The organism is Streptomyces sp. NPDC056883, from assembly GCF_042788835.1.
GTDB lineage: Bacteria > Actinomycetota > Actinomycetes > Streptomycetales > Streptomycetaceae > Streptomyces > Streptomyces stoeckheimensis.
In genome coordinates this window covers 543,345-600,144 of the sequence record NZ_JBHUBS010000004.1, presented here as the reverse complement: position 1 = coordinate 600,144, position 56,800 = coordinate 543,345, and the positions used below count along the sequence as shown (strand labels likewise).

Sequence of the window (56,800 nt, the reverse complement as noted above, 5' to 3'; positions counted from 1 at the left end):
CCGGGGATGTCGACGTTGCCGTACGTGGCGTACGTGGGCCGGGGGAAGGCGGCGAACATCTCGGCGTACTGGCGCCGGACGGCGCCCTCGACCAGTCGTTCGCGGTCCCGCCCGGCCCACAGGCCGCGGGCGAACTCCCGGGCCTCCTCGAAACGGCGGGCGGTGCGCAGTTCGACGATGTGGTCGGCGTTCTCGACGCCGAAGAGGTCGGGGAAGATGCCGCGCGAGTGGTCGGCGTAGTCGAGGAAGAGGACGAGGTCGCCCAGGCAGATCAGCGCATCGGCGCCTTCCCCGGCCCGTGCCAGTGCCTCGGTGTTGCCGTGGACGTCGCTGACCACGTGGACCCGTGTCCGGTTCTTGATGCCACCCATAGAGCCACCCATGCGGCCACCCTAGGCGCGCCGGGCCGCCGCGGGGAGGGAATCGGGCCAGGCGGCCGGACCTGCGGTTACTTCCGAGTCGCAAAGCGGGTCGACTAATGTCGGCAGGACACGGCCGTGACATGTGACGCAGGGAACATCTGGCCGGTTCCCTCTATCCGGAACCGCCTACCGGTGGGTAACGTCGCGTCGGTCCACATGGTGGCGATGGCGCCCAGAGGAGCAGCAGTCTTGCGCGAGTTCAGCCTTCCGGCCCTGTACGAGGTCCCGTCGGACGGGAACCTGACGGATCTCATCCGCCGCAACGCCGCTCAGCATCCCGACACCGCCGTCATGGCCCGCAAGGTCGCCGGCGCGTGGCAGGACGTCACCGCGACGGAGTTCCTCGCCGAGGTCCGCGCCGCGGCGAAGGGCCTGATCGCGGCCGGCATCAAGCCCGGCGACCGGGTCGCCCTGATCTCCCGCACCCGCTACGAGTGGGTGCTGATCGACTTCGCGATCTGGAGCGCGGGCGCCGTCACGGTCCCCGTGTACGAGACCAGCTCCCCCGAGCAGATCCAGTGGATCCTCGGCGACTCCGGCGCCGTCGCCGTCCTCGTGGAGTCCCCCGGGCACGCCGCGGCCGTGGCCGCCCTGCGCGACCGGCTGCCGGAGCTGCGCGAGGTCTGGGAGATCGAGCAGGGCGCCCTGGAGACGCTGAACGCGGCCGGCGCCGGGATCTCCGACGCCGTGCTCGACGAGCGCAGCGCGCTCGCGGGCGCCGACGACCCGGCCACCATCGTCTACACCTCCGGCACCACCGGCCGCCCCAAGGGCTGCGTGCTGACCCACCGCAGCTTCTTCGCCGAGTGCGGGAACATCGTGGCCCGGCTGCGTCCGCTGTTCCGGACCGGCGAGTGCTCCGTGCTGCTCTTCCTGCCGGCCGCGCACGTGTTCGGCCGCCTGGTGGAGGTGGCGGCCGTGCTGGCGCCGATCCGGCTGGGCTGCGTACCGGACATCAAGAACCTGACCGACGAGCTGCAGTCCTTCCGGCCCACTCTGATCCTCGGCGTCCCGCGAGTCTTCGAGAAGGTCTACAACTCGGCCCGCGCCAAGGCCCAGGCCGACGGCAAGGGCAAGATCTTCGACGCGGCGGCCGAGACGGCGATCGCGTACAGCCGCGCGCTGGACCTGCCGGGCGGGCCGTCCCTCAAGCTCAAGCTGAAGCACAAGCTCTTCTCCAAGCTGGTCTACAGCAAGCTCCACACGGTCCTCGGCGGGCGCGGCGAGTACGCGATCTCCGGCGGCGCCCCGCTGGGCGAGCGGCTCGGCCACTTCTTCCGCGGCATCGGCTTCACGGTCCTGGAGGGCTACGGGCTGACCGAGTCCTGTGCGGCCACGGCCTTCAACCCGTGGGACAAGACGAAGATCGGTACGGTCGGCCAGCCGCTCCCGGGCTCCGTGGTGCGCATCGCCGACGACGGCGAGGTGCTGCTGCACGGCGAGCACATCTTCAAGGAGTACTGGAACAACCCGTCGGCCACCGCCGACGCGCTGACCGACGGCTGGTTCCACACGGGCGACGTCGGCACGCTCGACGAGGACGGCTACCTGGCGATCACCGGGCGCAAGAAGGAGCTCATCGTCACGGCCGGCGGCAAGAACGTCGCCCCCGCGGTGATCGAGGACCGGATCCGGGCGCACGCGCTGGTCGCGGAGTGCATGGTGGTCGGCGACGCGCGGCCGTTCGTGGCCGCGCTGGTCACCATCGACGAGGAGTTCCTGGGCCGCTGGGCCGCGGAGCACGGCAAGCCGGCCGGTGTGACGGCGGCCCAGCTGCGCGAGGACGCGGACCTCATCGCCGCCGTCCAGAAGGCCGTGGACGACGGCAACGCGGCGGTTTCCAAGGCGGAATCGGTGCGGAAATTCCGCATTCTGCCCTCCCAGTTCACGGAGGAGTCCGGGCACATCACGCCTTCGCTGAAGCTGAAGCGGAATGTGGTGGCGAAGGACTTCGCGGACGAGATCGAAGCCCTCTACCGGGGCTAGGAGCGGGCCCCCGGGTCAGCGCGGGTCTTCGGCGAGGACCCGCGCCACGTTCCGCTCTGCAAGGGCGGTGACGGTCACGAAGGGGTTCACCCCGAGCGATCCGGGGATCAGCGAGCTGTCGGTGACGTAGAGGCCCTGGTAGCCCTTGACGCGGCCGAAGTCGTCGGTCGCGTCCCCCAGGACGCAGCCGCCCAGCGGGTGGTAGGTGAAGTTGTCGGCGAAGTTCTTGTTGTCGCCGAAGAGGTCGTAGCGGTAGATGGTGAAGTTGGCCCGGTTGATCCGGTCGAAGAGGCGCTTGGCGGACTCGACGGACGGGGTGTTCTGGTCCCGGGTCCACTGGAGCTTCGCCGAGTCGCTGGCGGCGTCGTAGGTGAAGTGCCCGCGCTCCGGGTTCTTGGTGATGGCCAGGTACATCGAGATCCAGTGCTCGAACCCCATCGGGAGCGGGGCGATCTCGGCGAAGACCGGGTTCGAGGCGTTGTCCCAGTCGTCGATGCCGAGGGCGGGCATGGTGGCCTGGTTGGCGCCGACCGTGTCCCACAGGTGGTTGGCGCGGGCGGTCATGACGTTGCCGTTGTGGCCCCAGCCGAGGCCCACCTTGTCGTTCAGGGCGGGCAGGGTGCCGGTCTCGCGGGCGCGCAGCAGGATCTCTGTGGTGCCGAGGCTGCCGGCGCCGAGGAAGAGCTGCTTGCAGCCCAGTTCGCGGACCTGGGTGACGCGGCCGGTGAGGTCGCTGGTCTGGACGGTCAGGACGTAGCCGCCGGCCGGGTCCTGCCGTACGCCGACCACGCGCTGCATGGTCTCGATGGTGACGTTCCCCGTGCCCAGGGCGGCGGCGAGGTAGGTCTTGTCCACGCTCTTCTTGCCGTGGTTGTTGCCGTAGATGACCTCGCCCGCGAGGGCGGATCTGGTGGCGGTGCCGGCGGCCTCGCGCTTCATGTACTCGAAGTCGTAGACGTTGGGGACGAAGGTGGTCTTCAGCCCGGTCTTCTGGGCGTGCTTGCGGGAGATCCGGGCGAAGCGGTACCACTCGGTGGACTCGAACCAGGCCGGGTCGATGTCGTTGACCCCGAGCATGGCGCGGGCGCGGGGGTAGTAGGTGCCGTACATCTCGTCGGCGTCCACCCGGGGCAGGATCTCGGTGAAGTACGAGCGCTTCGGCGTGGGCGCCATACCGCCGTTGACCAGGGAGCCGCCGCCGACTCCGCGGCCCACGTACACCGACATGTCGCCGTAGTTCACCCGGTCCAGGACCCCGGGGTACGGGCTGATGTTGCGGTTGACCACGTCCAGCCAGAGGAACTGGGCGAGCGGGGCCTCGGTGCGGTTGCGGAACCACATCGAGCGCTGGTCGGGGGCGGAGGTGGCGGGGAAGACCTTCCCGTCGGCGCCCGGGGTGTCCCAGAGCCGGCCCATCTCCAGGACGACGGTCCGCACGCCGGCCTGCCCGAGGCGGAGCGCGGCGACGGCGGATCCGTAGCCGGAGCCGACGACGATGGCCGGGGCGTACGCGGCGGCCGCGGGCTCGGCGGCCGCCGCGGACTGCAGGCCGATCCGGGTGAAGCCGAGGGCCGCCGCGGTCTGCAGGGCGCCGAGACCGAGAACATGACGACGTGTCAGGTTGGGTGTCATGGCCGCATCATGAGCGGATTCCGCTCAACCGGCCATAACCCGCACTGACACGCTTCTGAGTAACAGTCAGACATGGCTCGACCGTAGGCGGGCCCCGCCCCGGCCCGCGCGATGTGATCGAATCTGCCCGCAATCGGCCCCTCGGGAGCGATAATCCCCCCTCCGTGCGGAAAGGGGACCCCGCGCATGACTCCCTACAGGAGCTCGCGCAGACGCTCCGCCAGCAGGTCCCAGCGCCACTTCTCCTCGACCCAGGCACGGCCGCGCTCGCCCATGCGCGCGCGCAGGGCCGGGTCACGGAGCAGGGTGACGACACGGTCGGCCGTCTCGGCCGGGGACCCGCCGCGGACCACCCAGCCCGTCTCCCCGTCCAGTACGGCGTCCGGAGCGCCTCCGGAGTCGCCGGCGATCACCGGCAGGCCGGTGGCGGAGGCCTCCAGGTAGACGATGCCGAGGCCTTCCACGTCGAGCCCGCCGCGCCGGGTCCGGCAGGGCATCGCGAAGACGTCCCCCGCCCCGTAGTGGGCGGGCAGTTCCGACCACGGGACCGCTCCCGTGAACACGACGGACTCCGCGACCCCGGTCGACACGGCCAGGGCCCGCAGGTCGGCCTCGTAGGGGCCGCCGCCGACGATGAGCAGCACGGCGTCGGGCAGCGCCTTCAGGATCTGCGGCATCGCCTCGATCAGCGTGTCCTGGCCCTTGCGGGGAACGAGCCGCGAGACGCAGACGACCACCGGCCGGTCCGTCAGGCCCAGCCGTGCCCGGACCTCCGCGCCGCCCGACCCCGGGTGGAAGGTCTTCTCGTCCACCCCCGGCGGGAGCTGCGTCATGCGCACCGCCGCGCGGTCCGTCAGGGCCGGGGCGATCCGCGAACGGGTGTACTCCCCCAGGTAGGTCAGGGTGTCCGTGCCCTCGCCGATGCGCCGCAGCAGCTGGCGCGCGACCGGCAGCTGCGCCCAGCCCGCCTCGTGCCCGTGCGTGGTCGCCACGATCCGGCGTGCGCCGGCCCGGCGCAGGGCGGGTCCCATCAGCCCCAGCGGGGCCGCCGCGCCGAACCACACCGACGAGCAGCCGTGTTCGCGCAGCAGGCCCACGGCCCGGCGGGTGACCCGGGGGGTCGGCAGCAGCATCGTCGTTCGGTCGCGGACCACCTGGAAGGGCTGCTCCGCGTCGAAGGCGGCGGTGGCGGCGCGGGCCTCGGCCGAGTGCTTCCAGGTGGAGGCGTAGACCACGACCCGGTCGGGGTCCAGTCGCAGCGCCATGTTGTGCAGGAAGGCCTGGATGCCCCCCGGCCGCGGCGGGAAGTCGTTGGTCACGATCAGCGTCTTGTCCATCGCCTGCCGACCCTACCGGAGCCCACGCGCGGGTCCCTGCGGCCCCGATGCCCGGGCGATGCGCGGCACCCTGCGGGGCGGGGGCGTGTGGGTGCGCGGCCTGCGGGGCGGAGGGTCCGAGTACGCCGCCTGCGGGACGGAGGCGCGGGTACGCAGCCTGCGGGGGCGGACGTGTGGGTCCGCAGCCCACGGGCGCGGGGCCTGTGGGTACGCAGCCTGCGGGGGCGTGCGGTCCAGGCCGCGCGGGCCGGACCGGCGGAGCCGGGGCTGCGCCCGAGGCCCCTGGGGCTCCGCCCCAGACCCCGCGCCTCAAACGCCGGCGGGGCTGGAATTGCCCTGCGGGCAATCCAGCCCACAGCACCGTCGGCCCGCCGCACGCATGCGCAGGCTTTTTCACCGCACGCATGCGCGGACCCCTGCGCAGCGTGCACATCCGGACCCGTGCGTAAGGTGCAGGCCTGCGCCGGCCACAATCCAGCCCCTCCGGCGTTTGAGGAGCAGGGGTCCGGGGGCTGGCCCCCGGCAGCGGTGCCGCGCCCGGCCGTCGTGTGGTGCGGGCTAGCGGAACTCACCGGTCAGGGACTGCTGCCAGGCCCGGGTCAGGGCGGCGGGATCCGTGCCGAGGGTCTCCGACAGGACCGTCGGGAGGGACTCGCGGCCGGACTTCTCGTACAGGGAGACCAGTGCCGCGTCCCCCCACCGCCGGGCGATGAGCCGGCAGGCCATCCAGGAGCCCTCGTAGGCCCGCGCCAGTGCGTCCGCGTCCCCGCCGAAGGCGAAGGAAGCGGCCTCGGGGAGCGCCCCCGGCAGATCGCCCTGCCGCACCGCCCGGGCGAGGGCCGGCGCGACTTCGGCCGGGCCGCGGTCGCTGTCGCGGTAGGCGGCCCAGTCCGCGAAGCCCTCGGAGAGCCAGAGCGGGGTCCGGGACGTGGTCGCCGCCCGGGTCGCCACGTGGGTGGTCTCGTGGGTCAGGATCACCTGGCGGCCCTCCGCCGTGAGCTGCCCGTACCCCTCCGGGTTCACCACGACCCGGTCGGCGGGGGCCGGTCCCGCCCCGGTCCGCCCGGTGGTGACGGCGCCCAGGCCCCGGTACTCGTCCGCGGGCCGCCCCAGCAGCGCCGCCATCGCGTCCAGCGAGCCGGGCACCAGCACCACCACGCGGCCCGCCCACGGCCGCGGCCAGGCCGCGCTCGCCGCGGGCACCGCCCGGTCGGCCTCGGCGGCGATCGCGGAGAGGGAACCGGAACTCTGGCCGGCACCGCCGAGCACCAGGGCGTGCGCCCCGCGCTCCACGGACACCGGGCCCTGGTCCCACAGCTGGGGCAGGGCTCCGGGGGCGGGCCGGTCGGCGGTCACCGCCCAGGCGCCGCCGTCGCGGGTGAGCTCCACCTCGCGGGCGGAGCCGGCCGGGGCGGCGTCGTAGCCGGTGAGCCGGTAGCGCAGCTCGGCGCGCACGAAGGCCCGTACGCCTTCCACCCGGACCGTGGAGACCTCGTACGACCATCCCTCCAGCGGGATCGCCGCGAGGGCCGCGGGCGGAGCCGCAGACCAGGCGGCGACGGCCCGCCGGACCTCCCCTTCGACGGGGTCCGCCGAAGCCGAGGGGGCCCGGGAACCGGAACCGGAAGGAGAACCGGAACCGGAGCCGCATCCGGCCAGCGGCACGCAGAGCAGCAGCAGGCAGAGCAGCACCGGCGGCAGTGCGCGCGGGCGCCGGAGAGGGGTACGGCCCAGGACCGGGAGCATCACCCGATCGTACGCAGCGCAGCCCTGGGGGCTGTCGTCACATTCCCGCCTGCTCCCCGACGGGCGACGACAGGAATGTGACGACAGCCCCTAGGGCCGGGTCACCGAGGAGACCGGCATCATCCCGACGGGGTCGTACCGCACCCGCGCCCCCGGGTACGGGGCGTGCACCACCTGGCCGTTGCCGACGTACATGCCGACGTGGCTGGCGTCCGAGCGGTACGTCACCAGGTCCCCCGGGCGCGCCTCCGACAGCGAGACCCGGCGCCCGGCGTGCCGCTGTGCCTGCGAGGTGCGCGGCAGGGAGACGCCCGCCTGCCGGTACGACCACACCATCAGGCCGGAGCAGTCGAAGCCGGAGGGGCCGGTGGATCCCCATACGTAGGGCCGTCCCACGGCGGAGCGGGCCGCCATCACGGCGGTCATGGCGCGCCCGGAGGAGGGTCCGGAGGCCGCGGGGTCGGGGAGTTCGGGCAGGGCGTCGGGGCGGCCGCCGGAGCGCGAGGCCCGGTCGAAGTCGGCGCGCTCCTGCGAGGGCATCGCGTTGAGGAGCCGGCGGGCGGCGGCCAGCTTGGCGGTGACGGCGCGCTTCTCCTTCGCCACGTCGGCGCGCAGGGCGTCGAGTTCGGCGAGCTTGTGGGAGGCCTCTTGGCGTTCCTGGCCGAGGCGGCGCTGCTCGGAGTGCAGTTCGTCGAGCTGGCGGGCCTGCCGGCCGGACAGCCGGTCGAGTGCGGCGGCTTTGGCGAGGTAGTCGTCCGGGTTGTCGGAGAGCATCAGCTCGACGGCGGGGTCGATGCCGCCGGCCCGGTACTGGGCTCCGGCGTAGGCGCCGAGCACCCCGCGCATGGTGTTGATGCGGTCCTGCCCGCGGGCCACCGCGTCCTGGACCCGGGCGACTTCGGCGCGGAGCCGGCCGGCGCGCTCGCCCGCCTGGTTGAAGCGTTCGGTGGCCTGTTCGGCCTCTTCGAAGAGCCGGTCGACCTGGGCGCGGGTGCCCGTGGAGGGCTCCTGCGGGAGGCCGGGGGCGGCACCGGCGGGTGCGCCCGACATGGCGACCGCTGCTCCCGCCGCGGCGGCGGTGAGGACGGTGACCTTGGTGTTCCGGTCGAGGGCGCTGGGCCCGGACCGGCGATGGGACGCCACGTGAAACCGCTCCCTCCTGCTGGGGCGGGACCCGGGTCCGCCCTCCGTGGACGGCCGTGTGCCGGGGTTCCGCGCTGGCAGACAGTAGCCGCGCGGGAGGGCACCGGCCAACGACCTCCGGCGGGCACACACAGTGACGCCCCGTCGGAGACGCAGGTCACCGGCGGGGCGTGTGGTCAGAGCGGGGCCTCGTAATTCGCCCGGATGGGCGGTGTACGGCGCGTCCGGACGGACCCTGTGCGGAGGAGGGGGGCGTCAGCCGACGCGCACGCCGAACTGGAACGGCATGTTGTCCATCGATTCGTACTTGACGCCGCTGCGCGGGTTCGAGGCGTGCAGCACCGTGTTGCCGCCCGCGTACAGGCCGACGTGGTGCAGGTCGCCGTAGAAGAACACCAGGTCGCCCGGCTGGAGCTGGCTCCTGCCGATCCGGGTGCCGTCGTTGATCTGCGTGAAGGTGGTGCGCGATATCGACACGTTGGCCTGCTTGTACGCCCACTGGGTCAGGCCCGAGCAGTCGAACGTGTTGGGGCCTTCGTGGCCCGATATGTACGCGCTGCCGATCTTGGTCTTGGCGGCGGCGAGGGCGGCGCCTGCCCGGCCGGAGGGCTTCACGTTGCCGAGGTCGGGGACGCGGTCGCCGGCGCCGCGGCTGGCGCGCGAGTCCTCGTCCTTGATCGCCTGTCGCTCCTGGGCCGTCAGCGTGTTCAGGAGCGCCTGGGCCTCGGCGAGCTTGTCCGCGGAGGCCTTCTTCTTGTCGCCGAGTTCCTTGCGGGTGGCGTCGAGGTCGGTGAGCTTGCCCGCGGCCTCCTGGCGCTGCTGCGCGAGGGTGCGCTGCTTGGCCTGGATCTTCTGGACCGCTTCGACCTGCTGACCGCTCAGCTGCTCCAGGGTGGAGGCCTTGTCGAGGTAGCTGTCCGGGTCCGCCGAGAGGAAGAGCGCGAGGGACTGGTCGATGCCGCCGCTGCGGTACTGGGCGCTGGCCATCGAACCGAGCGTGCCGCGCAGCGCGTTGAGGTCCTCCTGGCCGCGGGCGACCTGGTCCTGGAGCTGCCCGATCTCGGTCTCGAGCTTGTCCTGGCGCTCCTTGGCCCCGTTGAACTTCTCGGTGGCCTGCTCCGCCTCTTCGTAGAGGGCGTCGACCTTGGCCTTGACCTCGTCCTTGTTCGGCTTGGCGGGGGCGGCGTTGGCGGCCTGCCCCGAGAGGACCACGGCGGCTGCCGCGGTGACGCCGAGCACGGTCGTGCGCATGCGGGTCGGCTGCTTGGGTCGACGGTGGGACGCCACGAAGGCGAGCTCCTTCTTCCTAGAGCCGCCGAAAACGCGAGAAACAGCTCGGCGACACCTTCGCTGCCACCCCGAATGAGTGAACTACCGCACGAAGGTTTGAGCTGACCCTAGTGACCCTTCTGTGATCAGTTCAAATCCTGTCGGCAAAAAACTCGCTGTCCGACCAGGTTCTTTACCTACAGCGCACGCTCCGTGTCGGCGACTTGACGGTACGTTCCCGCGAGGGCCTACCAATTCCGGCATTGGGCCCAGCAGTTACGAAACGCGCGAAAGCCGCTTCAGCAACAAGGCGGACGCCACCGGCCGCGCACCGGCCTTGGCCACCCCGTCGGCGACCTCCCGGTCCGTGGAGACCACGACCACCGGACGGCCCGCCGGTTCGGCGCGCACCAGCTGGCGGATAAGCTCGTCCGCCGTCACCCCGGCCTTGGAGAACAGCACCCGCACCCCGCGCGGCGGCGCGAGCAGCACCGGTGCCGCCAGCTCCGCCCCGTCGAAGACGCAGGTCATCTCGGCGCCCGTCTGTGCGGCGAGCATCGACAGCCCGCCCAGCAGCCGCAGCCGCTGCTTCTCCAGCGGCATCGTCGGGTAGCCGGTCTTGGTGACGTTGTAGCCGTCGACCACCAGATGGGCCTGGGGCAGCGCCAGCAACTGGTCCAGCAGCGCCGGGTCGGTCTCCGACAGGGCGCGCGCCGCGATGTCCTTCGGGGTCATCCGGCCCGGCTCCACGGCCTCCACCGTGTCGGCGGGCCGCGTGGAGACCGGCGGCAGCGCGAGCTCCCGGCGCAGTCCCGCGGCCGCGTCCAGCACGGTGTCCAGCAGCAGCCGCAGCCGCATGTCCTCGATGCTGCGCCCCTCGCGGGTGGCCCGGCGCGAGGTCTCCAGCGCCGATTCCACCTCCGCGAGGCGGGACTTGAGCCGCCGGGTCTCGCTCTCCGCGGTGGTCACCTGGGCGGCCGCCTCGGCGCGGATGCCGTCGACCTCCGCGTTGATCTTGCGCAGGGCCGCGTCGCCCCGCTTGACGTCGCTGAGGGCACTGCGCAGCTTGCGCTGAAGCGATTCCGCTTCCTTGCGCGCCGCGTCCAGCTCGGCCCGTACCTGGTCGACACCCGTGCGCTGCAGTTCCCGTACGTGGGCCAGCTCCTCGCGGAGCCGCTCCATCTCGCGGCGGGCCTCCTCGTCGACCCGCTCGGCGTCGGCGCGCTGCGCCTCCTCGCCCGCGGCGGCGACGAGCTTGACCCAGCCGGTCGGCCGCAGCACGTACGCGGCGGCCGCCACGTCCAGCGGATCGGCGGCGGCGGGCGGGGCGCCCGACTCCAGCGCGGAGGCCAGGTCGGCCTGCGTCTCGCGGAACTTCTCGGCGACCCGGCTCCGGAAGACGGGGTCGCTCTCCACGGCCGTGGCCATGGCGTTGCCCGCGAACTTGGCGCGCCGGGTCGGGGTGAAACGGGCGTACTGGCGCAGCTGCGCCGGGAGGTCCGCGACCGTCAGGCCGCCGAAGGCGTCCGAGACGAGCGCGACGACCCGGCGCCGCACGCCTTCCGGCAGCGGGCGGTCGAGGACCTCCGCGGCGTCGCCGGCCGCATCGGCCGGCTCAGCGCCGCTTGCTGGCTCCACAATCCGTCACCCCTACCGTCATTCACCTGTGGGCGGGGCTCCTTAGGAGTCCGCGCCCGGCCTGTCGACCAGCTCGATCTGGTCCACCGCGTTGCACCAGCGGCAGCGCACCGACTCGATGGTCTCATTGACCACCTCGCGCTCCTCGACCTTGGGCTCCCCGGCGAGGTCCAAGTGGATGTACTCCACGACCTTCGACGAACGGGTGACGTCGAAGCGCGTGAGGTTGCCGCACAGCGTGCAGCGCCACCGGGTGGTGTCGGTCGGCAGGGGAACCGTCATCAGGCCGCTCTCTCCTTCTATCGCTCACATGGCGCAAGCACGGCACCCTCCCGTGTCGTCACGGGTGGCGCGCGCGTGCGTGCGTAGCTCGTAACCCTACGGCCTGCCGCACCCGCTGGTGGGCCCGGCTGGGTCATGCTCGTTCGCATGATCGTAAGGTGGCAGGCCGTACGCGAGGCCGCCCGGGGCCCGGTGGTCACGCACGCGCTGATCGCCGGCTGCTGCGTGGTGTTCGTACTGAGCCCGGCGTCGGGGCTGAACCCGGTCTACGGGACGGGCGATCAGCTCCTGGCCACGGGCACGGCGTACTTCCGGCGCTGGGGCGTGGTCCCGGACGAGCTGTTCACCGGCTCGGGGCGGGCGGCGCTCACCCCCCTCACGGCGCTGTTCGTGCACGGGAGCTGGCTGCACCTGCTGGGCAACATGCTCTTCCTCTACGTCTTCGGGGCGATGACGGAGCGGCGCATGGGCCGGGCCTGGTTCCTCTGCTTCTACGTCTGTACGGGCTACCTGGCCCTGGCCGCGTACGCGGCGGCCTACGCCTCCTCGGACCAGACCCTGGTCGGGGCCTCCGGGGCGATCTCCGCGGTCCTGGGAGCCTTCCTGTACCTGTTCCCCAGGGCACGGGTGACGAGCCTGTTCCCGTTCCTGTTCTTCCTGCCGCTGCGCTTCCCGGCGTGGATCGTTCTGATGTTCTGGTTCGGCCTCCAGTGGCTGGCGGCGCACCGCGCGGCGAGCGGCCCCGGAGTCGCCTATCTGGCCCACGTGGTGGGCTTTTCGGTGGGCTTCCTCTACGCATGGGCCCGCTACCGGGGTGGGACTAGAGTGGGTCGACCAGTGACAGTAGGCGAGGGAGACAGCCAACCGTGATCACCGCACTCGTGCTCATCAAGACCAGCGTGGACCGGATCCCCGAGATCGCCGAGGCCATCGCCGCGCTGGACAGCGTCAGCGAGGTCTACTCGGTCACGGGCACCTACGACCTCATCGCGATGGTCCGCGTGTCCCGGCACGAGGACCTGGCCGACATCATTCCCGGCCGCATCAGCAAGATCCCGGGCGTGGAGGCGACGGACACGCACGTGGCGTTCCGCACGTACTCCCAGCACGACCTGGAAGCGGCCTTCGCGATCGGCCTCGACGCGTAGGGTCTGGCCGGCCGGGGAACGCCGGCAGGGCCCGGGCCACCGTTCCCGGGCTCCAGCCCGCACCGAGCCCGGGCGCGCCGATCCAGCCGTCCGGCGTTCGAGGACCAGGTCAGGGCGGAGCCCTGGGAACGGTGGAAGGGCGGGTAGGGGACAGCCCCCGCAGGGCAGCCGGCCCCCGCGGTCCCCATCCATGTGGCCGCGTACGCCCGTGCCCCGCGGCCGAGTCGTTCATCCAGTCGGATGGCGCACTTGCCCAGGAGCCTCGGCCGACGGACTCCAGTGGACGTCGCCGTCGCCCCGTACCCCTTGAACGGTTCGCAGTCGGCAGCGCAGACGAGGGCGTGAGCCTGCGCGGTGGGTTGGCGCTTCGCCCACCAGGGCGGGGACCGCCGGTATCGGGTCCCAGTAGGTCATGCCCCGCAGCCTGTCAGACGGCCGGGACGCAGCGGCCCTCTTCGGTGCGGTACTGCCACTTGGCGCCGTCCGTGACGAGCTCCTTGACGGCGCGGACGAAGCGGTCCACGTGCTCGTCGGGGGTGCCGGCTCCGAAGCTGACGCGGATCGCGTTCAGGGACCGCTCGCCCGGGGCCGCCTCGGGGGCTCCGCACTCGCCCTGGGCCTGCGGCTCGCTGCCGAGGAGGGTGCGGAGCAGCGGGTGGGCGCAGAACAGGCCGTCGCGGACGCCGATGCCGTACTCGGCGGAGAGCGCGGCGGCGAAGTGCGAGCTGTTCCAGCCGTCGACGACGAAGGAGATGACGCCCACGCGCGGGGCGTCGTCGCCGAAGAGGGACAGGATGCGGACCGCCGGGACCTCGGCGAGGCCTTCGCGAACCTTGGCGATGAGGTGCTGCTCGCGGGCGACGAGGTTCTCGAAGCCGGCCTCGTTCAGGGCCTTGCAGGCGGAGGCGATGGAGTAGACGCCGATGACGTTCGGGGAGCCGGCCTCGTGGCGGGCGGCGGTGGTGTGCCACTCGACGTCCACGCCGCCGTCCTCGCGGCGGGCGACCTTGCGGGAGGCACCGCCGCCGGCGAGGTACGGGTCCGCCTCCTGCAGCCAGTCCGCGCGGCCGGCGAGCACGCCCGAGCCGAAGGGCGCGTAGAGCTTGTGTCCCGAGAAGGCGACCCAGTCCACGTCGAGGTCCTGGACCGAGACGGGGTGGTGCGGGGCCAGCTGGGCGGCGTCCAGGACGATGCGGGCGCCGTGGGCGTGCGCGGCGGCGGCGAGCTCCTTGACGGGCCACAGCTCGCCGGTGACGTTGGAGGCTCCGGTGACGCAGACCAGCGCCGGGCCGTAGGGGTCACGGTCGGCCAGGGCCCGCTCCAGGGTGGCGACGGCCTCGTCCGGGGTGCGGGGGGCGTTGAGGTAGGTGACCTGAGCGTTCGTCCACGGGAGCAGCGAGGCGTGGTGCTCGGTCTCGAAGACGAAGACCTGGCAGTCGGCCGGGATCACGGCGGCGAGCAGGTTGAGGGAGTCGGTGGCGGACCGGGTGAAGATCACCTGGTCGGAGGGCCGGCAGTCGAGGAACTCGGCGACCGTGACCCGGCTCTGCTCGAACAGGTCGGTGGAGAGCTGCGAGAGGTAGCCGGCGCCGCGGTGGACGCTGCCGTAGTACGGGGCGTACGCGGCGACGTCGTCCCAGACCCGCTGCAGTGCCGGGGCGCTGGCCGCGTAGTCGAGGGCGGCGTAGGTGACCTCGCCGCCGGTGACGAGCGGGACGGTGACGTCACGGCCGAGGACCGGCAGCGGCTCGACACAGGCGGGGTCGACGGCGGCAGCAGCAGAGGTGGTGGCGGCGGCGTTCAGGGTTGCGGACATGGCTGTATCTCCCGGCAGGCAGGTCTGAATGGCTTCGGTGTGCCCGTACGCGGATACGGCGCTGCGGCCGTTCGGGGTACGGGAGTGCCCCGGAACGCGGATCGGCCTGCGTACGCAGATGTGCTGCGGGTACGCGGAAGTGACCCTGTTCCGAGGGGTGAAGAAGGGGCGGAGTCGCCCTATCGCATTCGCTTGCTCACGGAAAACGCTCCTCAGAAGACCAGGACCCCTGGTGTTCGAGGGATCCGCGCTTGCCGTAGACCTCACTGCCTACGACCTGGTCATCACCCGGGGCACCCCGCCACGGAAGGAGGGTTGCCGGACAGCAAGCCGGGGCCTAAACGCTGTCACTCGTGACCTGAGGAGCATCCTGCCACACGATCTTCCGAACGCAAGACCCCGGTCCACATGGCGGACCGGGGTCGTTGTCTGATCTTGGCCGGATCCCGTCGGATTAGGCGTTGCTCGCCGCCGCCCAGCGGGCCAGCGCGGCCCGGGCCGCGCCCGAGTCTACCGACTCCGCCGCCCGGACGACACCGGCGGCGAGCTGCTCCTCCAGGGTGCCCGTACCCGGGTCCAGCGCGACCAGGGCCGCCGCCGAGTTCAGGAGCACCGCGTCGCGGACCGGGCCGGTCTCGCCGGCCAGCAGGCGGCGGGCCACGTCCGCGTTGAACGAGGCGTCCGCGCCCGCCAGGGCGGAGACCGGAACCAGCGGGATGCCGATGTCGCGCGGGTCGAAGCCCTGCTCCCTGACCTCGCCGTCGCGGACCCACCAGACCCGGGAGGTCGCCGTGGTGGTGAGCTCGTCGAGCCCGTCGTCACCGCGGAAGACCAGGGCCGAGGAGCCCCGCTCCGCCAGGACGCCCGCGACGATCGGGGCCACCCGCGCGTCGGCCACGCCGGTGGCCTGCGCCCGGACCCGTGCCGGGTTGGTCAGCGGGCCGAGGAAGTTGAAGGTGGTCCGGATGCCGAGCTCGCGGCGGGCCGCCGCCACGTGCCGCAGCGCGGGGTGGAACTTGACCGCGAAGCAGAAGGTGATCCCGGCTTCCTCGGCCACCTCAACGACCCGTGCGGGGGTGAGGTCGAGGTTGACGCCCAGCTTCTCCAGGACGTCCGAGGAGCCGCTCGCGGAGGACGAGGCCCGGTTGCCGTGCTTGACGACCTTGGCGCCCGTACCGGCCACCACGATCGCCGACATCGTGGAGATGTTGACCGTCTTGGCCCCGTCGCCCCCGGTCCCGACGATGTCCACCGTCCGGCCCGGCACCTCGATGAGGTTGGCGTGTTCGTACATGGCGCGGACCAGGCCGTTGATCTCGGAGACGGTCTCTCCCTTGGCCCGCAGCGCGACCGCGAAGCCGGCGATCTGGGCGTCGGTGGCCTCCCCGCGCATGATCCGGTCCATGGCCCAGGCCGTGTCGTCGGCGTCGAGGTCACGGCCGGTCAGCAGGGCCTCCAGAACGCCCGGCCAGCCGCGGGCCGCCGCGCTGTCGCCGCCTGCCGGGGTCACCAGGTTCATGGTCCGCTCCTGCTGCTCATCGAGGATTCCACGTCGAATGGGAAGGGCTTCAGCCTATCCAGCCCCGGGGACGGCAAAGAGCCCCGTCCAGACACTGGACGGGGCTCTCGCCGTGGCGACACCAGGACTGACCGAAATCAGTCCCTCAAGCAGTCATGCGTGGTGCGTACTGCGTGAAGCGTGTGATGCGTGTGAAGCCGTGATGCGGGAGATCAGTGGTGGCCGTGGCCGCTCTGGATCTCCTTGTACTCCTCGACCGTGGGCTTCGGGATCTGGTTGTTCTCCGCGTAGTAGCCCTTGCTGAGCTTGACGCGGAGCTTCTCCAGCGGGTTCACCTTGCGCACGACACCGTTCTCGTCGACCGTGGGGCCGATCTCGGCGGGCTTGTACTGGTCGTACGAGGTGAGCGTGTGCAGCTTGCCCTGCGAGAGCGGCTCGTGGACCTCCACGAACTCACCGTGCGGCAGGCGCTTGATGATGCCGGTCTCTCGACCGTGCAGCACCTTGTCCCGGTCCCGGCGCTGGAGGCCGAGGCAGATCCGCTTGGTGATGATGAAGGCGATGACCGGGCCGACGAAGAACCCGATGCGCGCGAACCAGGTGATCGAGTTGATCGACAGGTGGAAGTACTGCGCGAACATGTCGTTTCCACCGGCGATCAGCAGGATGACGTACCACGTCAGCCATGCCACGCCGAAGCCCGTACGGGTCGGAGCGTTGCGCGGGCGGTCCAGGATGTGGTGCTCGCGCTTGTCCCCGGTGACCCAGGACTCGATGAACGGGTAGACCGCGATCACGACCAGCACCAGCGGGAAGATGACCAGCGGGATGAACACGCCCAGGACGAGGGTGTGGCCCCACAGGTTGATCTCCCAGCCGGGCATGGCACGGATCAGGCCCTCGGAGAAGCCCATGTACCAGTCGGGCTGCGCACCGGTGGACACGTGGTCCGGACGGTACGGGCCGAGCGCCCAGATCGGGTTGATCGAGGCGATGCCCGCGATCAGCGCGATGACGCCGAAGACCAGGAAGAAGAAGCCTCCGGCCTTGGCCATGTAGACCGGGAGCAGCGGCATGCCGACGACGTTCTTCTCGGTCTTGCCGGGGCCCGCGAACTGGGTGTGCTTGTGGTAGAAGACCAGGATCAGGTGGGCCACCAGCAGGCCCATCATGATGCCGGGCAGCAGCAGGATGTGGACCGAGTAGAACCGGGCCACGAACTCGCCGCCGGGGAACTCTCCGCCGAAGAGGAAGAACGACAGGTACGTGCCCACGATCGGCACGGAGAGCATGGCGCCCTCCATGAAGCGGACACCGGTGCCCGAGAGCAGGTCGTCCGGCAGGGAGTAACCGGTGAAACCGGTGAACATGCCGAGGACCAGCAGCAGGAAGCCGAAGACCCAGTTGACCTCGCGCGGCTTGCGGAAGGCGCCGGTGAAGAAGACGCGCATCATGTGCACGAGCATCGCGGCGATGAAGATCAGCGCCGACCAGTGGTGGATCTGCCGGATGAGCAGACCGCCACGGACGTCGAAGCTGATTTCCAGGGTCGACTTGAAGGCCTCCGACATCGCCACACCCTGCATGGGGATGTAGGAACCGTCGTAGTGCACTTCGTTCATGCTCGGGTGGAAGAACAGCGTCAGGTACACACCCGTGAGGATGAGGATGATGAAGCTGTAGAGGCAGATCTCGCCCAGCATGAAGGACCAGTGGTCCGGGAAGATCTTGCGCATGTTGGCCTTGGCGAGGCTGTAGATGCCCAGCCGGCCGTCGGCCCAGTCGGCTACGCGCTCGCCGGCCGGAGCCTTGCGCTCTTTGGTGTCAGTGGCAGTGCTCATCCGCGCTCCCAGAAAGAGGGACCGACGGGCTCTTCGAAGTCGCCGAGCGCCTCGAGGAAACCTTCGTCATTGACGCCGATCCGCAGCTGCGGGAGCGCGTGACCAGCCGGGCCGAAGATGACTCGGGCGCCGTCGGAGAGGTCGAAGGTGGACTGGTGGCACGGGCAGAGCACGTGGTGCGACTGCTGCTCGTACAGGCTGATCGGGCAGCCGACGTGGGTGCAGATCTTGGAGTAGGCCACGATCCCGTCGTGGGACCACTCCAGTTCCTTCTTGTCCTTGATGTTCTCCGGCTGGATGCGGACGATCATCAGGGCGGCCTTGGCGATCTGCGTCTGGAAGTCGTGCGCGTCCTCCTCCAGGCCTTCCGGCATGGCGAAGGTCAGCGAACCGACGCCGATGTCCTCCGGGCGGAGCGGCTCCATCGTGTTCTGGTTGATGAGCATCTTGCCCTTCGCCCAGATGGTCTTGCGCAGCTTGTCCTCGGGCAGCGGGCCCAGGTCGCGCAGGATCACGACGGCGGAGAGCGGCAGCAGGGCCAGCGCACCGAGCATCGTGTTGCGGATCAGCGGGCGGCGGCCGATGGCCGACTCGCGCGCGCCGTCCGCGAAGTCCTGCATGACCTGCGCCTTGACCTCGGGCGGGGCCGCGATCTCGTGGCGCTCGGCGGCGACCTCCACGTCGGACATCAGGGTGCGGGCCCAGTGGACCGCGCCCGCGCCGATGCAGAAGAGGGCCGCGCCGAGGCTCACGCCGAGGGCGAAGTTGAGCGCGCTCACCTTCCCGATGGGGAAGATGTAGACGATCTTGTCGACCGGCAGGATCACGAACGAGGCGATGAAGGCGACCGTGGCCAGCATCGACAGGGTGAACAGCAGGGCCACCGTGCGCTCGGAGCGCTTCGCGGCCCGCTCGTCGATGTCCTGGATCCGAGGCCGGTGAACCGGCAGACCGGGGTCGGCGAACGGGTCGTCCGCCACTGCCACGGCACCGTGGTGCGCGTCGCCCTGCTCGCTCGGCAGGTGCTTCTCTTCGGGAATGTCTTGGCTACTCATGACTTCTTGGCCTTAGCGGTGTGGGCCGCAACCCAGACGGCGACAGCGATCAGCGCACCCAGTCCGAAGACCCAGCCGAAGAGACCCTCGGAGACGGGGCCGAGGCCACCGAGCTTGAGGCCACCGGGGTTGGTCGACTTCTCGCCGTTTACGTGCTGGAGGTACGCGATGATGTCCTTCTTCTGCTTCTCCGGCATGGTGCTGTCGGGGAAGGAGGGCATGTTCTGCGGGCCGGTGAGCATGGCCTCGTAGACGTGCTTCGGCTCGACGCCCTCAAGGTTGGGGGCGTACTTGCCGTTCGTCAGGGCGCCGCCCTCGCCGGTGAAGTTGTGGCACTGCGCGCAGTTGTTGCGGAACAGCTCGCCACCCTTCGCGATGTCGGCACCCGCCGGGTCGTACTGCTTCTCGGTCGGCGTGATCGGGCCGGCTCCGAGGGAGGCGATGTACGCGGCGAGCTGGTCGGCCTGCGCCTGGGTGTAGATGACGGGCTTCTTCGGCACCTGGGCGCCGGGCTGCTGGGCGGGCATACGGCCCGTCATCACCTGGAAGTCGACGGCAGCGGAGCCGACGCCTACCAGGCTGGGGCCGTCAGAGGAACCCTGACCGCCGGTTCCGTGGCAGCTTGCGCAGCCGACGGCGTAGAGCTTCTGGCCCTCCTCGATGGCGAGGGACTGGACGGTTTCGTCGGCCTTCGCATTGCCCGCGGGCGCGAAGGCGCTGTATAGCCCCCCGGTAACCGCCAGCGCGAAGAGTAGAACGACGACCGCCGCCAGCGGATGGCGTCGTCGTGCGGAGAGCTTTTTCACGGATTACCCCGGTGTCAGGATCTTCTGCGTCGGTGTGTCTGGATGGAGTGCCGGGCACGGGCCCGGCGACGTGTTCGCTACTTGATCAGGTAGATCGTTGCGAAGAGGCCGATCCAGACGACATCGACGAAGTGCCAGTAGTAGGACACGACGATGGCCGACGTGGCCTGTTCGTGGGTGAACCTCTTGGCCGCGTACGTCCGGCCGAGGACCAGCAGGAAGGCGATGAGACCGCCCGTCACGTGCAGACCGTGGAAGCCGGTGGTCAGGTAGAAGACCGAGCCGTACGGACCGGACGAGAGGCTCATGCCCTCGTGCTTGACCAGCTCGGTGTACTCGAACACCTGGCCGCCAATGAAGATCGCACCCATGACGAACGTGATGATGAACCACGTCCTGAGCTTCTTCACGTCACCGCGCTCGGCGGCGAATACGCCGAGCTGGCAGGTGAGCGAGGAAAGCACCAGGATCGTCGTGTTCGTCGCCGAGAAGGGCAGATTCAAGGCCGAAGCCTGCTCTGTCCAGTACTCGGCGCCTGTCACTGATCGCAGGGTGAAGTACATCGCGAAGAGGGCCGCGAAGAACATCAGCTCGGAACTCAACCAGATGATGGTTCCCACGCTGACGAGGTTCGGCCTGTTGACCGTCGGGTGCGCGTGCCCGGTATCTACTGTCGTTGCTGTCGCCACGACCGACATTATGTCGGTCCCTTATCCCGCCCTCACCCCGGGGGGTGCCGTTCGGAGTGTCAGGGGCGTGTGCAAGGCCCGAACGGCCCATCAGATCGCCCTTCGGACGCCCGCCCACCTTCCCTCGGGCGAGGCTGTGCGAACCGATGTTGACACCGGGTCGGACGGAGTAGCATCCCGCGCAACATCAACGTGATTCACGGGACACGTGGAGGAACGAAATGCGGGCGACTGCGCGGGTTCTGGTCTACAGCGACGACGCGGGCACCCGGGAGCAGGTGCGGCTGGCGGCCGGGCGCAGGCCGGCCGCCGACCTGCCGCCGGTGGAGTTCCTGGAGTGCGCCACGCTGCCGGCCGTCCTGAAGGAACTGGACGCGGGCGGCATCGACGTCTGCGTGTTGGACGGCGAGGCGGTTCCGGCCGGGGGCATGGGGGTGTGCCGGCAGATCAAGGACGAGATCTTCCGGTGCCCGCCCGTACTGCTCCTGATGGGGCGTCCGCAGGACGCCTGGCTGGCCACCTGGAGCCGCGCGGACGCCGCCGTCACCCTTCCGGTTGATCCGGTGGACTTCGCGCAGGCCCTGGCGGGTCTGCTGCGCGCACGGCTCTCCCCGGCGGCGTAACGGGGGCTGTGCGCCCCGCACAGCGCCTTACCGGCGCATACCGGGGCACGGGTGCCCGTACGGTCCGTACGGGCACCCGTGCCCCGGTTGTGGCCTCTCCGGGCCCTCGCGCCTCTTCCGGCGCTTCCGGCTCTCCCGGCGCCCCTGGCCCGGTGGTTACACCTGCGGGCGCAGGCGGGCCTGGTCGACGGGGCTGCGGCCCTCCTGGGTGCCCTTGAGGAGGGCGCTGCCCTCGCGCCAGTCCTTCCAGTCCATGTTCCAGTCGCCGTAGCCGTTGCCGAAGGTGTCCATGTCGTCGCCGATGCTGTTGATGACGCGGACGATGTCGCCTTCGGTGATGTTCTCGTAGAACCAGGCGGCGTTGCCGGTGCTCATGCCGGTGCAGCCGTGGCTGACGTTCTCGTAGCCCTGGGAGCCGACGGACCACGGCGCGGCGTGGACGTATTCACCGCTCCAGGTGACGCGGGTCGCGTAGTAGACGGGCAGGTTGTAGTACTCGCTGCCGCCGATGCCCACGGTGTCTCCGCGCATCTGGACGTAGTACTGCTTGCCGAGGACCACCTTGACGCCGTTGCGGGTGGAGAAGCCCGGCTTTCCGGTGGTCACCGGGATGGAATTGATCACTTCCCCGTTGCGCTTGAACGTGAGCCAGTGCGAGGAGGCGTCCGTGGTGACCTCGACGCGGTCGCCGATCTCCAGCTTCAGCGGCTTGGAGGCGGCTCCGTGCAGGTCGTCGGAGATCTTGATGCCCTCCAGGTTGCTCCGGACGGACACGGTGGTGTTGGCGGGCCAGTACTCCTTGGGCCGGTAGTGGAGCTTCTTGTCGTCCACCCAGTGCCAGGCGCCCACGGCCTCCGGCGGGGCGTCGACGACCAGGCCCCGCTCGATGACGGCGCGGGCGGCCTTGTCCTTCACGGGTTCGTTGAGTTCGGCCGTGAGGGGCTGTCCGACGCCGTACTTGCCCTCGTCCGGGCCGAATTCGACCTTGAGGACCTTCTGGGCCGGGGTGGTGTCGAAGGTGAGCGTGCGCTGCCCGGGGGCGCCCCGCTCGTCCTCGGTGCTCACGAGGACGGTGTAGCGGACGCCGGCGGCCATCGGGACGGTGCTGTGCCAGCGGTCGCCGGAGGCGGACAACTCGCCCGCCAGGCGGCGTCCGTGGGTGTCCACGGCGCTCACGTCGGTGATCCGGCCGTCGCCGCTCTTGGCGGTGACCTCCAGGGGCCGGTCCGGGTCGACCGGGCGGCTGCCGGTGGGGTGGTTGAGGGCGACTTGGTCGCCCGCGTCGTAGGGGCGGGCGGACAGCGGGTTGTCGTCGCCCGACCCGCATGCGGTGGCGCCTGCCCCGAGGGACGCGACCAGCAGGGAGCAGCCGATAACGGTCCAAAGACGCGGTGACTGGTTCATGGAGCCAACGCTATGAAGATATGACAATTACGGCGCGCGGGGTGACTGCAAACGAGGGGCCCGGACTCCTCCATTGGAGGTGTCCGGGCCCCTGGTCTCACGCGGTGGCCGCCACCGTGGGTGGCAGCGCGGGTGCGGCTACTGGTTCTGGTTCTCGCCGCGGTAGTACTCGTACACCCAGCCCCACAGACCGATCAGGATCAGCGGCGCCGAGAAGTACATCAGCCACCAGCCGAAGATGACGCCCATGAAGGCGAAGGCGCCACCGATGGCCAGCGAGAGCGGCTGCCAGCTGTGCGGGGAGAAGAACCCCAGCTCGCCCGCCTCGTCGGCGACGTCGGCCTCCAGGTTGTCCTGGGCCATCTGGTCGACGCGCGCGGCCGTGAAGGCCAGGTAGTAGCCGATCATGGCGCTCAGGCCGAAGGCCAGTGCGAGCGCGGTGGTGCCGACCGGCTCCTTCGACCACACGCCGTACACGACGGTCATGATCAGGATGAAGGCGGCGAGCCACAGGAACATCCTGCCCTGGATCTTCACTTGCCGGCCTCCTTGCCACCAGCGACGGCCTTGGCGGCCACGGAGTGGTCCTCAAGGTGGTCGAGGGCCGCGATCTCGGGGTGGTGCAGATCGAATGCCGGGGATTCGGACCGGATCCTCGGCAGGGTGAGGAAGTTGTGCCGCGGCGGCGGGCAAGACGTCGCCCATTCGAGCGAACGGCCGTAGCCCCACGGGTCGTCGACCTCGACCTTCTTCCCGTACTTCGCCGTCTTCCAGACGTTGTACATGAAGGGGAGCATCGACAGGCCCAGCAGGAACGAGCTGATCGTCGAGATCGTGTTCAGCAGCGTGAATCCGTCCGCCGCGAGGTAGTCCGCGTAACGACGCGGCATGCCCTCGGCGCCCAGCCAGTGCTGCACCAGGAAGGTGCCGTGGAAGCCGATGAACAGCGTCCAGAAGGTGATCTTGCCGAGGCGCTCGTCCAGCATCTTGCCCGTGAACTTCGGCCACCAGAAGTGGAAGCCCGCGAACATCGCGAAGACCACGGTGCCGAAGACGACGTAGTGGAAGTGCGCGACGACGAAGTACGAGTCGGAGACGTGGAAGTCCATCGGGGGCGAAGCCAGGATGACGCCGGTCAGGCCACCGAAGGTGAAGGTGACCAGGAAGCCGATCGTCCAGAGCATCGGGGTCTCGAAGGACAGTGAGCCCTTCCACATGGTGCCGATCCAGTTGAAGAACTTCACACCGGTCGGAACCGCGATGAGGAACGTCATGAAGGAGAAGAACGGCAGCAGCACACCGCCGGTGACGTACATGTGGTGGGCCCACACGGTCACCGAAAGGCCGGCGATCGAGATCGTCGCGGCGATCAGGCCGATGTAACCGAACATCGGCTTGCGCGAGAAGACCGGAATGATCTCGGAAACGATTCCGAAGAACGGCAGCGCAATGATGTACACCTCTGGGTGTCCGAAGAACCAGAAGAGGTGTTGCCATAGCAGCGCGCCGCCGTTCGCGGCGTCGAAGACGTGCGAACCGAACTTGCGGTCGGCCTCCAGCGCGAAGAGCGCGGCGGCCAGGACCGGGAAGGCGAGCAGGACCAGAACACCGGTCAGCAGCACGTTCCAGGTGAAGATCGGCATGCGGAACATCGTCATGCCGGGGGCGCGCATGCAGATGATCGTGGTGATGAAGTTGACCGAACCGAGGATCGTGCCGAAGCCCGAGAAGGCCAGACCCATGATCCACATGTCGGCGCCGATGCCCGGCGAGCGGACGGCGTCCGACAGCGGGGAGTAGGCGAACCAGCCGAAGTCGGCGGCACCCGAGGGGGTGACGAAGCCGGCCACCGCGATGGTCGAACCGAAGAGGTACAGCCAGTACGCGAACATGTTCAGCCGCGGGAACGCCACGTCGGGCGCGCCGATCTGCAGCGGCATGATCCAGTTCGCGAAGCCCGCGAACAGCGGGGTGGCGAACATCAGCAGCATGATCGTGCCATGCATGGTGAACGCCTGGTTGAACTGCTCGTTCGACATGATCTGCGTACCCGGACGGGCCAGCTCGGCGCGCATGAAGAGCGCGAGGAGGCCGCCGATGAGGAAGAACACGAACGACGTGAGCAGGTACATCGTGCCGATGGTCTTGTGGTCGGTAGTGGTAAGCCACTTCACGACGACATTGCCCGGCTGCTTGCTCCGTACCGGCAACTCGTTCTCGTACGAGTCGGCCTCGGCACCCTGAGGCTGGTTGAGGATGCTCACAGTTTGTTCACCTCAGCATTGCGGGCCGGGTCGGTCTGCTGGATGCCGGCGGGGAGGAAGCCGGTCTGACCCTTCTCCGCGAGCTCCTTCAGGTGCGCCTTGTACGCCTCCGGGGAGACGACCTTGACGTTGAAGAGCATGCGGGAGTGGTCGACACCGCAGAGCTCGGCGCACTTGCCCATGAAGACGCCCTCTTCGGTCGGGGTGACCTCGAAGACATTGGTGTGCCCCGGAATGACGTCCTGCTTGAACAGGAAGGGGACCACCCAGAAGGAGTGGATGACGTCGTTCGACGACAGGATGAAGCGGACCTTCTCACCCTTCGGCAGCCAGAGCGTCGGGCCCGGGTTGCCGGTCTCCGCGTTCCGGTCGCTCGGGACGCCCTTGGTGTAGACGCCTTCGGCGCCCGCCGGGAAGTCCTTGGTGTAGCGGTCCGGGATCGTGGCGAGTTCCTTGGGAACCTCGCCCGCCTTCGGAGTCGCCGCATCGCCGTCGACGTTCTCGACGTAGTTGAAGCCCCAGCTCCACTGGAAGCCGATCACGTTGATCGTGTGCGCCGGCTTGGCGGAGAGGGAGAGCAGCTTCGACTCGTCGCGCGCGGTGAAGTAGAAGAGCACCGAGACGATGATGAGCGGGACCACGGTGTACAGCGCCTCGATGGGCATGTTGTACCGGGTCTGCGGGGGAACCTCGACCTTGGTCCGGCTACGCCGGTGGAAGATGACGCTCCACATGATCAGGCCCCACACGAGGATGCCGGTGATCAGAGCGGCCGCCCAGGACCCCTGCCACAGGGAGAGGATGCGAGGCGCCTCTTCAGTGACCGGGGTGGGCAATCCGAGGCGGGGGAAGTCTTTCCATGTATACGAGCAACCAGTGGCGGTCGCCAGGACCACGCCCGCAGTCAGCGCCTGCAGCAGCTTCCGCCGCATCGGGCGCCGCGGCGAGCGGTCGGAGCCGTAGGGACTCACGTAGCGCCTTCCCGAGAGTCTCGGCCCGCGCGGCCGGCCGCGGCCGCATTCGGGTCGGTCGCCGGCCCTGACGCAGGCAGGGGTTTGGATGTTTATGCGGACCAAACCCTACTGGACGCTATTTGGGGTCGCGCGGGGAGGGTGCCCAACGCGCCGTTACTGACCCCGAAGGGATGGATCCGCCGTACGGGGGACGGCCCAACGGGCCCCGAATGGCGGGGTCCCGGCGGCATCTGACGGCAGTTCGACGACAGGCCCCAAGCCGGTCGCGGCGTCGGCGTGGCGGCCGGTTAGCGTGACCGGATGCCGTACTTCGACACCGCGTCCGCCGCCCCGCTGCACCCCGTGGCCCGGCAGGCGCTCCAGGCCTCCCTTGACGAAGGCTGGGCCGACCCGGCCCGGCTGTACCGCGAAGGGCGCCGGGCCCGGTTGCTGCTGGACGCGGCGCGGGAGGCGGCGGCGGAGGCGGTGGGCTGCCGCCCCGACGAGCTCGTGTTCACTCCTTCGGGGACGCACGCGGTTCACTCGGGCATGGCCGGGGTCCTGGCGGGGCGTCGGCGCGTCGGCGGGCATCTGGTCGTATCGGCGGTGGAACACAGTTCCGTATTGCATGCGGCGGAGGTCCACGCGGCGGGCGGCGGGCGGGTGGAGGAGGTCCCGGTGGACCGGTTCGGCCGCGTCTCCCCCTCCTCCTACGGGGAACTCCTGGGGCCCTCCACCGCGCTGGCCTGTCTCCAGTCGGCCAATCACGAGGTGGGCACCGTCCAGCCCGTGGCGGAGGTCTCCGACGTGTGCGCCGCCGCCGGGGTGCCGTTGCTGGTGGACGCCGCGCAGTCGCTGGGCTGGGGGCCCGTCGCCGGGAACTGGTCCGTGCTGTGCGCGAGCGCCCACAAATGGGGCGGCCCGGCCGGGGTCGGGCTGCTGGCGGTCCGCAAGGGAGTGCGCTTCGCTCCCCAAGGCCCCGCCGACGAAAGGGAGTCGGGGCGCTCCCCCGGCTTCGTCAACCTCCCGGCGGTCGTCGCCGCGGCGGCTTCCCTGCGGGCCGTGCGTGCCGAGGCGGAGGCGGAGTCGGCGCGCCTGCGGATCCTGGTGGACCGGCTGCGGCGGCGGGTGGCCCGTCTGGTGCCGGACGTGGAGGTGGTGGGCCATCCCGACCTCCGGCTCCCGCACCTGGTCACCTTCTCCTGCCTGTACGTGGACGGGGAGACCCTGCTCCACGGGCTGGACCGGGCCGGCTACTCCGTCTCCTCCGGCTCCTCGTGCACCAGCTCGACACTGACGCCGTCCCATGTCCTGCGGGCCATGGGGGTGCTGTCGGAGGGAAACGTACGGGTGTCCCTGCCCGCCGGTACGACGGCGGCGGAGGTCAACGGCTTCCTGGAGGTCCTGCCGGGGCTGGTGGCGGGGGTGCGCGAGCAACTCGGCGTCACCGAGACCGCGTTGTCCGATCCTGACGCGGAGTCCCTGGAGCTGGACGCGCTCGGGCTGCGGTGTCCGCAGCCGGTGATCGAGCTGGCGCGGGCCATCGGCCGGGTTCCGGTGGGCGGCACGGTGACCGTCCTGTCGGACGACGAGGTCGCGCGGCTGGACATTCCGGCGTGGTGCGCGATGCGGGGGCAGACCTACGTGGGCGAAGCCCCGCGTCCCCTCGGTACTGCGTACACGGTCCGCCGGGCGCTCTGACCCGGCGGGGCCGGCCTGCGGCGGCGGGGAGCTGCCCTGCGGGGCTGTCCCCTACCCGCCCTTCCACCGTTCCCCGGGCTCCGCCCGGACCCGGTCCTCAAACGCCGGACGGGCTGAAATTGCCCTACGGGCAATCCAGCGCCGCCGGGCGAAATCCAGCCTCGTCGGCGTTTGAGGCGCGGGGTCTGGGGCGGAGCCCCAAGGGGTCCGGGGCACAGCCCCGGGGAACGGGCGAAGGGCGGGTAGGGGACTCCGCCCCGCAGGGCCGGCCACCCGCACCCGTCCACCGGGCCGAGGGGCTACGCCGGGAGGTGGGACTGGACTTCTGCCGCCGCCTCGTCGCCGTAGGCCTTCGTGAAGCGCTCCATGAAGTGGGCGCGGGCCAGGGTGTACTCCTGGGTGCCGAGGGTCTCGATGACGAGCGTGGCCAGCATGCAGCCGACCTGCGCGGCCCGCTCCAGGCCGACGCCCCAGCCCAGGCCGGTCAGGAACCCCGCGCGGAACGCGTCGCCGACGCCCGTCGGGTCGACCTTCGCGTTCTCCTCCGGGCAGCCGACCACGATCGGGTCGTGGCCGAGCCGCTCGATGCGGACGCCGTTCGAGCCGAGCGTGGTGACCCGGGTGCCGACCTTCGCCAGGATCTCCGCGTCGGTCCAGCCCGACTTCGCCTCGATGAGGCCCTTCTCGTACTCGTTCGAGAAGAGGTACGTCGCACCCTCCATCAGGGTGCGGATGTTGTCGCCGTCCATCCGGGCGATCTGCTGCGAGAAGTCCGCCGCGAAGGGGATCTCCCGCGTCCGGCACTCCTCCGTGTGGCGCAGCATCGCCTCGGGGTCGTCCGCGCCGATCAGGACGAGGTCCAGGCCGCCGACCCGGTCCGCGACCGACTTCAGCTCGATCAGCCGGGCCTCGCTCATCGCGCCCGTGTAGAAGGAGCCGATCTGGTTGTGGTCCGAGTCCGTCGTGCAGACGAAGCGCGCGGTGTGCAGGACCTCGGAGATCCGCACGGACTGGGTGTCGACGCCGTTCCGGTCGAGCCAGGCGCGGTACTCGTCGAAGTCGGAGCCTGCGGCTCCGACGAGGATCGGCCGGGCACCGAGCTGCCCCATGCCGAAGCAGATGTTCGGGCCGACGCCGCCGCGCCGCACGTCGAGGTTGTCGACGAGGAAGGAGAGGGAGACCGTGTGCAGCTGGTCCGCGACCAACTGGTCGGCGAAGCGGCCGGGGAAGGTCATGAGGTGGTCGGTGGCGATGGAGCCGGTGACTGCGATACGCACGGCGTGGACGCTCCTGCGAGGGAAGGCAAGGGGACAGTCAAAACTACCCGCTCGGCAGCCCGGAGGCCGACCGGCAGAAACTACCCCGTAGTAGCTCTTTCTTCCCTCGCGGTGCCGTGCCTACCGTGCCCCATGACCTACACCGATGGCTTCGGGCACGTCCAGACCTCCGGGAACGCGGCGGGCACCGAGTTCGAACAGCTGCTGGGCGACTGCGCACGGATGGCCCCGCATTGGCCGGTTCCCGCGGATCTGCGTCCGGATCGGGTGGCTCCCTCGCAGATCATCGGGATCCGCGTCCCGGCCGCCTCGGCCCGTCTCATCGCCTCCACGGCGGTCTACGGCTACTAGGCCGGGCCCGGACGGAACCGGATCCGCGTCTGTTCCGTCACACCCGCATCACCCCCTGCGGGACGGGCAAAGGAGCGATGCGGTGACCAGCGAACATCCCGATCCATTGGAAGCATCCGATGCATCCGGCACCCCCGGTGCGTCACGTGCCGCACGACGGCGGCCGGCCTGGGTCGTCGGTTCGATCGCGGCCGCCGTCCTGCTCACCGCCGGCGGCACCGCGTACGTGGCCTCCACCGCCCGCGGCGAGGAGCGTACGGGCGACAGCGCGGCCTCCGCGCCCCGCGCGGCGGTCACTCCGCCCGGGCCCGGCATCGCCCCCGGCGAGCCCGACCCGTCCGGCGGCGGGGTCACGTACACGGCCGACGTCCCGCTTCCGGAGGGCCCGGCCACCGCGCCGGCCTTCGCGGTGAGCGGTGAGGTGACCTCCGCCGAGGTGGCCCGGCTCGCGACGGCGCTGGGGATCTCCGGCGCGCCCCGGCTCGCCGGGGAGACCTGGCAGGCCGGGGAGAGCGCGGACGGCTCGGGGCCCCGGCTCACGGTGAACCTGAAGGCACCCGGGACCTGGAACTTCTCCCGCTTCCAGGTCGGCGGCACCGGGGACGACTGCGTGCGCGGCAAGGACACCTGCGGCCCCGCCACCCTCCCCCAGGACCTGGGTCAGGAGCATGGCGGCACCGGCGGGACGCCCGTCTCCGAGGAGGCCGCCAAGGCCGCCGCCGCGCCCGTGCTGGCGGCCGTGGGGCAGGGCTCGGCCGCGCTCGACGCGCGGCTCGCGCAGGGCTCCGTACGCGTGGTGACGGCCGATCCGGTGATCGGCGGCCTGCCCACGCAGGGCTGGTCCACCCGGATCGGCGTCGGGGTGGACTCCCGGGTGGTGTCGGGCAGTGGCGAGCTGAAGGTTCCGGCGCGGGCCGCCGAGCAGCCGGTGATCGGCGCCGTCGACGCGCTGGCCCGGCTGAACGACAAGGCGCGGGGTTCCGGCGCCACGGACCCCGGCCCGAGCGGCTGCGCCACGAGCGTCCCGCTGACTCCGGACTCCCCCGACGGCGCCACGGACACGCTGCCGTGCAACCCGGACCCCCGGCCGATGAAGCCGACGCGGACCGAGTCGGTGCGGGGCGCCAAGCTCGGGCTGGTTCCGGGCACGGTCGACGGGGCCCGCGGCCTGGTGCCGGGCTGGCTGTTCGAGGTGGCCGGCAAGGGCGGCGGCCCGGGTCACACGGTGGTCCAGTCGGCGGCCCTGACCGAGGAGACTCCCCCGGTCGACCTGCCCACCCCGGTCGACCCGCCCGCGAAGGGACAGACCGTGCCCGGTTTCTCGTACGCCTCGGCCGACCGGACGCTGACCGTGAACTTCTGGGGCGGGGTGTGCAGCACGTACGCCCTGGAGGTCCGGGAGCAGCCCGAGTCGGTGATGGTGAAGATCACGGACACCCCGAACAAGCCGGGGCAGGCCTGCATCATGCTGGCGCAGGAGATGACGGTGACGGGCACGCTCCAGCAGCCGCTGGGCGACCGCAAGGTGATCGACGCGACCACGGGCAAGGCCGTCCCCCGCCAGTAGGCGCCGGGCCCCTCTCGTCTGCCCTACGGGCCCGGCCGGGCCGGCCGGGCCGTCAGGGCGATGCCTGGCTTAGCTGAAGGAGTCGCCGCAGGCGCAGGAGCCCGTGGCGTTCGGGTTGTCGATCGTGAAGCCCTGCTTCTCGATGGTGTCGACGAAGTCGATCGACGCGCCGTGCAGGTACGGGGAGCTCATCCGGTCGGTGACGACCTTCACACCGTCGAAGTCCTTCACGACGTCGCCGTCGAGGGAGCGCTCGTCGAAGAAGAGCTGGTAGCGCAGGCCGGAGCAGCCGCCGGGCTGGACGGCGACGCGCAGCGCCAGGTCATCGCGGCCTTCCTGCTCCAGGAGGGTCCTGACCTTCTCGGCGGCGGCGTCGGACAGGAGGATGCCGTCGCTCACGGTGGTCTTTTCGTCCTGTACGGACATCTGCATTCACTCCCGAAGTGGGCGGCTCCCCGCCGGGAGCGGGGAAACGTCGGACTCTTGCCGTCGGTGGCAACGAGCGGGACCGCGGATTCATTCCGGGACCCGACGCGTGTTTCAGAAATTCCATGCTCGCACACCGCCGCGCGGTGGTGTGTCCCCGCGAGGCGGCGACGCCGGGCGGGCGAATTCGTCACATCGACACTATCGGCATCGTCAAAGTGACGTGAAGCAGTTATGATAGATAGCGTCAAATAGACGAGAAGTCGAAGCTGCGGCTTCAGAGTGGCTTCAGAAGTCCCTTGTCGAAGAACAGAAAGGGTGCGTGTCGTGACCACCGCCCAGCCTTTGGACAACCAGCCCTTGGACGTCCAGCCGACGCCCCTTGCCTTGCTGCTGCTCGGCCGCGAAGCCGACCCCAAGAGCGAGCGCGGGGTGGAGTGCCCCGGCGACCTGCCCTCGCCGTCGGACCCGGACCTCGTGGCGCGCGCCCGCGCCGCCAAGGAGAAGCTCGGGGACAAGGTCTTCATCCTCGGCCACCACTACCAGCGTGACGAGGTCATCGAGTTCGCCGACGTCACCGGTGACTCCTTCAAGCTCGCCAAGGACGCGGCCGCCAAGCCGGAGGCCGAGTACATCGTCTTCTGCGGCGTCCACTTCATGGCCGAGTCCGCGGACATCCTCACCTCGGACGACCAGAAGGTGGTCCTGCCGGACCTGGCCGCGGGCTGCTCGATGGCCGACATGGCCACCGCCGAGCAGGTCGCGGAGTGCTGGGACGTGCTGACCGACGCCGGTATCGCCGGAGTCACGGTCCCCGTCTCGTACATGAACTCCTCGGCCGACATCAAGGCCTTCACCGGCAAGCACGGCGGCACGATCTGCACCTCGTCCAACGCCAAGAAGGCCCTGGAGTGGGCGTTCGAGCAGGGCGAGAAGATCCTCTTCCTCCCGGACCAGCACCTGGGCCGCAACACCGCCGTCCGCGACATGGGCATGTCCCTCGACGACTGCGTGCTGTACAACCCGCACAAGCCGAACGGCGGCCTGACCGTCGAGCAGCTGCGGAACGCCAAGATGATCCTGTGGCGCGGCCACTGCTCGGTGCACGGCCGCTTCTCGGTCGACTCGGTCAACGACGTGCGCGCCCGCATCCCCGGCGTGAACGTCCTGGTCCACCCGGAGTGCAAGCACGAGGTCGTGGCGGCCGCGGACTACGTCGGCTCCACCGAGTACATCATCAAGGCGCTGGAGGCGGCCCCGGCCGGCTCCAAGTGGGCCATCGGCACCGAGCTGAACCTCGTCCAGCGGCTGGCGAACCGATTCGCCGCGGAGGACAAGGAGGTCGTCTTCCTCGACAAGACGGTCTGCTTCTGCTCGACGATGAACCGCATCGACCTCCCCCACCTGGTGTGGACCCTGGAGTCCCTGGCCGAGGGCAACCTCGTCAACCAGATCCAGGTCGACAAGGAGACCGAGAGCTTCGCCAAGCTCGCCCTGGAGCGGATGCTCGCGCTTCCGTAGCCCGTTCCGGCGGTCCGCCGGCACAGACCGAAGGGCCGCCCCTCCTGCGAGGGGCGGCCCTTCGGCGTGTGCGGGCGTACGGACGCCCGCACACGGACAGTGCTCAGACGGTGCTCAGACCTTGACCGGGCTCTCGTCCTCCGCCGGGGCGGCCGGGGCCGGGACCACGGTCAGGCGGGCCCTCTTCTTCGCGCTGCGGCGCTCCTTGCGGAGCTCCAGCATCGTGTAGAGGGTCGGTACCAGGAGCAGGGTCAGCAGGGTGGAGCTGATGAGGCCGCCGATGACGACCACCGCGAGCGGCTGCGAGATGAAGCCGCCCTCCCCGGTGACGCCCAGCGCCATCGGGAGCAGCGCGAAGATCGTCGCCAGTGCCGTCATCAGGATCGGGCGCAGACGGTGACGGCCGCCCTCGACGACCGCCTCGATCACGCCGTAGCCCTGGGCGCGGTACTGGTTGACCAGGTCGATCAGGACGATCGCGTTGGTCACGACGATGCCGATGAGCATCAGCATGCCGATCAGCGCCGGGACGCCGAGCGGGGTGCCGGTGACCAGGAGCAGGCCGAGCGCGCCGGTCGCGGCGAACGGGATCGAGACCAGCAGGATCAGCGGCTGGACGAGCGAGCGGAACGTCGCGACGAGGAGCATGAACACGATCGCGATGGCCGCGAGCATGGCCAGGCCCAGCTGGCCGAAGGCCTCGCTCTGGTCCTGTCCGACGCCGCCGATGGTGGCCGTGGCGCCCGCGGGCAGGTCCAGGGCCTTGATCTTCGACTGCAGGGTGGAGCTGACGGCGCCGGTGTTGTCGCCGACCGGCTTCGCGCTGATGGTCGCGGCGCGGGCGCCGTCGATCCGGGTCATCGCGACGGGGCCGGGGACCTCCTTGACCTCGGCGATGTCGCCGAGCTTCACGGGGCCGACGGGCAGCGCCTGCAGCTGGGCCAGGGTGGTGGCCGGCTGCGCGGACTTGATGACGATGTCCCGCTCGGTGTCGTCCAGTACGGCCTTGCCCGCCGGGTTGCCGCGTACGGCCTGGCCGACGATGGCGCCGAGCGCCGCCTGGTTCAGGCCGAACTCCGCCGCCTTGGGGGTGGCGGTGACCGAGATCCGGGGTACGGACTGGGACAGGTCGCTCTGGACGTCGGTGACGTCCTCGATCTTCGCCACCTCGGCGCGGACCTGCTCGGCGGCCCGGGCCAGGACGGCCCCGTCACCGGCCTTGACGACGACGCTGAGGTTCTGGCTGCCGAAGCCGTCGCCGGCCGCGATGGTGGTCTCGCCTATGCCGTCGAGCCCCTTGAGGGCGGTCTCGATGTGCTTCTTGGCGGACTCGGTCTTCCCCGAGTCCTCCAACGTGACCTGGTACGAGGCCTGGTTGGAGCCCGTACCGCCGCCGAAGGCGGCCAGGAAGCCGGAGGAACCGACGGTGACCTGGTAGTCCTTGACCCCCTCGGTCCCCTCCAGGACCTTCTCGACCTTGCGGCTCGCCTCGTCGGCCGCCGCCAGCGAGGTGCCGGGCGGCAACTGCTGCTTGATGCTGAGGACTTCCTGCTCGCCCTGGTCGAAGAAGTTCGTCTTGAGCAGCGGGGTCATGCCCAGCGTCGCGACGAACACCACCACGGCCACGACCAGGGTGGCGATCCGGCGGCGGGTGACCAGGTCCAGCGCCCGTACGTAGAACTGCTGGAGCTTGCTGCGGGACTCCTTCTCCTCGGCTTCGCGGCGGGCCTTCTCGATGCTCGCGGCGTCCCCTTCGCTGACGCCCTTCGGCGCGCGCAGGAACCAGTACGAGAGCACGGGCACGACCGTCAGGGAGACGAGCAGCGAGGCCAGCAGGGCCGCGGTGACGGTGATGGAGAACGGGCCGAAGAACTGGCCGACCATGCCGCCGACGAAGGCGATCGGCAGGAAGACGGCGACGGTGGTGAGCGTGGAGGAAGTGACCGCGCCGGCCACCTCCTTGACCGCGGTGATGATCGCGCTGCTGCGCTCCTCGCCGTAGCCGAGGTGGCGCTTGATGTTCTCCAGGACCACGATCGAGTCGTCGACGACCCGGCCGATGGCGATGGTGAGCGCGCCCAGCGTCAGCATGTTGAGGGAGAGGTCGCGGGTCCACAGCACGATCAGCGCGAGGACGACGGACAGCGGGATGGAGACCGCGGTGACCAGCGTCGAGCGCAGCGAGCCGAGGAAGACCAGGATCACGATGACCGCGAAGGCCAGGCCGAGCAGGCCCTCGGTGGTCAGGCCCGAGATGGACTTGGCGACGGCCGGGCCCTGGTCGCTGACCACGGCCAGGTCGGCGCCGGAGCCGAGGGTGGTGCGGAGCTCGGGCAGCTTGTCCTTGACCGCGTCCGAGATGGCGACGGCGCTGCCGTCCTTGTCCATGGTGAGGACCAGGGCGAGGCTGGGCTTGCCGTTGGTGCGGGTGAGGGAGTCGGCCTTGGCCGGCTCCTGCTTCACGCTCGCCACGTCGCCGAGGCGGACGGCGGGCTTGCCCGGTCCGGCGGTGAGGCGCAGGTCCTCCAGCTGGGCGAGCGAGGTGAAGCCCGAACCGACGCGCACGGTGCGGTTCTTGCCCGCCTCGTCGAAGGAGCCGGCGGGGACGGTGGCGCCGCCCGCCTGCAGGCCCTGGGCCAGGGCCGCGCCGTCGAGGCCGGCGGCGGCGAGCTTGGCGTCGTCGGGGGTGACGGTGACCTGGAGGTCCCGGACCCCGTCGACGGTGACCTGGCCGACGCCCGCGATGTCCTCCAGAACGGGGACCACGGACGTGGTCAGCTGGTCGGCCAGCGCCTGCTGGTCCTTGTCGGAGGTGACGGCGAGGACCACGGTCGGCATGTCGTCGGTGGAACCGGCGATCACCTGCGGGTCCACCTCGGCGGGCAGCCGTACGCGGGCCCGGTTGACGGCCTGCTGGACGTCGGCGACGAGCTGCTTGGTGCCGTCGTCGCCGTAGTCGAAGGTCGCCATGATCAGGGCGTTGCCCTCGCTGGCGGTGGACGTGATGCCGGTGATGCCGTCGACGCCCTTGAGCATGGCTTCGATCGGTTCGACGACCTGCTTCTCCACCACGTCGGGCGAGGCACCCTGGTACGGCGCGAGCACGGACACCATCGGCAGGTCGATGGAGGGCAGCAGCTGCTGCTTGAGCTGCGGGATGGCTATGGCGCCGAAGAGGAGCGCGACGAGCGACACGAGGCCGATCAGCGCCCTTTGGGCGAGGCTGAAGCGGGACAGCCGGAACATGGCTATGGGGATCTCTCTGCAGGGACGCGGTGACGTCTACGAGGCATGACGGGCAGCCGTGCCTTCGGGCACGCGCGGGGCCCCTCAGCCTCTCGTGCGCACGGGCACGCCGACGTCGCCCCCAGGTCTCGTCCTTATCCGGGGCATACCGCGTCCGCAGTAGGCGGGACTACTCCGAACCGCTCGGGACGGCTCCGAAGGTCCTCCGTTCTACTCGGCCCTGGGCCGGACCAGTCCCGATTCGTACGCGATGACCACCAATTGCGCCCTGTCGCGGGCGCCGAGCTTGGACATGGCCCGGTTCACGTGGGTCTTGACGGTGAGCGGGCTGACTTCCAGCCGGCGGGCGATCTCGTCGTTGGACAGGCCCGCGGCCACGAGGACGAGGACCTCGCGTTCGCGTCCGGTCAGCGCGGCCAGGCGCTGTGCGTGGGCGGCGCCTGCGGCGGGGGTGTCCCCGGCGCCGCCGCCCTGCGCGAGGAAGGTGGCGATGAGCCCCTTGGTGGCGGCCGGGGAGAGCAGCGCGTCGCCGGCGGCCGCGACGCGGATGGCGTTGAGCAGCTCCTCCGGTTCGGCGCCCTTGCCGAGGAAACCGGAGGCGCCCGCCCGCAGGGCCGCCGCCACGTACTCGTCCACCTCGAAGGTCGTCAGCATCACCACACGCACGCCGGTCAGTTCGGGGTCGGCGCTGATCAGCCGGGTGGCGGCGAGGCCGTCGGTGCCGGGCATCCGGATGTCCATGAGCACGACGTCGGGCCGGACCGTGCGCGCCAGCTCGAAGGCCTGCGCCCCGTCGGAGGCCTCCCCCACGACGCACATGTCGGCCTCGGAGTCGACGAGCACCTTGAACGCGCTGCGCAGCAGGGCCTGGTCGTCGGCGAGGAGCACCCGGATGGGCGTCGGGTCCTGGTTCGGGGTCGTTTCCACGCCCCGACCCTACGTCGCCCCGTGCGGCGGGGTCCGGCTAGCCCAGGGCCAGTACGACCAGGGCCGTCGTCGCCGAGATCTCGGCCAGGGATCCGAACACGTCACCGGTGACCCCGTCGAAGCGGCGCACGCACCGGCGGAGCAGGGCCTCGGGCGCCAACAGGGGGGCCAGGACCGCCACCGCGTGCTGCGCGGCGGCCGGCAGGCCCAGCGGCAGCGCGACGGCGGCGGACAGGACCAGCACGAGCCCGGCGACGGCGACGGCCGCCTCGCGCGGGACGACTCCGGCGACGGCCGCGCCCAGCCCCTCGGGGCGGGCCGGGGGGACCCCGTCGCGGGAGGCCAGGGTCATGGCGAGCCGGGCGGTGACGGCGGCGAGCACGGCGGCCAGGGCGCCCCGGATCCAGCTGTCCGCGTACACGTTGGCCAGGGCGGCGACCTGGACCAGCAGCACGAACACCAGCGCCACCACCCCGAACGGGCCGATGTCGGACTGCTTCATGATGCGCAGCGCGGCGTCGGCCGGCTTGGCGCTGCCCAGTCCGTCCACCGTGTCGGCGAGGCCGTCCAGGTGCAGGGCGCGGGTCAGGGCCGCCGGTACGGCGACGGTGACGGCCGCGGCGAGCAGCGGCCCGCCGCCGCAGACGAGGAGGAGCACGCCGGGCACGGCCGCGAGGAGCCCCACGACGAGCCCGGCGAGCGGGGCGCAGGCCATGCCGGTGCGGGCGGCGGGACGGTCCCAGCGGGTGATGCGGGTGGGCAGCACGGTGAGCGTGCCGAAGGCGAAGCGGACCCCGTCGAGCAGCGAGGCTCGCTCCGGGGGCGGCGTCGGGGACGGGCCGTCGTACGAATCTGTCATCGGCGCGAACGCTACCTGCTCGACGAGACCGGTAAGTTACCCATAACGCCCCAAATCGGGAGGTGGTGGCATGGGTCACTGGTGGTATCGCAACATCGTGGAGCCCGGGAAGCTCCCGCTGCTCCTCGCGCTGGTCTCCTTCGTCCTGTCCTTCCTGGTCACCCGCATGATCACCCGCATGATCCGGGCGGGCCGGGGGCCCTTCAAGAACGTCACCCCGGGCGGCCTGCACGTCCACCACGTGGTCCCCGGCGTGATCCTCGTGATCATCGGCGGCTTCGGGGCGATCGGGAGCGCCCGGCACAGCTTCGGGGCCGGCCTGTCGGCCGTGATCTTCGGACTGGGAGCGGGGCTGGTGCTGGACGAGTTCGCGCTGATCCTGCACCTGGACGACGTCTACTGGAGCGAGCAGGGCCGCAAGAGCGTGGAGATCGTGGTCCTGACGGCGGCGATCGTGGCGCTGGTGCTGGGCGGCTTCCTGCCCTTCGGGGTCAACGACCTGACCGAGGACGAACGGCACAACCGCGGCCTGGTCGCCATGAACACGGCGACCAACTTCTTCCTCGCGCTGATCGCCCTGTGGAAGGGCAAGGCGCGCACCGCGTTCTTCGGCGTGGTCATCCCCTTCGTGGCGCTCATCGGGGCGATCCGCCTCGCCCGGCCCGGCTCCCCGTACGCGAAGAAGTTCTACGCGAACCGGCCGAAGGCCCGCGCCAAGGCCGGGCTGCGCGCCTTCCACCACGACCGCCGGTGGGCCTCGCCGCGCCGCAAGTTCGAGAACTTCATCGGCGGGACCCCGGACTCGGAACGGTCCTCCGAGAAGGAGTCGCACTGACGGAACACGGAACAGGAACACGGACGGAAGAAGGGCCCGCCCCCAGGGGCGGGCCCTTCTTCACGCCTGCTCGCGGTCAGCCCGGGATCAGCCCGTCGTCGCTGAGCATCTCCCGCACCTCGCCCAGCGAGGCGTCGGGGGCGGGCAGGATCAGCTCGGACGGCTCCAGCGCCTCGTCGGGCAGCGGTGTGCCCAGGCGCCGTACGGCGTCGAGGAGCTCCCCCAGCGTGCGCCGGAAGCCCGCCTCGTCGCCGCTCTCCATCTCGGCCAGCAGTTCGTCGTCCAGCTTGTTGAGCTCGGTGAAGTGGCTGTCCGCCAGCTCCACCTGACCTTCCCCCATGATGCGGACAATCATGACGGGCCCCGTCCTACTGCTTGTCGAACCGGTGCTGGGTCTGCGACTGCTGGCCGGCGCCCGGGGTGCCGCCCTCGATGGCCGACTGCTGGGCGGAGGGGCCGCCCGCCAGCTCGGCCTTCATGCGCTGGAGCTCCAGCTCCACGTCCGTCCCGCCGGAGAGGCGGTCGAGCTCGGCCTGGATGTCGTCCTTGGAGCCGAGGCCGCTCTGGTCGTCGAGCGCGCCGGAGGCGAGCAGCTCGTCGATCGCGCCCGCGCGGGCCTGGAGCTGCGCCGTCTTGTCCTCGGCACGCTGGATGGCAAGGCCGACGTCGCTCATCTCCTCGGAGATGCCGGAGAAGGACTCGGCGATCCGCGTCTGGGCCTGGGCGGCCGTGTACGTGGCCTTGATGGTCTCCTTCTTCGTACGGAAGGCGTCCACCTTGGCCTGGAGCCGCTGCGCGGCGAGGGTCAGCTTCTCCTCCTCGCCCTGGAGGGTCTGGTGCTGCACCTCCAGGTCGCTGACCTGCTGCTGCAGCGAGGCGCGGCGGGACAGGGCCTCACGGGCCAGGTCCTCGCGGCCCAGGGCCAGCGCCTTGCGGCCCTGGTCCTCCAGCTTGCTGGACTGGCCCTGGAGCTGGTTGAGCTGCAGCTCCAGCCGCTTGCGGGAGGTCGCCACGTCGGCGACGCCGCGGCGCACCTTCTGAAGCAGTTCGAGCTGCTTCTGGTACGAGTAGTCAAGGGTCTCGCGCGGGTCCTCGGCCCGGTCCAGGGCCTTGTTCGCCTTCGCGCGGAAGATCATCCCCATACGCTTCATGACACCGCTCATGGGCTTCGCGCGCCCCCTTCTAGACGGACTGTGCTCCAGGTCACCAACAAGACCCACAGTACGGGCCCTGCCTCTATTACCGCACTGTTCGAGCGGGGATGCGCTCCTCCTCCAGGACGACTGCTCGTCCGCCGTGTCAGGCGTAAGGAGTAGGTGCTTCCCTCAGGTAGGACGCCCGCCGTTGCCGGATCGTTCCCCGGCGGGATGGGGCCCGTGGCCGCAACCACGTACCCTTGGGTTTGTGTTTGGTAGCCGATCCTCCAAGGAAGAGAAGGACGCCGCCACCGACAAGGTGAGCGCCGACCTCTCGCAGTCCCGTGACCCTCAGGCCCCGAAGGGCCGCCCGACGCCGAAGCGTGCTGTGGCCCAGTCGCAGCGCAAGGCCGTGGTGGCCTCGACCGGCAACCGCAAGGAGGATGCCAAGCGAGCTCGTGAGCGCCGCCGGGTCGAGATGACCAAGCAGCGCGAGGCCCTCGCCAATGGCGACGAGCGTTATCTGCCCAACCGCGACAAGGGTCCCGTGCGCCGCTACGTGCGCGACTTCGTGGACTCCCGCTTCTCCGTCGCCGAGATGTTCCTGCCGCTGGCCGTGATCATCCTGGTGCTGAGCATGGTGCGGGTGCCGTCCATCCAGAACATCGCGCTCCTGCTGTGGCTCGGCGTGATCGCGCTGATCATCGTCGACTCCATCGGCATGTTCATCCGCCTGCGCAAGGCCCTGAACCAGCGCTTCCCGGACGAGCCCAAGCGCGGCGCCGTCGCGTACGGCCTGATGCGCACCCTCCAGATGCGCCGGCTGCGTCTGCCGAAGCCGCAGGTCAAGCGCGGGGAACGGCCCTGAGCCCAGGAACGCCCGGAGCGTTCGGCGGGGGTGGCTTCGCGGACGGGGCCCGGCTGTGGCTGGAAGGCCTCGGCGGGCTCCGCAATGCGGTGCGCCAGGAGCTCGTCGGCCGTCAGGTGGACGAGCAGATCGCGCACCGCTTCCCCGTGGGGCAGCGGCTGCGCGTCCTCGACGTCGGCATGGGCCAGGGCACGCAAGCGCTGCGCCTGGCCCGCGCCGGGCACATGGTGACCGGGCTGGAGCAGGATCCGGCCATGCTCTCCGTCGCCCGTGAGGTGCTGGCCGCCGAGCCCCCCGGGATCCGGGACCGCGTCCGCCTCATGGAGGGCGACGGCCGGGAGACCGGTGCGCACTTCCTGCCGGGCAGCTTCGACGTCGTGCTCTGTCACGGCGTCCTCATGTACGTGCCCGAGCCGGACGCCATGCTCGCCGGGCTCGCCCGGATGCTGGCCCCCGGCGGGCTGCTGTCCCTGCTGGTGCGCAACGGCGACGCCCTCGCCATGCGGCCGGGCCTGCACGGTGACTGGACGGGCGCGCTGGCGGCCTTCGAGGGCGTCGACTACACGAACCGGCTCGGCCTGGACGTGCGCGCCGACCGGCTGACCACACTGACCGCGACCCTGTCGGGGATCGGCGCCCCGCTGCAGACCTGGTACGGGGTGCGCGTCTTCACCGACGGCACCGAGGCGGCGGACAAGTTGCCCGCCGACGCGGAACTGGAGCGGCTGCTCGCCGCCGAGGACCGCGCCGGGCGGACCGACCCCTACCGCGGGGTCGCCGCGCTGCTGCACCTGTGCGGCGTACGGGGCTGAGCCCCGGGCCGCAGGGCCGCCGTGGACACCGCCGAGCCCGGACCCCCGAGGGGTCCGGGCTCTCGCGTACCCGATCAGAGCCGGGCAGCGCCGGTCAGTACCAGTCAGAGTTCCGCGGCCTCGCGCAGGCTCATCGTGTAGAGCTGGACCCCGTTGTCGTCGGACAGCTTCACCTGTTCGGTACCGCCCTCCAGCAGGTCCTTCCAGTACTCGCCGATCCAGGATTCGGCGTCCCCCTGCGTGGTGAACTCCTCCGGCACCACCGACGGGCTCGTCTCACTGCCGTCGGCCGTCTCGAACCGCCACGTCCACGCCATGTCCGCCTCCGTTGCTCGTCCGCTTCTCACACGCTTCTCGCCTTGAGTGTGCCCGCAGACTAACCGGGCGCGCAGCAGTCCCGGCGACGCGGGAGGATCATCCTGTGGAACTCACTCTGCTCGGCACCGGCACACCCGAAGGACTGCCCCGCCCCGGCTGTCCCTGCGCCGCGTGCGCGCTCTCCGTGGGGCCCCGCGCACGCGCCGCCACCTCCGTGCTCGTGGACGGGGCGCTGCTGCTGGACCTGACCCCCGGCGCGGTGCTCGCCGGCGCCCGGGCGGGGCATTCGCTGGCCGCCGTACGGCAGGTCCTGCTGACCCACCCGCACGACGGCCCCGCCGTCGAGCTGCCGCCGGGGCTGCCGGCGGCCGGGCGAGTGCCGGACGGACGGGAGCTCGCGGTGATCTCCGGGCACCGGGTGCGGGCCGTGCCGATGGACGCGCCGGGCACCGGGTACGAGGTGACCGGGCCGGACGGTTCCCGGATGCTGTACCTGCCGCCGGGCGGCGCCCCGGCCGGGACCTCGGGCACCAGCGGGCGGCGCCCGTACGACGTGGTCCTCGCGGACGTGCTCGGCCGGCCGGAGGCGCTGGCGCGCCTGCGGGCCAGCGGAGCGGTGGGCCCGGCGACGGACGTGATCGCCGTCCACCTGGACCACGACACCCCGCCGGGCGCGGAACTGGAGCGCCGGTGCGCCGCCGCGGGCGCGCGGACGGTGCCGGACGGGACCACGGTGGCGGCCGGGGAGTACCGGCCGGCGCCCGAGGTGCCGCGGCGGACCCTGGTCCTGGGCGGCGCCCGGTCGGGCAAGTCGTACGAGGCCGAGCGGCGGCTGACCGGCTACCCGGAGGTCGTCTACGTGGCCACGGGCGGTACGCGCGAGGGCGACCCGGACTGGGCCGCGCGGATCGGGCTCCACCGCGAGCGCAGGGCCGCGTCCTGGCGGACGGTGGAGACCTGCGATCTGGTGCCGCTGCTGGCGCAGGAGGGGCCGGCGCTGCTCATCGACTGCCTGGCGCTGTGGCTCACGGACGCCATGGACCGGGCCGGTGCGTGGGACGACTCCGTGTGGGCGGAGGGGGGAAGCAAAGAGCTGGCCGCGCGCGTCGGTGACCTGGTGGCGGCGGTCCGGTCCACCCGTCGGCAGGTGGTGCTGGTCAGTAACGAGGTCGGCTCCGGGGTCGTTCCCGCGACGGCGTCCGGGCGGCGGTTCCGCGACGAGCTGGGGCGGCTGAACGCGGGGGTCGCCGGGGAGTGCGAGCACGTCCTCCTGGTGGTGGCGGGGCAGGCACTGACCCTGAAGCAATAGCCGTGCGCCGCGGGGCGTGAGGACCGTTCAAGCCCCGCAGGGCTCCGCTGTACCCTCTGGCAAATGACCACGCTGAATCTCGACGACTTCTCCGATCTGATCGAGCGCCCCGACGGGGGCGTCCGGCGTGACGCCGAGGAACGCCGTGAACGGCTGGCCGTGCCGGTCGGGGCGCTGGGGCGGCTCGACGAACTGGCCGAGTGGCTCGCCGCCGCCCAGGGACGGGTGCCGGTCAAGCCGATCGAGCGGCCGCGCGTCGTGCTGTTCGCCGCCGACCACGGGGTGGCCTCCGAGGGGGTCTCCGCACGTCCCGCCGGCGGCGCCCACGAGCTGGTGCGGGCCGTCCTGGACGGCCGGAGCCCGGTGGCGATCCTGGCCGAGCGGCTCGGCGCCTCCGTACGGATCGTCGATGCCGGCCTGGACTGCGATCCCGACCTGCTGCCCCAGGAGATCACCAAGCACCGCGTCCGGCGCGGCAGCGGGCGCATCGACGTCGAGGACGCACTGACGGTCGAGGAGGCCCGGGCCGCGCTGCTCCTCGGCATCCAGATCGCCGACGAGGAAGCCGACTCCGGGACCGACCTGGTCGTCCTCGGCGACCTGAGCGTCGGCGGGACCACCGTCGCCGCGACCCTCGTCGCCGCCCTGTGCGGCACCGACGCCTCCGTGGTCACCGGCCGCGGCGGCATGCCGATCGACGATCTGACCTGGATGCGCAAGTGCGCGGCGATCCGCGACGCGCTGCGACGCGCCCGGCCCGTCCTCGGGGATCAGGTCGCGCTGCTCGCCACCGTCGGCGGCGCCGACGTCGCGGCGATCACCGGCTTCCTGCTCCAGTGCGCGGTGCGCCGCACCCCCGTGATCCTCGACGGGGTGGTCTCGGCGGCCTGCGGGCTGGTGGCCCAGCGGGCCGCTTTCCGGGCCCCGGACTGGTGGCTGGCCGGACAGGCCAGCGGGGAGCCCGGCCAGGCGAAGGCACTGGACCGGATGGCACTCAACCCCGTGCTCGACCACGGCGTCACTGTGGGAGAAGGAACCGGGGCGCTGCTGGCTCTGCCCCTCGTCCAGGCGGCCGCCGCACTCGCGGCGGAACTCCCCGAACGAGCGGCCGAGCCGACCGAATGAGTCACCGGGGCCCACGGTCCTGACCAGGCCGCGGCCCTCGGGACCCCAGCACGGACCGCGATGCCCCATATCATCGCTTTTTATGGGAGAGGTCCGTTTGACCAGCGCAGAGACCGATCGGAAGACCGACCGAACCGGTGGGGATCCGAACGGCAGAAACAATCCGGGGGGCGGGCGGGGGAACGCCCAGGCCAACACCCCGGCGAACGCCCCGGGGAACACCCAGGGGAACGCTCAAGGAGCCACACCGGCCGGCCAGGGGGCCACCCGGAGCACCGGCCGCGGAAGCGTCCGTTCGCGGCGCAGCGCCACCTTCGCGGTGTGGTACTTGCGCGCCGTCACCTTCGTCAACCTGCTCAGCGCGGTGTGGTTCTCGCTCGGCCAGGACCTGCGCCGGCACAGCACCGCCGATTTCTACACTCCGTACCTGCTCACGGCCGGCTTCGCCTCCGCGGCGTTCTCACTGCTGCTCACCGTCACCATGGGCCGCCGCAAGCGCGCGGCCTGGATCCTGAACCTCGTGCTCAGCGGGCTGCTGCTGGCGGCCTTCGCGATGGCCGCCGTCGCCTCCTTCACCCCGTGCTCGGGGGGCTCGTACGAGTTCTGCTACCCGGAGTTCCGCGTCCACCCGCAGAACTGGGTGGCCTTCGGGCTGACCGCGCTCTTCGTCGGCGCCCTGCTGCTGGGCCGCCGGGAGTTCTACGCCAAGGGCGACCGCTCCAACCCGCTGCTGGCCAGCCTGGTCGCCTCCGTCGGCCTGCTGGTGACCTCGCTGGTCGCCGCCCTGCTCGTCGGCGCGACCAACACCGACCCGGACGCCGCGGACGCCACGTTCCTGGCCCGCTGGCGGTACGGCGTGATGCGGCTGGTCACCCTGGCACCGGACGACAAGGCGTACAACGCCATCACCACCCCGAGCTGGGTGGACGTGGCGATCAACGTGATGTCGACGCTGCTGCTGCTCGCCGTGCTGTTCGCGGCCTTCCGCTCGCGCCGCGCCGTGGACCCGATCACCGAGGAGGACGAGGAGAAGCTGCGCCTGCTGCTCGCCCGGCACGGCGACCGCGACTCGCTGGGCTACTTCGCGCTGCGCCGCGAGAAGTCCGTCATCTGGTCCCCCACCGGCAAGGCCGCGGTCACCTACCGCGTCGTCGGCGGGGTCTCGCTGGCCTCCGGCGACCCGATCGGCGACCCCGAGGCGTGGCCCGGCGCCATCGACCCCTGGCTGGCCGAAGCCCGCGAGCACGGCTGGGTGCCCGCCGTGATGGGCGCGAGCGAGGAGGCCGGGCAGATCTACGCCCGGCACGGACTGGACGCACTGGAGCTGGGCGACGAGGCCATCGTCGAGACCGACGAGTTCACCCTGGAGGGCCGCGCCATGCGCACCGTCCGCCAGGCGTACAACCGCGTCAAGCGCGCCGGTTACACCGTCCGCATCCGCCGGCACGCCGACATCCCGGCCGAGGAGATGGACGTGCTCCTGCTGCGCGCCGACGACTGGCGCGACGGCGCGACCGAGCGCGGCTTCTCCATGGCACTGGGCCGGCTGGGCGATCCCGACGACGGCCAGTGCGTGATGCTGGAGTGCTTCGACGGCGAGGGCGAGCTGCGCGCCGTGCTGTCCTTCGTCCCCTGGGGACCCAAGGGCCTGTCGCTGGACCTGATGCGCCGTGACCGGGATTCCGAGAACGGTCTGATGGAGTTCATGGTCATCGAACTCCTGGAGCGGTCAAAGGAGATCGGGGTCACACAGGTCTCGCTGAACTTCGCGATGTTCCGTTCCGTCTTCGAGCGCGGGTCGAAGCTCGGCGCCGGTCCGGTGCTGCGTCTGTGGCGCTCGCTGCTGAGCTTCTTCTCGCGCTGGTGGCAGATCGAGTCCCTCTACCGGGCCAACGCCAAATACCGGCCGATCTGGGAACCGCGGTTCATGCTCTTCGAGAAGAGTTCGGACCTGCTGCGGATCGGGATCGCCGCGGGCCGGGCCGAGGGCTTCCTGGAAGCACCCGGGCTGCCGAAGTGGATGCACCGCAGACATCTGGAGAGCAAGCGTTGACCACTGCCTCACTGCGGCGGTTCGCCCGCCGCGAGTGGGGGCCCCTGTACCGGACGGTCCGGGACGCGCTCGTCCGCGACACGTGGCGGGCGATCCCGATGACCCTCGGCGCGGTCTGCCTGACCGCCGTCTTCCAGATCGTGCAGCAGACGTCATGGGGCTTCCAGCCGGTGCAGGACCTCGGGTCGGTCAAGGCCGTCGACCCGCTCTGGCTGGCCCTGCTGCGGACCCCGTTGTCGCTGTTCGTCCCGGCGCTGGACCTGCCGGTGTGGGGTGCGCTCGCGCAGATCCTCCTCGTCTTCGGGATCTCGGAGATCTGCATCGGCTGGTGGCGCACGCTGGTCATCGGCTACGTGGCCACCCTGGCCGGGACCACGTACGCGCGGATCGGGCTCTCGCTCGGTCCGGACCACCCCTTCGGCCTGCCCGTGTCGGACAAGATCGTCAACGACACGGGGCCCTCGGCGGCGGTGGTCGGACTCGCCGTCTACGTCTGCTGGCGCTACCGGGCCTACCTGACCGGCTCCCTCGTGATCCTGGTGATGATCGGCGAGCTGCTCTTCAAGGACAACCTGGCGGGCAAGGAACACCTGGCCGCCATCGCCTCGGTGATGCTGATCTGCCTGGTCCGCGCCAAGTGGGGACCCGAGCGCTCCCGCGCCCCGCTGGGGCGGCCCCCGGCCGCGGCCGCGCCCCCGGCCCCGCCCGGGACGCCTCCCGTTCCGCCGCCCCGGGTCTGAGAACCCGCGCGGGGCCGTACCGTATCGGGGTGACGACACACCTCGGGCCGCTCGCCCCCACACGGCAGTGGATGCGGGACCATCCGCTGGCCACCGACGCCGTACTGGCGCTCGGGGCGCTCGTCGCGATGGTCGTCGGATCCTTCGCCGACCCGCACGGGGAGCACGGGCCGACCTTCGGGACCCGTACCCCGGAGCCGTTCTCGCTCGTCCTCATGGTGCTCGGTGCGGGCGCCCTGGTGCTGCGGCGCCGACGGCCGCGCCTGGTGCTGGCGGTCGCCATCGGGCTCTCGCTGCTGGAACTGACCACCGGGGAGCCGCGGGCACCCGTCGCCATGTGCACGGTGATCGCCCTGTACACCGTGGCCTCCCGCACCGACCGGCCCACCACCTGGAAGCTCGGCCTGCTCACCATGGCCGGGCTGACGGGCGTGGCCATGCTCTCCGGACCCCTGCCCTGGTACGCGCAGGAGAACCTCGGCATCTTCGCCTGGACCGGCATGGCCGCGGCCGCGGGGGACGCGGTGCGCAGCCGGCGGGCGTTCATCGACGCCATCCAGGAGCGGGCCGAGCGCGCCGAGCGGACCCGCGAGGAGGAGGCCCGGCGCCGGGTCGCCGAGGAGCGGCTGCGGATCGCCCGGGACCTGCACGACGTGGTGGCCCATCACATCGCCCTGGTCAACGTGCAGGCGGGGGTGGCCGCGCACGTCATGGACAAGCGTCCGGACCAGGCCAAGGAGGCCCTGGCGCACGTACGGGACGCCAGCCGGTCGGCCCTGAACGAGCTGCGGGCGACCGTCGGGCTGCTGCGCCAGTCCGGCGACCCGGAGGCGCCGACCGAACCGGCGCCCGGCCTGGCCGTACTCGACGACCTGGTGGACACCTTCCGGCACGCCGGGCTCCCGGTGAAGGTGATGGTCCAGCTGGGCCCGGCAGCCGCGGTTCCGCTGCCGGCCGCCGTGGACCTGGCGGCCTACCGGGTGATCCAGGAGGCGCTGACCAACGTCCGCAAGCACGCGGGTCCGGGGGCCGGTGCCGAGGTCAGTGTGGTGCGGGTGGGCGGCTCGGTGGAGGTGACCGTGCTGGACGACGGCGGATCCTCGCCCGACCCCGCGCCGGAGCCCGCGCCGGAGCCCCGCGACCCCGGCGGCGGGCACGGCCTGCTCGGCATGCGCGAGCGGGCCGTGGCCCTGGGCGGCTCCTGCTTCGCCGGGCCCCGCTTCGGGGGCGGCTACCGGGTGCACGCCATCCTTCCGGTGGGCTGAGAGGCCTCCGGGTCAGCAGGCCTTCCGCCAGGCGCCGAGCTCGTACTTCTTCTCCAGCGAGCTGAGCTTCAGTGCGCGCGAGGCGGCGCAGAACCGGCTCGCCGGGAGCTCGTACTCCACGTGGAAGACGGCCTTGCCCGCCACGATGAACGGGGTCAGCCGTGCGCACTCGTCGTACTGGGCACACTGCTCGTTGACCGCGAAGTCGAAGTCCCCCACCAGTTCAGGGATCTGGTCCAGGTCGTTCTTCAGACCGACCGACAGCCCCCGGTCGTGGGCGAGCCGCACGATCAGCCGGTTGTAGTTCAGCTGGTCGCCGGCGGTGAGCGGGAAGCCGGACTTGTTGCGGTAGGCGTCCATGTTGTCCGGCTCCACGGCGTCGAATCCCTTGTCCCGGCACATGTCGAACCGCTTGGCGATCAGCGGTTCCAGTTCCTTGAGCCGCCGGATGTCCAGCCAGCGCTCGCCCTCCCAGCCGTTGCCCTCGCCGCGCATCGACGGCGGGAAGGCCCCGGCGTCCGGCCGGAAGTCCTCCCAGGCGCCGGTGGAGAGGTAGCAGATGGTCCGTCGGCCGGCCGCCTTCAGTTCGGCGACCTGCTCCTTGGTGGTGGTGAACCCGTCGATGTCGTAGACCGCCGCCTTCACCGAGGTGTCGAGCTTCCCGGTGATCTGCCACTGCCAGCTCACCCCGGGCGCCGGCTGCCAGCGCTCCCCGGGCGCCGGAGCGGGCGAGAGGTCCTCCGGCTGCTCCTCGTCGTCGTCCGGGGCCGAGGTGCAGGCCGCGAGCAGCAGGACGGCGACGGCCCCGAGGGCCAGCAGGCGGCGGGCGGACCGGCGGGCGGGCCGCCGGGCCGGCTGACGGGTCGGCGTAGGTCTCGTACGTCTCATCCGGCGGCCTCCAGGGCGTACGGCAGGGTCCCCCACGGGTGCGCGCCGGTCCCCGGGACCGCGCAGTGCACCCCCGCCCCCCGCTGGGCCGCCAGCCGTTCGGCGAGTTCGGCGGCCGGGGCGCCCGGCGGGACGGCGTAGACGAGGTGGCAGAACCGGTGGGCGGGGTGGTCGGCGGTCCACGGGGGGACGGCGGCCGCGTCCCGGTAGGCGTCCCAGGGTCCCTCGAAGGTGACGAGCAGGTCGGCGAGTTCGGCGTAGCCGGGGTGGGGGTGCACTCCGTGGTTGAGGACGACGGTACGGGCCCCGGCGGCCCGCGCCGCGACGACGAGCCGCCGGTAGTGCGGCAGGAACTCCGGGCCGGCCGCGGCCTGGTCCAGGAAGGTCCCGTCGGTGCCGTACCAGTCGCGGTGGCGCAGCAGGTCCTGGACCACGGCGGCGTGCGGGCGCCGCCCGTAGTCGGTGTCGGCGTACCCCAGGACGGGCACCCCGGCCCCGCGCAGCCGTTCCGCGACGGCGGCGAACCGCTCGTCGGGGGCCTCGCCGGGCCCGCTGGCGGGGTTGAGCACCACGGAGTGCAGCCGGCCCGCGGAGCGGATGAGCCGCTCCCAGTACTCGGGGCGGTCGGCGGGGTGCTCGTAGAGGGGCACCAGGAGCATGAGGTCCTTCTTCTCGTACGGGTTCACGTGCATCGGTGGTGAGGGGCCGGAGTCAGCGGTGGGCCGTGGCCCGGCCGAGGAGCAGGCAGACCAGGGTGCCCAGCGCGAGCGCCGCGGCTCCGGCGACGGCCAGTTGCACGGCGCGCGGCTGCCCGAGGCCCAGGAGCAGGGCCAGGCTCTGCGCGACGGCGGCGGAGGCGCAGACCACCGCGGCGGGCCGGACCGCCCCGAAGGACTGCAGGAGCAGCCCGGTCCACATCACGGCGCCGAGCAGCAGCAGGGTGGCGACCCGGACCCCGGTCAGACCGGGCGCGCCGGGCCAGAGCAGGGTTCCGGTGAGGCCGAGGGCCAGCAGCACGGCCAGGTAGACGGCGAGGCACCGGGCCAGGGTGGAGAGCATCCGCAGCCGGAACCGGCGGGGCGAGCGGGCCGCGCGCAGCCCGGCGAGGCTGCCGCTGCGGAACCGGTGGAGCAGCCATTCGGCGGGTCCCATGCTGAGGGTGAGCGCCACGGCCGAGGGGGCCGCGACCGCCTCGGCGGGGCCCCCGGCGAGCACCTCGCCCAGGGCGGCGTAGAGCACGAGCAGCCCGGTGCCCAGGCCGAACACCCCGTACGGGACGGAGTCCCCGAGCCGGGGTCCGCGCGGTCCGTACTCCTCCTCGGCGCCGCGCAGCATCTGCCAGCGCACCGGACCCCGTTCGCCCGGCCGGCGCTCCGTCCAGCCGCGGGCGCGGAGCACGAGGGCCCGTACGCCGTCGGCCAGCGGCAGTTCCCGTACGGCCAGGGCGCAGGCGGCCAGGAGGGAGGCCGTCAGCAGGAACACCCGCACCGGGACGGGCAGTTCCACGAGGAGCGTGAGCAGGGCCCCGGCGGCCATCGGGGCGAGCGCGGCCAGCAGCAGCCGCTCCCGCCCGAGGACGAGCAGCACGGTGGCGGCCCCGACGTAGAGGGCCTGGCCGGCGGCGAAGGCGTAGGAGAAGGGGGGCCCGCCGGGTACCGCCAGGGCGGCGGCGGTACCCAGGAGGGCCCCCGCGGGGGCTCCGGCGAGCAGGGTCCGCCCGGCGGCAGCCCGGTCGCCGAGGCCGAGCCAGGAGTACGCCCGGTGGGACAGGGTCTGGTCCCAGACCCAGCCGATGAGCGCTCCGGCGAGCAGGGTGAGCGTCCCGGCGGGCAGCCCCAGCCGGTCCTTGGGGCCCTCCAGCAGGGGTGCGCCCAGCAGGTAGGCGAGCCCGGGCAGGGCGAAGATCACCCCGCGCAGGAGGCAGGCGGTGAGGGGCACCTTCCAGGGGTCGGGGACCCGGTCGGGCTCCGGGAAGGAGCGCGGCACCCGGGCGTAGAGCTCCTCGGCGAGGCCGAAGGAGTCCTGGCGCCCGTAGGCGAGGCGGATGTGCTCGTCGGTCATGCCGTCGGATTCCAGGACGGCGGCGATCTCGTCGGGGTGGACGGCCGCGGCGATGAACGCGTCGAGGCGCTCGGCGAGTTCGTCCATCGGGTCGGCGGCCGGTCCGTCGCGTCCTTCGCGGCGCGGCCGGGGGATGCCGGGCAGGGCGTCGGCCGCGTCGGCGGCGGGCGCCGTACCGCGCCCGGCGGCCGCGGCGTGGCCGACGGCCACCCAGGTTCCGTCCGGGCCGGGCGGCTTGAGCCAGAGGGATCCGCTCACCACAGGCTCCCGTCGGCGGCGAGTTCCTTGTACCAGGGGTCGGCGAGGCGCTGGGTCCATTCGTCGCCCACGTGGACGGGCAGGACGGGCTGGCCGGCGAGCTCGCGGTAGATGTGGCGGAAGCCGTCCACGGACTGGTGGAGCGTGAACTTCTCCACCACCCGCTTGCGGGACATCCGGCCCAGTTCCGCGCGGCGTTCGTCGTCGCGGAGCAGGGCGAGGGTGGCGCGGGCCATGGTCTCGGGCTCGCGCGGCGGGACGACGAGCCCGGTGTCGCCGACGGCTTCGCGGACCCCGCCCACGTCGGTGGAGACGGTGGTGCGGCCGCAGGACATGGCCTCGATGATGGAGAAGGGGAAGCCCTCGCTGATGGAGGAGAGCATCACGACGGAGCCGGCTCCGTAGGCCCGGGCCACGTCGTCGATGCGGCCCTCGTAGGTGATCCCGTCGCTCACGCCCAGTTCGGCGGCGAGCTTCTCCAGCTTGAGCTTGTAGTCCTCGCAGCCCGCCGGGACCGGGCCGAAGAGGCGCAGTCGCAGGGCGGGGAGCTCCTCGCGCATGAAGGCGTAGGCCCGGACGAGGGTTTCGAGGTCCTTGATGGGGTCGATGCGGCCGCACCAGCTGAGGGTGGGGACCTCGGGTTCGGGGCCGGCCTCGGGGAAGGCGTGCGGGTCGACGCCGTTGTAGACGGTGCGGATCCGCTCGGCGTCGGCTCCCCCGCGCTCCTCCCAGCGGCGGTTGTACTGGTTGCACGGGGTGATCAGGTCGGCCTGCCGGTAGCCCTCGGTGTTGAGCTCGCGGTAGAAGCCGAGCATGAGGGCCTTGACGGGCCAGCGCTGTTCGGCGCTGCGGTAGCCGAGGTAGCGCTCGCGGAGGTAGATGCCGTGCTCGGTGAGGAGGAAGGGCACCTGGTCGAGGTACTTGGCGGCGAGCGCGGGGAGGGTGGCCAGTCCGCTGCTGACGGCGTGCGCGACGCTGTCGGGCGGGATCCGCACGGACAGCGGGCGCAGTGCGTGTTCCAGCAGGTCGGTGGCGGTGAGCGCGTCGTGGATGGTGGGCTCGGCGGCGGCGGTGACCAGGCCGGGGCGGGTCCAGACGGTCATCAGCAGGCGCAGGACCGATTCGGAGCGCAGGGCCGCGGCGAGCCGCCCGGAGCGGGCCAGCAGGGCCAGTTCGCGCAGGGATTCGGAGAATCCGCCGCGCTCGGGGTCGAGCAGGGAGAGCAGGAAGGTCTCGTAGGTCTCGGCGAAACCGCGTTTGGTCTTGCCCCGCAGGCCGGAACGGAGTCTGCGGGCCGGCGGGGCGCCCCAGAGGGGAACGCTGGTGTGGCGGTAGACGTTGCGCGGCAGTTCCCAGGTGACCGGCTCGCGTCCGGAGCCGGTCAGGGCTATGACGTTGAAGTCGACCTCCGGCATGCCGCGGACCAGTTGGTCGCACCATGTGCTGACGCCCCCGTGGACGTGCGGGTAGGTGCCTTCGGTGAGCATGGTGACATGGCGCCCATGGCTCATGCGGTGTGTCCCCCCAAGGACGGAAAAGGGGCCGGCGCCCGTGGTTCGCGGAGCGCCGGCGCTAGGTGGTACGCGTGGCTGTCTTGTACGTGCGTGCCCGGCTGGTCAGGGCAGGTGGAGCGTCAGGGCATGTTCAGCGTGACGGCGCTCTGGAGCAGCTCGGGAGCCGTCCAGGCGGAGCGGGAGCCGGCGTAGGCGGTGCCGAAGTCCGCGGTGCCCAGAAGGAGCTGCTTCTTGGTGCCGGTGGGCGCCGTGACCGGGGCCACGACTCCGGAGGGCGCCTTGACGGTGACGACCTTGCCGATGCGGTAGGCGGTGACCTGGTTGGCGGCGACCGCCGCGTTCCAGGCCGCGCGGCGCTGGAGCTCGACGCCGGTGTCCTTCATGCTCTGGTTCACGATCGGCGCGGAGGGCGCGTAGAGGGTGCGGTAGGTGTCGAGGACCTGGTTGAGCACCGGGTAGAGGGTGCGGTCCTCGGCGAGGTTGGACTGGTGGACGTAGTGCGGGCGCGGGTCGTTGTTCAGGACGTGCCGCATGGCGGTCCTGGCCTCGGCCGGGACGATGTAGTCCAGGTAGCCCGTGCCGGCGTCGAGCGGGGCCGGCAGGCAGGTGGAGGTGCCGGGGTTGTCCTCGCAGATGCCGCTTCCGCCGTGGGCGCGGCTGGTGTAGATCCAGTTGTACTCGTCGGCCATCTCGGCGTTGGTGCCCGTGTTGTAGTACACGTTCATCGGGTACCGGGGGACGGTCAGTGCGGCGCCCACGGGCCGCTGCACGGGCTCGCGGGAGTTGTCGCTGCCCGCCCACTTCACGCCGTTGTCGGCGAGCGCGCCGGCCAGGTTGGGGTTGTCCTGGGGCTGCTGCGGGAGGGTCTTGAGGCCGGAGTGCTCACCGGTGACCAGTTCGGTGCGGTCGGTGGTGATGCCCTTGGCGGCGGCCCAGTTGTTGTTGTCGCGGATCTGGGCCGAGATCTCGGCGCGGCTCATGTAGTTGATCGCGCCGGCGCTGTTCTTCGTACAGGTCCACGGGATGGTGGTGGTGTCCTGGGTGCAGCCGAGGAACGGGTGGGTGTAGGTGTGGTTCATCCACCGGTACTTCGCCCGGTCGGCGACCAGTTGGGCGGTCAGGGCGTCGACGCCTCCGTTCTCCGCCTTCCACTCCTCGCCGGCGCCGCCGTTGAAGAGCATGTCGAGCTTGAAGTTCTTGGAGGTCTGCCACTGCGCCGCGTACACGGCGTCGGCGGCCGTCATCCGGATCGTCGATTCCTGGCCCTCGCCGCCGGCGCAGGCGTAGTCGCCGGGGGTGCAGTTCAGGTCTTTGTTCCAGCGGGCGTCCGGCGCGAAGACGTCGTCGACGTGGACCGCGAAGTAGTTGCGCTCCTGGCCGAGGTGGACGCCCTGGGTCATCCACTCGACGATGCCCCGGGCCAGCAGCCGGAACTGCTGCTGGTACTGGTTGTAGCCGAAGGTGACGACCAGCTCGCTGCGTCCGTCGTGGGCGTACTCGCCGACGAGCGAAGCCCGTCCGGAGCCGACCGGGGCGTCGAGGTAGCTGGTGTAGCCGGTCCGCGGCTTGGCCATGAACCCGTAGCTCTCGGGGATCAGCGGCGAGTTGTCCTCGAAGTCCACCTGCCCCCCGAGGTAGGCGAAGGGGCCCGCCTTGCCGGCGGCGGTGACGGCGGCCTTGGTGCCGTCGAGGGTCCCGCTGTAGCCGCCGTTGTCGGTGTACTCCAGGCCGACGCCCGGGTGCGCCCAGGTGTACGCGTCGACCTGGCGGATCCCGTACGCCGTCTCGTACGCGGCGAGGGCGGCCATCTCGGCCGAACCCGCTCCGAACGGATCCTCGTTCGGCAGCACCACGCTCTGGAACTTGGCGCGCGGCCGGCCGTCGACCGTGTCGGCGAGGAACGCCGCGTTGACGACCGGGCGGCTCCCGCTGCCCAGGTCGATGCGGGTGTACGGAACCCCCGTGTCGCGGAGCTCCGCCGTGATCGCCTCGACCGAGCTCCCGCCGTCGTCGACGACGAGCACCCGCAGGTCGATCCTCGGAGTCACCGCGGCCTGAGCGGCTGCTCCGGGTACTGCGACGGATGCTATGGCGGCCGCGAGGCAGACGGCGGCGAGCCTGTTCATCCGGTTCTTGTGGACCATTTCGGCCTTTCCCCCCGCAGATCCTCGACTTCGGCCTGTGGCATGGGGCCAGACCGGGGAGGCTTCTGTGGAAATGATGCAAAGGGACCCCGCGTCCCCTTGCGAGAGTGGTCCGAGTGTTTCGGACCTCGTCAGGTCTAAGAGGCAAACGTGGAACAGAGTCCACAGATGGGTGAACCTGACGACCTCTAGATCGAACAACTTGCCAAACCTTCGAGTGACGTGCGGACCAGTACGTGCGCGTAGGCTCGTTTCCGGCGGCCATCGGGCCCGAATACGATCGCTACGGACGGCCGTCCACCCACTCGGCCCACACCACCAAAACGGAAGCGAGAATTCACCACCGTGACTGCTCTGACTCTCAGCACTGCCGGACCGGCGACGCTGCGCGCCGACGTCCTCGTCGTCGGCGTGGCGAAGGGCCCCAAGGGCCCCGTCGTCGCCGCGGGCGCCGAGGCCGTGGACAAGGCGTACGACGGCAAGCTCGCCGCCGTGCTCGACGCGCTCGGTGCCTCGGGCGCCGAAGGCGAGACCACCAAGCTGCCGGCCCCGGACGGCCTCAAGGTCCCGGTCGTGCTGGCGGTCGGGCTGGGCTCCCTTCCCGACACGGACGAGTCCTACGACGAGGAGGCGCTGCGCCGCGCCGCCGGCGCCGCCGCCCGTGCCCTGCACGGCACCAAGAAGGCCGCCTTCGCGCTCCCCCTGGACGACGCCTCCGCCGTGACGGCCGTGGCCGAGGGCGCGCTGCTGGGCGCGTACGCCTTCACCGCGTACCAGGGCGGCGAGAAGAAGGCCGCCGGCTCCAAGAACGGCGGCCCGAAGCAGCCTCTCGCCGAGATCGCCCTGCTCGGCGCCAAGCCGCGCGACAAGGAGCACAAGGCCGCGGCCGAGCGCGCCACGATCGTCGCGACCGAGATCAACATCGCCCGTGACCTCGTCAACACCCCGCCGAACGACCTCACCCCCGAGGCCTTCGCCGCAGTCGCCGGTGCGACCGCGAAGGAGAACGGCATCAAGGTCCAGGTCCTGGACGAGAAGGCCCTGATCAAGGGTGGCTACGGCGGCATCATGGGCGTCGGCAAGGGCTCCGAGAACCCGCCGCGCCTGGTGAAGCTCTCCTACACCCACGCCAAGGCGGAGAAGACCCTCGCCTTCGTCGGCAAGGGCATCACCTACGACTCCGGCGGCATCTCCCTGAAGCCGGCCGGCCACAACGAGACGATGAAGTGCGACATGGCCGGCGCCGCCGCCGTCTTCGCCTCCGTCGTCGCGGCCGCCAAGCTCGGCCTCCAGGTCAACGTCACCGGCTGGCTCGCGCTCGCCGAGAACATGCCGTCCGGCTCGGCCACCAAGCCCGGCGACGTGCTGCGCATGTACAGCGGCAAGACGGTCGAGGTGCTCAACACGGACGCCGAGGGCCGTCTGGTCCTGGGCGACGCGCTGACCAAGGCCTCCGAGGAGAACCCGGACGCGATCGTCGACGTGGCGACCCTGACCGGCGCCATGGTGATGGCCCTGGGTGACCGCACCTTCGGCATCATGGCCAACGACGACGCCTTCCGCACCTCGATCCACGAGATCGCCGAGGAGGTCGGCGAGGCCTCCTGGCCGATGCCGCTCCCCGAGGACCTGCGCAAGTCCATGGACTCCCCCACCGCCGACATCGCCAACATGGGTGTCCGCATGGGCGGCGGCCTGGTGGCCGGCCTCTTCCTCCAGGAGTTCGTCGGCGAGGGCATCACCTGGGCCCACCTCGACATCGCGGGCCCCGCCTTCCACGAGGGCGCCCCGTACGGCTACACCCCCAAGGGCGGCACCGGCTCCGCCGTCCGGACCCTGGTCCGACTGGCCGAGCGCACGGCCACGGGCGACCTGGGCTGACGCCTGACGGCCCGGCTCCACGCAGGCCCCGGGGGGGGGGGGGGTTTTTTTTTCCGGGCGGGGGATGTTTTTTTTCCCCAAAACCCCTCTGTTTTTTCTCTTTGGTTGCCCCCCAGTTTTGGGGAAAAAAACGCCCCCCAGCAAG

48 protein-coding genes and 1 riboswitch (1 of these 49 running past the window's edge) are annotated in these 56,800 nt (G+C 71.2%); of the genes, 17 read left to right on the top strand and 31 right to left on the bottom strand.

Annotation, left to right across the window (positions count from 1 at the left end; genetic code table 11):
- Positions 1-383, bottom strand: partial view of a metallophosphoesterase gene (locus ACFRU2_RS14590; protein WP_382971874.1) — the beginning only. It extends 412 nt beyond the left edge of the window; only the first 383 of its 795 coding nucleotides appear in the window; it begins with the start codon at positions 381-383; its stop codon lies off the left edge, out of view.
- A gap of 228 nt (positions 384-611) precedes the next feature.
- On the opposite strand from ACFRU2_RS14590, the gene ACFRU2_RS14585 reads away from it, so the two are divergent.
- Complete coding sequence (locus ACFRU2_RS14585; protein ID WP_382971872.1) at positions 612-2,408, top strand: AMP-dependent synthetase/ligase; 1,797 nt, start codon at positions 612-614, stop codon at positions 2,406-2,408.
- Positions 2,409-2,423: 15 nt separating this feature from the next.
- Here ACFRU2_RS14585 and ACFRU2_RS14580 read toward each other — a convergent pair whose 3' ends face one another.
- The 7 genes from ACFRU2_RS14580 to ACFRU2_RS14550 form a co-directional block, all read right to left on the bottom strand.
- Positions 2,424-4,040, bottom strand: a complete 1,617-nt coding sequence (locus tag ACFRU2_RS14580) for a GMC oxidoreductase (protein WP_382971870.1) — start codon at positions 4,038-4,040, stop codon at positions 2,424-2,426.
- A gap of 194 nt (positions 4,041-4,234) precedes the next feature.
- Entirely contained in the window at positions 4,235-5,377 is a 1,143-nt protein-coding gene (locus ACFRU2_RS14575) for a glycosyltransferase family 4 protein (protein ID WP_382971869.1), read from the bottom strand.
- Between the two features lie 558 nt (positions 5,378-5,935).
- A complete protein-coding gene (locus ACFRU2_RS14570; RefSeq protein WP_382971867.1) occupies positions 5,936-7,123 on the bottom strand; it encodes a hypothetical protein in 1,188 nt (395 codons plus the stop codon).
- Between the two features lie 90 nt (positions 7,124-7,213).
- The gene (locus ACFRU2_RS14565; protein ID WP_382971866.1) at positions 7,214-8,266 is read right to left on the bottom strand and encodes an NlpC/P60 family protein; all 1,053 of its coding nucleotides are present in this window, start codon (positions 8,264-8,266) and stop codon (positions 7,214-7,216) included.
- A 255-nt stretch (positions 8,267-8,521) separates the two neighbouring features.
- Positions 8,522-9,553 carry an NlpC/P60 family protein gene (locus ACFRU2_RS14560; protein ID WP_382971864.1) on the bottom strand — a complete coding sequence of 344 codons (1,032 nt, stop codon included), beginning with the start codon at positions 9,551-9,553 and terminating at the stop codon, positions 8,522-8,524.
- A gap of 258 nt (positions 9,554-9,811) precedes the next feature.
- Entirely contained in the window at positions 9,812-11,176 is a 1,365-nt protein-coding gene (locus ACFRU2_RS14555; protein WP_382971922.1) for an NYN domain-containing protein, read from the bottom strand.
- A gap of 39 nt (positions 11,177-11,215) precedes the next feature.
- Positions 11,216-11,455, bottom strand: a complete 240-nt coding sequence (locus tag ACFRU2_RS14550; protein WP_030036330.1) for a hypothetical protein — start codon at positions 11,453-11,455, stop codon at positions 11,216-11,218.
- Between the two features lie 147 nt (positions 11,456-11,602).
- On the opposite strand from ACFRU2_RS14550, the gene ACFRU2_RS14545 reads away from it, so the two are divergent.
- Both ACFRU2_RS14545 and ACFRU2_RS14540 read left to right on the top strand, forming a co-directional pair.
- Positions 11,603-12,325 carry a rhomboid family intramembrane serine protease gene (locus ACFRU2_RS14545; protein ID WP_375955171.1) on the top strand — a complete coding sequence of 241 codons (723 nt, stop codon included), beginning with the start codon at positions 11,603-11,605 and terminating at the stop codon, positions 12,323-12,325.
- Positions 12,322-12,603: an Lrp/AsnC family transcriptional regulator gene (locus tag ACFRU2_RS14540; RefSeq protein WP_250742500.1), complete on the top strand. Its 282-nt coding sequence runs from the start codon at positions 12,322-12,324 to the stop codon at positions 12,601-12,603. Before ACFRU2_RS14545 ends, ACFRU2_RS14540 begins: the two co-directional genes overlap by 4 nt.
- A gap of 427 nt (positions 12,604-13,030) precedes the next feature.
- Here the strand turns inward: ACFRU2_RS14540 and ACFRU2_RS14535 are convergent, their stop codons facing one another.
- The 6 genes from ACFRU2_RS14535 to ACFRU2_RS14510 all read right to left on the bottom strand — a co-directional run bounded on the left by ACFRU2_RS14535 (position 13,031) and on the right by ACFRU2_RS14510 (position 20,338).
- Positions 13,031-14,419 carry an aminotransferase class V-fold PLP-dependent enzyme gene (locus ACFRU2_RS14535; RefSeq protein WP_382971861.1) on the bottom strand — a complete coding sequence of 463 codons (1,389 nt, stop codon included), beginning with the start codon at positions 14,417-14,419 and terminating at the stop codon, positions 13,031-13,033.
- A gap of 242 nt (positions 14,420-14,661) precedes the next feature.
- Positions 14,662-14,778: riboswitch (SAM riboswitch) on the bottom strand.
- Positions 14,779-14,873: 95 nt separating this feature from the next.
- Positions 14,874-15,938, bottom strand: a complete 1,065-nt coding sequence (gene trpD, locus ACFRU2_RS14530; RefSeq protein WP_382971860.1) for an anthranilate phosphoribosyltransferase — start codon at positions 15,936-15,938, stop codon at positions 14,874-14,876.
- A gap of 212 nt (positions 15,939-16,150) precedes the next feature.
- Entirely contained in the window at positions 16,151-17,779 is a 1,629-nt protein-coding gene (locus ACFRU2_RS14525; RefSeq protein ID WP_382971858.1) for a cytochrome bc complex cytochrome b subunit, read from the bottom strand.
- Positions 17,776-18,834, bottom strand: coding sequence for a Rieske 2Fe-2S domain-containing protein (locus ACFRU2_RS14520; protein ID WP_382971856.1), 1,059 nt, complete (start codon positions 18,832-18,834; stop codon positions 17,776-17,778). The genes ACFRU2_RS14525 and ACFRU2_RS14520 overlap by 4 nt, the downstream gene beginning before the upstream one ends.
- Positions 18,831-19,640, bottom strand: a complete 810-nt coding sequence (locus ACFRU2_RS14515; RefSeq protein ID WP_382971854.1) for a c-type cytochrome — start codon at positions 19,638-19,640, stop codon at positions 18,831-18,833. The genes ACFRU2_RS14520 and ACFRU2_RS14515 overlap by 4 nt, the downstream gene beginning before the upstream one ends.
- Before the next feature lie 77 nt (positions 19,641-19,717).
- A complete protein-coding gene (locus tag ACFRU2_RS14510) occupies positions 19,718-20,338 on the bottom strand; it encodes a heme-copper oxidase subunit III (RefSeq protein ID WP_008738823.1) in 621 nt (206 codons plus the stop codon).
- 212 nt (positions 20,339-20,550) lie between these two features.
- Here ACFRU2_RS14510 and ACFRU2_RS14505 point away from each other — a divergent pair, with 212 nt between their 5' ends.
- The gene (locus ACFRU2_RS14505) at positions 20,551-20,952 is read left to right on the top strand and encodes a hypothetical protein (protein WP_382971852.1); all 402 of its coding nucleotides are present in this window, start codon (positions 20,551-20,553) and stop codon (positions 20,950-20,952) included.
- Positions 20,953-21,108: 156 nt separating this feature from the next.
- Here the strand turns inward: ACFRU2_RS14505 and ACFRU2_RS14500 are convergent, their stop codons facing one another.
- The 4 genes from ACFRU2_RS14500 to coxB form a co-directional block, all read right to left on the bottom strand.
- On the bottom strand, positions 21,109-22,356 hold the full coding sequence (locus tag ACFRU2_RS14500; protein WP_382971850.1) for an Ig-like domain-containing protein: 1,248 nt from the start codon (positions 22,354-22,356) through the stop codon (positions 21,109-21,111).
- Positions 22,357-22,494: 138 nt separating this feature from the next.
- The gene (locus ACFRU2_RS14495) at positions 22,495-22,893 is read right to left on the bottom strand and encodes a cytochrome c oxidase subunit 4 (RefSeq protein WP_274552284.1); all 399 of its coding nucleotides are present in this window, start codon (positions 22,891-22,893) and stop codon (positions 22,495-22,497) included.
- Entirely contained in the window at positions 22,890-24,620 is a 1,731-nt protein-coding gene (gene ctaD, locus ACFRU2_RS14490; RefSeq protein WP_274552283.1) for a cytochrome c oxidase subunit I, read from the bottom strand. The genes ACFRU2_RS14495 and ctaD overlap by 4 nt, the downstream gene beginning before the upstream one ends.
- Entirely contained in the window at positions 24,617-25,591 is a 975-nt protein-coding gene (coxB, locus tag ACFRU2_RS14485; RefSeq protein ID WP_274552282.1) for a cytochrome c oxidase subunit II, read from the bottom strand. The genes ctaD and coxB overlap by 4 nt, the downstream gene beginning before the upstream one ends.
- A 303-nt stretch (positions 25,592-25,894) precedes the next feature.
- Between coxB and ACFRU2_RS14480 the strand changes: the two genes are divergently transcribed.
- Positions 25,895-27,274 carry a cysteine desulfurase/sulfurtransferase TusA family protein gene (locus ACFRU2_RS14480; RefSeq protein ID WP_382971847.1) on the top strand — a complete coding sequence of 460 codons (1,380 nt, stop codon included), beginning with the start codon at positions 25,895-25,897 and terminating at the stop codon, positions 27,272-27,274.
- Between the two features lie 299 nt (positions 27,275-27,573).
- Here ACFRU2_RS14480 and ACFRU2_RS14475 read toward each other — a convergent pair whose 3' ends face one another.
- The gene (locus ACFRU2_RS14475; RefSeq protein WP_382971845.1) at positions 27,574-28,551 is read right to left on the bottom strand and encodes a carbohydrate kinase family protein; all 978 of its coding nucleotides are present in this window, start codon (positions 28,549-28,551) and stop codon (positions 27,574-27,576) included.
- Between the two features lie 132 nt (positions 28,552-28,683).
- Between ACFRU2_RS14475 and ACFRU2_RS14470 the strand changes: the two genes are divergently transcribed.
- Positions 28,684-28,902 (top strand): hypothetical protein, encoded by a 219-nt coding sequence (locus ACFRU2_RS14470; RefSeq protein WP_382971844.1) that lies wholly within the window; start codon positions 28,684-28,686, stop codon positions 28,900-28,902.
- Between the two features lie 82 nt (positions 28,903-28,984).
- Complete coding sequence (locus tag ACFRU2_RS14465) at positions 28,985-30,469, top strand: hypothetical protein (RefSeq protein WP_382971842.1); 1,485 nt, start codon at positions 28,985-28,987, stop codon at positions 30,467-30,469.
- 69 nt (positions 30,470-30,538) lie between these two features.
- Here the strand turns inward: ACFRU2_RS14465 and erpA are convergent, their stop codons facing one another.
- Complete coding sequence (gene erpA / locus ACFRU2_RS14460) at positions 30,539-30,895, bottom strand: iron-sulfur cluster insertion protein ErpA (RefSeq protein ID WP_136217385.1); 357 nt, start codon at positions 30,893-30,895, stop codon at positions 30,539-30,541.
- Between the two features lie 318 nt (positions 30,896-31,213).
- On the opposite strand from erpA, the gene nadA reads away from it, so the two are divergent.
- A complete protein-coding gene (gene nadA, locus ACFRU2_RS14455; RefSeq protein ID WP_274552277.1) occupies positions 31,214-32,416 on the top strand; it encodes a quinolinate synthase NadA in 1,203 nt (400 codons plus the stop codon).
- 114 nt (positions 32,417-32,530) lie between these two features.
- Here nadA and ACFRU2_RS14450 read toward each other — a convergent pair whose 3' ends face one another.
- From ACFRU2_RS14450 to ACFRU2_RS14440, 3 genes are all read right to left on the bottom strand, one after another.
- Complete coding sequence (locus tag ACFRU2_RS14450) at positions 32,531-35,662, bottom strand: efflux RND transporter permease subunit (RefSeq protein WP_382971839.1); 3,132 nt, start codon at positions 35,660-35,662, stop codon at positions 32,531-32,533.
- A gap of 210 nt (positions 35,663-35,872) precedes the next feature.
- Positions 35,873-36,589: a response regulator gene (locus tag ACFRU2_RS14445; protein ID WP_382971838.1), complete on the bottom strand. Its 717-nt coding sequence runs from the start codon at positions 36,587-36,589 to the stop codon at positions 35,873-35,875.
- A 37-nt stretch (positions 36,590-36,626) separates the two neighbouring features.
- Positions 36,627-37,448 (bottom strand): adenosylcobinamide-GDP ribazoletransferase, encoded by an 822-nt coding sequence (locus ACFRU2_RS14440; protein WP_382971836.1) that lies wholly within the window; start codon positions 37,446-37,448, stop codon positions 36,627-36,629.
- A gap of 70 nt (positions 37,449-37,518) precedes the next feature.
- Between ACFRU2_RS14440 and ACFRU2_RS14435 the strand changes: the two genes are divergently transcribed.
- Positions 37,519-38,283, top strand: a complete 765-nt coding sequence (locus tag ACFRU2_RS14435; RefSeq protein ID WP_382971834.1) for a hypothetical protein — start codon at positions 37,519-37,521, stop codon at positions 38,281-38,283.
- Between the two features lie 76 nt (positions 38,284-38,359).
- Here ACFRU2_RS14435 and ACFRU2_RS14430 read toward each other — a convergent pair whose 3' ends face one another.
- Together ACFRU2_RS14430 and ACFRU2_RS14425 are read right to left on the bottom strand one after the other, a co-directional pair.
- Positions 38,360-38,638, bottom strand: coding sequence for a hypothetical protein (locus ACFRU2_RS14430; protein WP_382971832.1), 279 nt, complete (start codon positions 38,636-38,638; stop codon positions 38,360-38,362).
- 13 nt (positions 38,639-38,651) lie between these two features.
- The gene (locus ACFRU2_RS14425; RefSeq protein ID WP_382971830.1) at positions 38,652-39,446 is read right to left on the bottom strand and encodes a PspA/IM30 family protein; all 795 of its coding nucleotides are present in this window, start codon (positions 39,444-39,446) and stop codon (positions 38,652-38,654) included.
- Between the two features lie 241 nt (positions 39,447-39,687).
- On the opposite strand from ACFRU2_RS14425, the gene ACFRU2_RS14420 reads away from it, so the two are divergent.
- Entirely contained in the window at positions 39,688-40,287 is a 600-nt protein-coding gene (locus ACFRU2_RS14420) for a DUF3043 domain-containing protein (protein WP_382971828.1), read from the top strand.
- Between the two features lie 89 nt (positions 40,288-40,376).
- Positions 40,377-41,099, top strand: coding sequence for a class I SAM-dependent methyltransferase (locus ACFRU2_RS14415; RefSeq protein WP_382971826.1), 723 nt, complete (start codon positions 40,377-40,379; stop codon positions 41,097-41,099).
- 104 nt (positions 41,100-41,203) lie between these two features.
- Here ACFRU2_RS14415 and ACFRU2_RS14410 read toward each other — a convergent pair whose 3' ends face one another.
- Positions 41,204-41,416, bottom strand: a complete 213-nt coding sequence (locus ACFRU2_RS14410) for a hypothetical protein (RefSeq protein ID WP_250742535.1) — start codon at positions 41,414-41,416, stop codon at positions 41,204-41,206.
- 104 nt (positions 41,417-41,520) lie between these two features.
- On the opposite strand from ACFRU2_RS14410, the gene ACFRU2_RS14405 reads away from it, so the two are divergent.
- From ACFRU2_RS14405 to ACFRU2_RS14385, 5 genes are all read left to right on the top strand, one after another.
- Positions 41,521-42,726, top strand: a complete 1,206-nt coding sequence (locus tag ACFRU2_RS14405; protein ID WP_382971824.1) for a bifunctional adenosylcobinamide kinase/adenosylcobinamide-phosphate guanylyltransferase — start codon at positions 41,521-41,523, stop codon at positions 42,724-42,726.
- A 63-nt stretch (positions 42,727-42,789) separates the two neighbouring features.
- Positions 42,790-43,851, top strand: a complete 1,062-nt coding sequence (gene cobT / locus ACFRU2_RS14400; protein ID WP_382971822.1) for a nicotinate-nucleotide--dimethylbenzimidazole phosphoribosyltransferase — start codon at positions 42,790-42,792, stop codon at positions 43,849-43,851.
- 82 nt (positions 43,852-43,933) lie between these two features.
- Entirely contained in the window at positions 43,934-45,904 is a 1,971-nt protein-coding gene (locus ACFRU2_RS14395; protein ID WP_382971821.1) for a phosphatidylglycerol lysyltransferase domain-containing protein, read from the top strand.
- Positions 45,901-46,644: a hypothetical protein gene (locus ACFRU2_RS14390; protein WP_382971819.1), complete on the top strand. Its 744-nt coding sequence runs from the start codon at positions 45,901-45,903 to the stop codon at positions 46,642-46,644. Before ACFRU2_RS14395 ends, ACFRU2_RS14390 begins: the two co-directional genes overlap by 4 nt.
- A gap of 71 nt (positions 46,645-46,715) precedes the next feature.
- Positions 46,716-47,909, top strand: a complete 1,194-nt coding sequence (locus ACFRU2_RS14385; RefSeq protein WP_382971920.1) for a sensor histidine kinase — start codon at positions 46,716-46,718, stop codon at positions 47,907-47,909.
- A 12-nt stretch (positions 47,910-47,921) separates the two neighbouring features.
- On the opposite strand, the gene ACFRU2_RS14380 is transcribed toward ACFRU2_RS14385, so the two are convergent.
- The 5 genes from ACFRU2_RS14380 to ACFRU2_RS14360 all read right to left on the bottom strand — a co-directional run bounded on the left by ACFRU2_RS14380 (position 47,922) and on the right by ACFRU2_RS14360 (position 54,774).
- Positions 47,922-48,797 carry an endo alpha-1,4 polygalactosaminidase gene (locus tag ACFRU2_RS14380; protein WP_382971818.1) on the bottom strand — a complete coding sequence of 292 codons (876 nt, stop codon included), beginning with the start codon at positions 48,795-48,797 and terminating at the stop codon, positions 47,922-47,924.
- Positions 48,794-49,489, bottom strand: coding sequence for a spherulation-specific family 4 protein (locus tag ACFRU2_RS14375; RefSeq protein WP_382971816.1), 696 nt, complete (start codon positions 49,487-49,489; stop codon positions 48,794-48,796). Before ACFRU2_RS14375 ends, ACFRU2_RS14380 begins: the two co-directional genes overlap by 4 nt.
- Before the next feature lie 19 nt (positions 49,490-49,508).
- On the bottom strand, positions 49,509-51,116 hold the full coding sequence (locus ACFRU2_RS14370; protein WP_382971814.1) for a hypothetical protein: 1,608 nt from the start codon (positions 51,114-51,116) through the stop codon (positions 49,509-49,511).
- Positions 51,113-52,627, bottom strand: coding sequence for a GT4 family glycosyltransferase PelF (gene pelF, locus ACFRU2_RS14365; protein ID WP_382971813.1), 1,515 nt, complete (start codon positions 52,625-52,627; stop codon positions 51,113-51,115). Before pelF ends, ACFRU2_RS14370 begins: the two co-directional genes overlap by 4 nt.
- 122 nt (positions 52,628-52,749) lie before the next feature.
- On the bottom strand, positions 52,750-54,774 hold the full coding sequence (locus ACFRU2_RS14360) for a hypothetical protein (RefSeq protein ID WP_382971812.1): 2,025 nt from the start codon (positions 54,772-54,774) through the stop codon (positions 52,750-52,752).
- A gap of 345 nt (positions 54,775-55,119) precedes the next feature.
- On the opposite strand from ACFRU2_RS14360, the gene ACFRU2_RS14355 reads away from it, so the two are divergent.
- Positions 55,120-56,655, top strand: coding sequence for a leucyl aminopeptidase (locus ACFRU2_RS14355; protein ID WP_382971810.1), 1,536 nt, complete (start codon positions 55,120-55,122; stop codon positions 56,653-56,655).
- The last annotated feature ends 145 nt before the right edge of the window (positions 56,656-56,800 follow it).

Bases quoted from the DNA above. Each gene is read 5' to 3' on its own strand.
- ACFRU2_RS14580 (WP_382971870.1), bottom strand. From the start codon at position 4,040: ATGACACCCAACCTGACACGTCGTCATGTTCTCGGTCTCGGCGCCCTG.
- ACFRU2_RS14575 (WP_382971869.1), bottom strand. From the start codon at position 5,377: ATGGACAAGACGCTGATCGTGACCAACGACTTCCCGCCGCGGCCGGGG.
- ACFRU2_RS14570 (WP_382971867.1), bottom strand. From the start codon at position 7,123: ATGCTCCCGGTCCTGGGCCGTACCCCTCTCCGGCGCCCGCGCGCACTG.
- ACFRU2_RS14550 (WP_030036330.1), bottom strand. From the start codon at position 11,455: ATGACGGTTCCCCTGCCGACCGACACCACCCGGTGGCGCTGCACGCTG.
- ACFRU2_RS14545 (WP_375955171.1), top strand. From the start codon at position 11,603: ATGATCGTAAGGTGGCAGGCCGTACGCGAGGCCGCCCGGGGCCCGGTG.
- ACFRU2_RS14535 (WP_382971861.1), bottom strand. From the start codon at position 14,419: ATGTCCGCAACCCTGAACGCCGCCGCCACCACCTCTGCTGCTGCCGCC.
- trpD (WP_382971860.1), bottom strand. From the start codon at position 15,938: ATGAACCTGGTGACCCCGGCAGGCGGCGACAGCGCGGCGGCCCGCGGC.
- ACFRU2_RS14525 (WP_382971858.1), bottom strand. From the start codon at position 17,779: ATGAGCACTGCCACTGACACCAAAGAGCGCAAGGCTCCGGCCGGCGAG.
- ACFRU2_RS14520 (WP_382971856.1), bottom strand. From the start codon at position 18,834: ATGAGTAGCCAAGACATTCCCGAAGAGAAGCACCTGCCGAGCGAGCAG.
- ACFRU2_RS14510 (WP_008738823.1), bottom strand. From the start codon at position 20,338: ATGTCGGTCGTGGCGACAGCAACGACAGTAGATACCGGGCACGCGCAC.
- ACFRU2_RS14505 (WP_382971852.1), top strand. From the start codon at position 20,551: ATGCGGGCGACTGCGCGGGTTCTGGTCTACAGCGACGACGCGGGCACC.
- ACFRU2_RS14500 (WP_382971850.1), bottom strand. From the start codon at position 22,356: ATGAACCAGTCACCGCGTCTTTGGACCGTTATCGGCTGCTCCCTGCTG.
- ACFRU2_RS14480 (WP_382971847.1), top strand. From the start codon at position 25,895: ATGCCGTACTTCGACACCGCGTCCGCCGCCCCGCTGCACCCCGTGGCC.
- ACFRU2_RS14470 (WP_382971844.1), top strand. From the start codon at position 28,684: ATGACCTACACCGATGGCTTCGGGCACGTCCAGACCTCCGGGAACGCG.
- erpA (WP_136217385.1), bottom strand. From the start codon at position 30,895: ATGTCCGTACAGGACGAAAAGACCACCGTGAGCGACGGCATCCTCCTG.
- ACFRU2_RS14450 (WP_382971839.1), bottom strand. From the start codon at position 35,662: ATGTTCCGGCTGTCCCGCTTCAGCCTCGCCCAAAGGGCGCTGATCGGC.
- ACFRU2_RS14440 (WP_382971836.1), bottom strand. From the start codon at position 37,448: ATGACAGATTCGTACGACGGCCCGTCCCCGACGCCGCCCCCGGAGCGA.
- ACFRU2_RS14435 (WP_382971834.1), top strand. From the start codon at position 37,519: ATGGGTCACTGGTGGTATCGCAACATCGTGGAGCCCGGGAAGCTCCCG.
- ACFRU2_RS14430 (WP_382971832.1), bottom strand. From the start codon at position 38,638: ATGATTGTCCGCATCATGGGGGAAGGTCAGGTGGAGCTGGCGGACAGC.
- ACFRU2_RS14425 (WP_382971830.1), bottom strand. From the start codon at position 39,446: ATGAGCGGTGTCATGAAGCGTATGGGGATGATCTTCCGCGCGAAGGCG.
- ACFRU2_RS14410 (WP_250742535.1), bottom strand. From the start codon at position 41,416: ATGGCGTGGACGTGGCGGTTCGAGACGGCCGACGGCAGTGAGACGAGC.
- cobT (WP_382971822.1), top strand. From the start codon at position 42,790: ATGACCACGCTGAATCTCGACGACTTCTCCGATCTGATCGAGCGCCCC.
- ACFRU2_RS14395 (WP_382971821.1), top strand. From the start codon at position 43,934: ATGGGAGAGGTCCGTTTGACCAGCGCAGAGACCGATCGGAAGACCGAC.
- ACFRU2_RS14385 (WP_382971920.1), top strand. From the start codon at position 46,716: ATGCGGGACCATCCGCTGGCCACCGACGCCGTACTGGCGCTCGGGGCG.
- ACFRU2_RS14380 (WP_382971818.1), bottom strand. From the start codon at position 48,797: ATGAGACGTACGAGACCTACGCCGACCCGTCAGCCGGCCCGGCGGCCC.
- ACFRU2_RS14375 (WP_382971816.1), bottom strand. From the start codon at position 49,489: ATGCACGTGAACCCGTACGAGAAGAAGGACCTCATGCTCCTGGTGCCC.
- pelF (WP_382971813.1), bottom strand. From the start codon at position 52,627: ATGAGCCATGGGCGCCATGTCACCATGCTCACCGAAGGCACCTACCCG.
- ACFRU2_RS14360 (WP_382971812.1), bottom strand. From the start codon at position 54,774: ATGGTCCACAAGAACCGGATGAACAGGCTCGCCGCCGTCTGCCTCGCG.